This is a genomic window from Paraburkholderia caffeinilytica (assembly GCF_046030355.1).
In the GTDB taxonomy this organism is placed as follows: domain Bacteria; phylum Pseudomonadota; class Gammaproteobacteria; order Burkholderiales; family Burkholderiaceae; genus Paraburkholderia; species Paraburkholderia caffeinilytica_B.
Genome location: NZ_JAQQCQ010000020.1, coordinates 103,428 through 152,205, shown reverse-complemented (window position 1 = coordinate 152,205; position 48,778 = coordinate 103,428). Strand labels below are relative to the sequence as shown.

Annotated in this window: 44 protein-coding genes (1 of these 44 running past the window's edge); 20 read left to right on the top strand and 24 right to left on the bottom strand. The window is 62.3% G+C overall.

Annotation, left to right across the window (positions count from 1 at the left end; genetic code table 11):
* Window positions 1–134: 134 nt before the first annotated feature.
* On the bottom strand, window positions 135–1,187 hold the full coding sequence (locus PQQ95_RS26875; RefSeq protein WP_408442804.1) for an NAD(P)-dependent alcohol dehydrogenase: 1,053 nt from the start codon (window positions 1,185–1,187) through the stop codon (window positions 135–137).
* Between the two features lie 320 nt (window positions 1,188–1,507).
* On the opposite strand from PQQ95_RS26875, the gene PQQ95_RS26870 reads away from it, so the two are divergent.
* Window positions 1,508–2,536: an AraC family transcriptional regulator gene (locus PQQ95_RS26870; protein ID WP_408442802.1), complete on the top strand. Its 1,029-nt coding sequence runs from the start codon at window positions 1,508–1,510 to the stop codon at window positions 2,534–2,536.
* A 20-nt stretch (window positions 2,537–2,556) separates the two neighbouring features.
* On the opposite strand, the gene PQQ95_RS26865 is transcribed toward PQQ95_RS26870, so the two are convergent.
* The 3 genes from PQQ95_RS26865 to PQQ95_RS26855 form a co-directional block, all read right to left on the bottom strand.
* Complete coding sequence (locus tag PQQ95_RS26865; protein ID WP_408442799.1) at window positions 2,557–3,330, bottom strand: molybdopterin-dependent oxidoreductase; 774 nt, start codon at window positions 3,328–3,330, stop codon at window positions 2,557–2,559.
* Window positions 3,327–3,959, bottom strand: coding sequence for a cytochrome b/b6 domain-containing protein (locus tag PQQ95_RS26860; RefSeq protein ID WP_408442796.1), 633 nt, complete (start codon window positions 3,957–3,959; stop codon window positions 3,327–3,329). The genes PQQ95_RS26865 and PQQ95_RS26860 overlap by 4 nt, the downstream gene beginning before the upstream one ends.
* Window positions 3,960–4,043: 84 nt before the next feature.
* Window positions 4,044–4,685 carry a hypothetical protein gene (locus tag PQQ95_RS26855; protein ID WP_408442794.1) on the bottom strand — a complete coding sequence of 214 codons (642 nt, stop codon included), beginning with the start codon at window positions 4,683–4,685 and terminating at the stop codon, window positions 4,044–4,046.
* Between the two features lie 179 nt (window positions 4,686–4,864).
* On the opposite strand from PQQ95_RS26855, the gene PQQ95_RS26850 reads away from it, so the two are divergent.
* Window positions 4,865–5,536: a heavy metal response regulator transcription factor gene (locus PQQ95_RS26850; RefSeq protein WP_169490501.1), complete on the top strand. Its 672-nt coding sequence runs from the start codon at window positions 4,865–4,867 to the stop codon at window positions 5,534–5,536.
* A complete protein-coding gene (locus PQQ95_RS26845) occupies window positions 5,533–6,933 on the top strand; it encodes a heavy metal sensor histidine kinase (RefSeq protein WP_408442790.1) in 1,401 nt (466 codons plus the stop codon). Before PQQ95_RS26850 ends, PQQ95_RS26845 begins: the two co-directional genes overlap by 4 nt.
* 88 nt (window positions 6,934–7,021) lie before the next feature.
* Here PQQ95_RS26845 and PQQ95_RS26840 read toward each other — a convergent pair whose 3' ends face one another.
* The 3 genes from PQQ95_RS26840 to PQQ95_RS26830 form a co-directional block, all read right to left on the bottom strand.
* Window positions 7,022–7,363, bottom strand: coding sequence for a zinc ribbon domain-containing protein YjdM (locus PQQ95_RS26840; protein ID WP_408442789.1), 342 nt, complete (start codon window positions 7,361–7,363; stop codon window positions 7,022–7,024).
* A 237-nt stretch (window positions 7,364–7,600) separates the two neighbouring features.
* Window positions 7,601–8,392, bottom strand: coding sequence for an SDR family NAD(P)-dependent oxidoreductase (locus tag PQQ95_RS26835; protein WP_408442818.1), 792 nt, complete (start codon window positions 8,390–8,392; stop codon window positions 7,601–7,603).
* Between the two features lie 73 nt (window positions 8,393–8,465).
* Entirely contained in the window at window positions 8,466–9,230 is a 765-nt protein-coding gene (locus PQQ95_RS26830) for an SDR family oxidoreductase (protein ID WP_408442786.1), read from the bottom strand.
* Between the two features lie 138 nt (window positions 9,231–9,368).
* On the opposite strand from PQQ95_RS26830, the gene PQQ95_RS26825 reads away from it, so the two are divergent.
* The gene (locus tag PQQ95_RS26825) at window positions 9,369–10,286 is read left to right on the top strand and encodes a LysR family transcriptional regulator (RefSeq protein WP_408442783.1); all 918 of its coding nucleotides are present in this window, start codon (window positions 9,369–9,371) and stop codon (window positions 10,284–10,286) included.
* A 44-nt stretch (window positions 10,287–10,330) separates the two neighbouring features.
* Here the strand turns inward: PQQ95_RS26825 and PQQ95_RS26820 are convergent, their stop codons facing one another.
* Window positions 10,331–10,777: a DUF6196 family protein gene (locus tag PQQ95_RS26820; RefSeq protein WP_408442781.1), complete on the bottom strand. Its 447-nt coding sequence runs from the start codon at window positions 10,775–10,777 to the stop codon at window positions 10,331–10,333.
* Between the two features lie 146 nt (window positions 10,778–10,923).
* Between PQQ95_RS26820 and PQQ95_RS26815 the strand changes: the two genes are divergently transcribed.
* On the top strand, window positions 10,924–11,247 hold the full coding sequence (locus PQQ95_RS26815; protein WP_408442779.1) for a VOC family protein: 324 nt from the start codon (window positions 10,924–10,926) through the stop codon (window positions 11,245–11,247).
* A gap of 116 nt (window positions 11,248–11,363) precedes the next feature.
* On the opposite strand, the gene PQQ95_RS26810 is transcribed toward PQQ95_RS26815, so the two are convergent.
* Complete coding sequence (locus PQQ95_RS26810; protein WP_408442776.1) at window positions 11,364–12,869, bottom strand: sensor domain-containing diguanylate cyclase; 1,506 nt, start codon at window positions 12,867–12,869, stop codon at window positions 11,364–11,366.
* Window positions 12,870–13,138: 269 nt separating this feature from the next.
* Here PQQ95_RS26810 and PQQ95_RS26805 point away from each other — a divergent pair, with 269 nt between their 5' ends.
* The 4 genes from PQQ95_RS26805 to PQQ95_RS26790 all read left to right on the top strand — a co-directional run bounded on the left by PQQ95_RS26805 (window position 13,139) and on the right by PQQ95_RS26790 (window position 19,021).
* The gene (locus PQQ95_RS26805; RefSeq protein ID WP_408442774.1) at window positions 13,139–14,071 is read left to right on the top strand and encodes a 2-hydroxyacid dehydrogenase; all 933 of its coding nucleotides are present in this window, start codon (window positions 13,139–13,141) and stop codon (window positions 14,069–14,071) included.
* 145 nt (window positions 14,072–14,216) lie between these two features.
* Complete coding sequence (locus tag PQQ95_RS26800; protein WP_408442771.1) at window positions 14,217–17,138, top strand: molybdopterin-dependent oxidoreductase; 2,922 nt, start codon at window positions 14,217–14,219, stop codon at window positions 17,136–17,138.
* A 153-nt stretch (window positions 17,139–17,291) separates the two neighbouring features.
* Complete coding sequence (locus PQQ95_RS26795) at window positions 17,292–18,047, top strand: 4Fe-4S dicluster domain-containing protein (RefSeq protein ID WP_408442766.1); 756 nt, start codon at window positions 17,292–17,294, stop codon at window positions 18,045–18,047.
* Between the two features lie 23 nt (window positions 18,048–18,070).
* Window positions 18,071–19,021 carry a dimethyl sulfoxide reductase anchor subunit family protein gene (locus tag PQQ95_RS26790; protein ID WP_408442764.1) on the top strand — a complete coding sequence of 317 codons (951 nt, stop codon included), beginning with the start codon at window positions 18,071–18,073 and terminating at the stop codon, window positions 19,019–19,021.
* 7 nt (window positions 19,022–19,028) lie between these two features.
* Here PQQ95_RS26790 and PQQ95_RS26785 read toward each other — a convergent pair whose 3' ends face one another.
* Together PQQ95_RS26785 and PQQ95_RS26780 are read right to left on the bottom strand one after the other, a co-directional pair.
* A complete protein-coding gene (locus PQQ95_RS26785) occupies window positions 19,029–21,590 on the bottom strand; it encodes an adenosylcobalamin-dependent ribonucleoside-diphosphate reductase (protein WP_408442762.1) in 2,562 nt (853 codons plus the stop codon).
* A gap of 379 nt (window positions 21,591–21,969) precedes the next feature.
* Complete coding sequence (locus PQQ95_RS26780; RefSeq protein ID WP_179741437.1) at window positions 21,970–22,254, bottom strand: DUF3331 domain-containing protein; 285 nt, start codon at window positions 22,252–22,254, stop codon at window positions 21,970–21,972.
* Window positions 22,255–22,600: 346 nt separating this feature from the next.
* Here PQQ95_RS26780 and PQQ95_RS26775 point away from each other — a divergent pair, with 346 nt between their 5' ends.
* Window positions 22,601–23,683 carry an AI-2E family transporter gene (locus PQQ95_RS26775; RefSeq protein ID WP_408442759.1) on the top strand — a complete coding sequence of 361 codons (1,083 nt, stop codon included), beginning with the start codon at window positions 22,601–22,603 and terminating at the stop codon, window positions 23,681–23,683.
* A gap of 46 nt (window positions 23,684–23,729) precedes the next feature.
* On the opposite strand, the gene PQQ95_RS26770 is transcribed toward PQQ95_RS26775, so the two are convergent.
* Together PQQ95_RS26770 and PQQ95_RS26765 are read right to left on the bottom strand one after the other, a co-directional pair.
* Entirely contained in the window at window positions 23,730–24,590 is an 861-nt protein-coding gene (locus tag PQQ95_RS26770) for an alpha/beta hydrolase (protein ID WP_408442756.1), read from the bottom strand.
* 120 nt (window positions 24,591–24,710) lie between these two features.
* The gene (locus tag PQQ95_RS26765; RefSeq protein WP_408442754.1) at window positions 24,711–25,820 is read right to left on the bottom strand and encodes an OpgC domain-containing protein; all 1,110 of its coding nucleotides are present in this window, start codon (window positions 25,818–25,820) and stop codon (window positions 24,711–24,713) included.
* A gap of 563 nt (window positions 25,821–26,383) precedes the next feature.
* Between PQQ95_RS26765 and PQQ95_RS26760 the strand changes: the two genes are divergently transcribed.
* Window positions 26,384–27,556, top strand: coding sequence for a porin (locus tag PQQ95_RS26760; protein WP_408442751.1), 1,173 nt, complete (start codon window positions 26,384–26,386; stop codon window positions 27,554–27,556).
* An 89-nt stretch (window positions 27,557–27,645) separates the two neighbouring features.
* On the opposite strand, the gene PQQ95_RS26755 is transcribed toward PQQ95_RS26760, so the two are convergent.
* The 3 genes from PQQ95_RS26755 to PQQ95_RS26745 all read right to left on the bottom strand — a co-directional run bounded on the left by PQQ95_RS26755 (window position 27,646) and on the right by PQQ95_RS26745 (window position 28,899).
* Window positions 27,646–27,945: a hypothetical protein gene (locus PQQ95_RS26755; RefSeq protein ID WP_408442748.1), complete on the bottom strand. Its 300-nt coding sequence runs from the start codon at window positions 27,943–27,945 to the stop codon at window positions 27,646–27,648.
* 58 nt (window positions 27,946–28,003) lie between these two features.
* Entirely contained in the window at window positions 28,004–28,129 is a 126-nt protein-coding gene (locus tag PQQ95_RS26750; RefSeq protein WP_408442746.1) for a hypothetical protein, read from the bottom strand.
* A gap of 182 nt (window positions 28,130–28,311) precedes the next feature.
* Window positions 28,312–28,899, bottom strand: coding sequence for an NUDIX domain-containing protein (locus tag PQQ95_RS26745; protein ID WP_408442744.1), 588 nt, complete (start codon window positions 28,897–28,899; stop codon window positions 28,312–28,314).
* Window positions 28,900–29,022: 123 nt separating this feature from the next.
* Between PQQ95_RS26745 and PQQ95_RS26740 the strand changes: the two genes are divergently transcribed.
* From PQQ95_RS26740 to PQQ95_RS26715, 6 genes are all read left to right on the top strand, one after another.
* Window positions 29,023–29,778 (top strand): DeoR/GlpR family DNA-binding transcription regulator, encoded by a 756-nt coding sequence (locus tag PQQ95_RS26740; protein WP_408442743.1) that lies wholly within the window; start codon window positions 29,023–29,025, stop codon window positions 29,776–29,778.
* Between the two features lie 477 nt (window positions 29,779–30,255).
* Complete coding sequence (locus PQQ95_RS26735; RefSeq protein WP_408442740.1) at window positions 30,256–33,084, top strand: xanthine dehydrogenase family protein molybdopterin-binding subunit; 2,829 nt, start codon at window positions 30,256–30,258, stop codon at window positions 33,082–33,084.
* A complete protein-coding gene (locus tag PQQ95_RS26730; RefSeq protein WP_408442739.1) occupies window positions 33,081–33,842 on the top strand; it encodes a (2Fe-2S)-binding protein in 762 nt (253 codons plus the stop codon). The genes PQQ95_RS26735 and PQQ95_RS26730 overlap by 4 nt, the downstream gene beginning before the upstream one ends.
* Complete coding sequence (locus PQQ95_RS26725; RefSeq protein WP_408442815.1) at window positions 33,842–35,170, top strand: c-type cytochrome; 1,329 nt, start codon at window positions 33,842–33,844, stop codon at window positions 35,168–35,170. The genes PQQ95_RS26730 and PQQ95_RS26725 overlap by 1 nt, the downstream gene beginning before the upstream one ends.
* 313 nt (window positions 35,171–35,483) lie before the next feature.
* Window positions 35,484–35,900, top strand: coding sequence for a hypothetical protein (locus tag PQQ95_RS26720; RefSeq protein WP_408442737.1), 417 nt, complete (start codon window positions 35,484–35,486; stop codon window positions 35,898–35,900).
* Between the two features lie 522 nt (window positions 35,901–36,422).
* Window positions 36,423–37,382: a peptidoglycan DD-metalloendopeptidase family protein gene (locus PQQ95_RS26715; protein ID WP_408442813.1), complete on the top strand. Its 960-nt coding sequence runs from the start codon at window positions 36,423–36,425 to the stop codon at window positions 37,380–37,382.
* Window positions 37,383–38,035: 653 nt separating this feature from the next.
* Here PQQ95_RS26715 and PQQ95_RS26710 read toward each other — a convergent pair.
* Window positions 38,036–38,434 (bottom strand): hypothetical protein, encoded by a 399-nt coding sequence (locus PQQ95_RS26710; RefSeq protein ID WP_408442735.1) that lies wholly within the window; start codon window positions 38,432–38,434, stop codon window positions 38,036–38,038.
* Window positions 38,435–38,765: 331 nt separating this feature from the next.
* Between PQQ95_RS26710 and PQQ95_RS26705 the strand changes: the two genes are divergently transcribed.
* Genes PQQ95_RS26705 through PQQ95_RS26695 form a run of 3 tightly spaced genes read left to right on the top strand, consistent with a single transcriptional unit; the run spans window position 38,766 to window position 42,750 of the window.
* The gene (locus PQQ95_RS26705) at window positions 38,766–39,221 is read left to right on the top strand and encodes a (2Fe-2S)-binding protein (RefSeq protein ID WP_408442733.1); all 456 of its coding nucleotides are present in this window, start codon (window positions 38,766–38,768) and stop codon (window positions 39,219–39,221) included.
* 1 nt (window position 39,222) lies between these two features.
* Window positions 39,223–41,457 carry a xanthine dehydrogenase family protein molybdopterin-binding subunit gene (locus PQQ95_RS26700; protein WP_408442730.1) on the top strand — a complete coding sequence of 745 codons (2,235 nt, stop codon included), beginning with the start codon at window positions 39,223–39,225 and terminating at the stop codon, window positions 41,455–41,457.
* Between the two features lie 12 nt (window positions 41,458–41,469).
* Complete coding sequence (locus PQQ95_RS26695; RefSeq protein WP_408442727.1) at window positions 41,470–42,750, top strand: c-type cytochrome; 1,281 nt, start codon at window positions 41,470–41,472, stop codon at window positions 42,748–42,750.
* A 134-nt stretch (window positions 42,751–42,884) separates the two neighbouring features.
* Here the strand turns inward: PQQ95_RS26695 and PQQ95_RS26690 are convergent, their stop codons facing one another.
* The 7 genes from PQQ95_RS26690 to PQQ95_RS26660 form a co-directional block, all read right to left on the bottom strand.
* Window positions 42,885–43,541, bottom strand: coding sequence for an amino acid ABC transporter permease (locus PQQ95_RS26690; RefSeq protein WP_054036418.1), 657 nt, complete (start codon window positions 43,539–43,541; stop codon window positions 42,885–42,887).
* Window positions 43,542–43,543: 2 nt separating this feature from the next.
* Window positions 43,544–44,296, bottom strand: a complete 753-nt coding sequence (locus PQQ95_RS26685; protein ID WP_408442724.1) for an amino acid ABC transporter permease — start codon at window positions 44,294–44,296, stop codon at window positions 43,544–43,546.
* A gap of 117 nt (window positions 44,297–44,413) precedes the next feature.
* Window positions 44,414–45,238, bottom strand: coding sequence for a transporter substrate-binding domain-containing protein (locus PQQ95_RS26680; RefSeq protein WP_408442722.1), 825 nt, complete (start codon window positions 45,236–45,238; stop codon window positions 44,414–44,416).
* 152 nt (window positions 45,239–45,390) lie between these two features.
* Window positions 45,391–46,464 (bottom strand): ABC transporter ATP-binding protein, encoded by a 1,074-nt coding sequence (locus PQQ95_RS26675; RefSeq protein WP_408442720.1) that lies wholly within the window; start codon window positions 46,462–46,464, stop codon window positions 45,391–45,393.
* Window positions 46,465–46,513: 49 nt separating this feature from the next.
* Window positions 46,514–47,419, bottom strand: a complete 906-nt coding sequence (locus tag PQQ95_RS26670) for an ABC transporter permease (protein ID WP_408442717.1) — start codon at window positions 47,417–47,419, stop codon at window positions 46,514–46,516.
* The gene (locus PQQ95_RS26665) at window positions 47,416–48,390 is read right to left on the bottom strand and encodes an ABC transporter permease (protein WP_408442810.1); all 975 of its coding nucleotides are present in this window, start codon (window positions 48,388–48,390) and stop codon (window positions 47,416–47,418) included. The genes PQQ95_RS26670 and PQQ95_RS26665 overlap by 4 nt, the downstream gene beginning before the upstream one ends.
* A 5-nt stretch (window positions 48,391–48,395) precedes the next feature.
* Window positions 48,396–48,778: the final stretch of an ABC transporter substrate-binding protein gene (locus tag PQQ95_RS26660; protein WP_408442714.1), read on the bottom strand. 712 nt of this gene lie beyond the right edge of the window; 383 of the gene's 1,095 nt are visible here — the last part of the coding sequence; its start codon lies off the right edge, out of view; its stop codon occupies window positions 48,396–48,398.

Below are 48,778 nucleotides of genomic sequence, written 5' to 3'. Positions count from 1 at the left end.
ACCATAGGCAATCAACCAGACCCCAAAACAAACAGAAAAAAACAGATCAAGCAAACGCCCACGCCGTAGGCAAACAGACAAAAAACCACTTCTGCCTACAAGGCGCAAAAAAAAGCGCCTCACAGGCAAAAAAATCACTTCCGTAAAGAATCCAGATCAACAACAAACCGATACTTAACATCACTCTTAAGCATCCGTTCATAAGCCTCATTAATCCCCTGCATAGGAATCACTTCAATATCCGAAGTAATCCCGTGCTCGCCACAAAAATCGAGCATTTCCTGCGTCTCGGCAATCCCACCAATCAGCGACCCAGCCAGGCGCCGCCGCTTGAAAATCAGATTGAACACCTGCGGCGACGGATGATCATGCTCCGGAGCACCAACCAGCGTCATCGTCCCATCACGCTTCAGCAGACTCAAAAACGGATTCAAATCATGCTGCGCTGCCACAGTATTCAGAATGAAATCGAAGCTGTTGGCATGCGCGCTCATCTCGTCAGCATTCTTCGAGATGACAACCTCATGCGCACCCAGCCGCTTGGCATCTTCGATCTTCGACGGCGACGTCGTAAACAACACGACATGCGCGCCCATCGCCCGGGCCAGCTTCACGCCCATGTGACCCAGGCCGCCAAGGCCGACAATCCCGACCTTCTTGCCCGGACCCGCGCCCCACGTGCGCAGCGGCGAATAGGTCGTGATACCCGCGCACAGCAACGGCGCTACACCCGCCGGATCGAGATTCACCGGCACGCGCAGCGTGAAGGCCTCATCCACCACCAATTGCGTCGAATAACCACCGTAGGTGATCTGTCCGTCAACCCGGTCCACGCCGTTGTACGTGCCGACAAAACCGTTTTCGCAATACTGCTCGAGACCTTCTTCGCAACTCGCACACGTACGGCACGAATCGACCAGGCATCCCACGCCCACCAGGTCGCCCGTCTTGTACTTCGTCACGTCCGGGCCGACCGCCGTCACGCGGCCGACAATTTCATGGCCCGGCACCACCGGAAAAACCGTGTTCTTCCATTCGTTGCGTGCCTGATGCAAATCTGAATGGCACACACCGCAAAACAGGACTTCCATCTGCACGTCATGGGCGCGTAATTCCCGGCGCTGGATTTCGAACGGGGCGAGCGGCGCAGTGGCGTCGGTCGCTGCATAGGCATAAGTCGTGCTCATGGGTAACTCCAGCAAAGAGGGTGATGTCGCAAGGCGCCGGCGATGGGCGACGCGCGTCGCCGATGCGGCCAAACCTTGTTGTGAACCGGGATCACTGCGCAGGCGGTGGTCGACGTATTCACCGAAACGGTGAACGGGCAACCGAGCCCGGCGCAGCGCGGAGCGGGATGATCCGGCAGGGTTCCCATAGTAGGAGCCGGGGGCGAATGGGGGAATACCTGAATATCTTGAAGGTTTGCCTAAAACTCCTGGCGATGAGCGCAGTAGGTCGTTTGGTGCTAAATTTCAAGCATTATTCTCTTGCGCGTCACTATACCGTCATGTCATCCCGTTCATCCGAACCCGCATCCGTCACGCGTGATCCGGCCGAGCACGCCCCGACCGCCGGAGGCCCGGTCGATCGCGACCCGGTCGATCCTGCCCAGCAGCGTCTGGTCGAGTTGTTCGATTTGCTCGCGCCCAAACCGGGTATCACGCGGTCGAGTTTCGAAGGTGTCAATCTGATGCGCGCCAATAGTCCCATGCCGCGTATGCCCGTGATGTACGAGCCGAGCATCGTGATTGTCTGTCAGGGCCGCAAGCGCGGTTTTCTCGGCGGTCAGGTGTTCCAGTACGATGCGCAGCAATATCTGGTGCTATCGGTGCCGCTGCCGTTCGAATGCGAAACCGAGGCGAGTCCGGAAGAGCCGTTCCTCGGCATCTCGGTGCGCGTCGATTTGAGCATGGTGGCCGAGTTGCTGATGGCGCTGAATGAAACCCAGGGCACCGCGCACAACGAACCGCTAGGCATCTATTCGACGCCGCTCGATCCCGCCTTGAGCAATGCCGTGCAGCGTTTGATGGAAGCGTTAGCCTCGCCGCTCGACGCACGCATTCTAGCGCCAGGCGTGGTCCGCGAAATCTGCTATCGCGTGTTGACGGGCGAGCAGGGCGATGCGATTCGTGCGGCGCTCACGCATCAGAATCATTTCGGCCGCATCGCCAAGGCGCTAAGGCGTATTCATGCCGACTATCACGGGCAACTCGACGTCGATACGCTCGCCTCTGAAGCGGGTATGAGCCTCGCCGTCTTTCATGCGCAATTCAAGGCCGTGACGGCGACCTCGCCGATGCAATACGTGAAGACCACGCGTTTGCATCACGCGCGTTTGCTGATGGTGCAGGATGGTTTGAATGCAGGCGCCGCCGCGGCGCGCGTCGGCTACGAAAGCGCGTCGCAATTCAGCCGCGAGTTCAAGCGTCTGTTCGGCCTGAGCCCGGTCGATGAAGTCAAGCGCATGCGTACCGTGTACGATGCGCCGCCGCCGCGCGTGGTTCAGCCGGTCGCGCGTTATGTGACTGCGGTATGAGCGGGCGCGCTCAGGAAGCGTTATAGCCCGCTAAACCAGTTGTATCCCTGGTCTTCCCAATAGCCACCGGGGTTCGTGTTGGTCACGAAGATCGCCGCGATGTGCTTCGGATTCTTGAAGCCCAGTTTGGTCGGCACACGCAGCTTGAGCGGATAGCCGTATTTGGCCGGCAGCGGCGCGTTACGGAAATCGAGCGTGAGTTGGGTTTGCGGATGCAAGGCGGTGGCCATGTCGAGGCTCGAGTAATAACGGTCCGCGCATTTGAAGCCGACATAGCGGGCGCTCAGATCGGCGCCGATACGTTCGAGGAACGTGCGAAACGGCACACCTCGCCATTGCCCGATCGCACTCCATCCTTCGATGCAGATGTGCCGCGTGATCTGTGAAACCTGAGGCAACGCACGCAGTTGATCGAGACTCCACGTGCGCTTGTCCGACACCAGACCCGACACTTCCAGTTCATACGTCGAGCCGTCGATATCCGGCGCGTCGAACTCCTGATAGAACGCGTTGAACGGGAACGGATCGGTGATCTCGCTCGCCGAATAGGTCGGCGCGAGTTTGTTGCGATCGAACAGCCATCCTTGCACGCGATCGTTCCACCGCGACATGGCCCACAAGACCTTGTCGACCGAATCACCGTCCTGCATGTTGCAGCCCGAGAGCATCGCCAGCGCGCCGATCGAAAGCGACGAACGTAGGAACAGGCGCCGTTGCAATCGTTCGATTTGCGGTTTATGGTCGGCGAGGACAATGCGCGTGCCGCGCGAGTCTTTGCGTTCTGATTCGCTCATGCCTCGCTCCTTTCGTGCGTGGATGGCCGGGTGCGGCCGGTCAACATCGGCAGCAGCGTACGCGGCACCAACAGCACCAACGTCAGATGCACGACGACAAACCCCACCACACCGGCCATCGCGACAAAATGCACGCGACGCGCGAAATCGAAGCCGCCGAACAGGGCGGTAAGCCACGAGAATTGCACCGGCTTCCAGATCGAAAGCCCGGACGCGACCAGCAACACGCCGAGGAGCAATACGAGGAGATAGAGCGCGCGCTGCACCGCGTTATATTTGCCGGTATCGTGCGGCAGCTTGAACCGCATCGCTAACGCGGCGTCGTGTACGACATCGCGCGGATAGACCGGCAATAGCTTGCGGCGGAAATGCCCACGCCCGATGCCATACGCCAGATACAGCAGACCGTTCGCGCACAGCAGCCACATCGCCGCGAAGTGCCAGGCAATCGAGCCGCCCAACCAGCCGCCGACGGTTGCCCACACTGGGAATCTGAACGGAAAGAAGGGCGACGCGTTATAGATCGCCCAGCCGCTCATCACCATGCAGACCATCGCAAATGCGTTGATCCAGTGCGTGATTCGTACGACGAGTGGGTGAACGATGAAGCGCGCTTGCGGTTCGGGCATGGTGCGTAGGGGTGAAGCAGGGTGGAAATTGAAAGCCGCGTCATCGAGGCACGCGGCTGTTCGAACGGCTACCGGCAGGCCGTATTACATCGGCGGCGTGACACCGTGCTCGCCTGCGGAGATGAAATTCGCCGCCATCGTGCCATCGGCTTCCTTGTGGGCAAACAGCACGACCTTAGCGCCCGGCACCAACAGCGCGCGGTCACCGGGTTCGAGCGCGACGATAGGCACGTCTTGCGGAATCACGATTTTCTTTTCGCCGTCCTTGTACTTGACCGTGATCGTGCGGCCGTTGCTGACCACGAGCGAACCCACCGTACCGTTGGTCATCGTGCTGTTCGAGCCGAGGTCCCATGGGCGATGACCTTCGCCGGAGCCACGCATGCTGGCGGGGAATACGTGCACTTCGAGCGCTTTCAGCGTGCCGTCCGGCTGCGGGATCGCGGCAGTGCCGACATAGCTGTCCGGCTTGATGTCGTTCACGTCGGCAATGGTTACGCCACGAATCGGCGTGTCCTTGGCGAGCTTCACGTCGACGTCTTTACCGTCGCGCGTGTGAATCTTGAGCACGTCACCCGAGAACGCGGTCACCGTGCCACGCACACCGGTGGGTGCGGCGGTCTGAGCTTGTGCGACGGATCCTGCTGCGAACAATGAGGCGGCGACGAGCACGGGAGCGGCAAAGGCGCGTATTGCATGAGCGGCATTAGCGGAGGCAATCTTCATGAGTCTGCTCTGGGTGGGTGAAGGATAGCGTCAGGTTAGGTGCGCGAACGGCTCCGGCGGGTGACGGATGGATGACAAAAACGTCATGAACGGCGCGCCGCGGCCACGTAGAATGGACACCCTATCCACGTCCATGACCCACGCCCAATGCTGCGCGCGGGGCTGGAGCACCAGGCACCATGAGCATCCTCGTCATTGAAGACGACCCGAAAACCGGCGACTACCTGAAGAAAGGGTTGCGTGAGAGCGGCTATGCCGTCGACCTCGCGCGCACCGGCACGGACGGCCTGCATATGGCGCTCGAACACGCGTATGACCTCGTGGTGCTGGACGTGATGCTGCCGGGCATCGACGGTTGGGAAATCATGCGTGCGCTGCGAGCGCGGCGTGATCTGCCGGTGATTTTCCTGACCGCGCGCGATCACGTCAGCGACCGTATCCGCGGCCTCGAACTCGGCGCCGACGATTACCTCGTCAAACCGTTTTCGTTCACCGAACTGGTATTGCGTATTCGCACGCTGTTGCGCCGTGGCGTGATCCGCGAGAGCGATGTGTTCGAGATCGCCGACCTCAAGCTCGACGTCCTGCGCCGCAAGGTCACGCGAGAAGGTGTTGAGATTCCGCTGACCAATAAGGAATTCATGCTGCTGCACTTGCTGGTGCGCCGGCAGGGCGAAGCGCTGTCGCGCACACAGATCGCTTCGGAAGTGTGGGACATGAATTTCGACAGCGACACGAATGTGGTCGACGTGGCCATCAAACGGCTGCGCGCCAAGGTCGATCATCCGTTTGAGAAGAAGCTGATTCATACGGTGCGCAGCATCGGCTACACCTTCGGCGACGGCTCATGAAACTGTGGACCGAATGGTCGTTGACGGCGCGCACCACGGTGCTGTTCGCCTCGATTGCATGCGTGGTGATCGGCACTCTGGGCGTGTATTTCTATCATTCCGCTGAGTTGTCGTTGCAGCGCCGCGCGGACCTGGTGCTCACCGGCCGTGTCGAGCATTTCAGCCGCATCGTGCGCGATCTCTACTCGGTCAGCGATTTGAAGAGCCGGCCCTTGCTGTTCGAGAGCATGCTCGGCGGGGAGGAAGACGTGCTGCTGTTTCGCCGTCCGGGTGAAGCGCCCTTCATCGACGTGAATCCCGCCAACGTTGCGGTGCCTGCTCTGCAGCCCGGCACGGAGGACCGCTTGCCGACACTCCCGGACATCCGCCAGACTATGCTGCCGGACGGTGTGCCGGTTCACTGGGCGATCGCCGCAGTCAAAGCGCGTGAGGACGGTAGTGAGATCGAAGTGATCGCCGCGCATCCAATGACCCAGGAAGTGCAGATGCTGGCCGCGTACCGCAATCGCATCGTGCTGGCCATGCTGATGGGTATGCTAGCGGCGACGTTGCTCGCCTACTATGTGCTGCGCCGCGCGCTGCGGCCGGTGCGCGAGATTGCCACGCGGGCTGCGCAGATCAGCCCGGCGAGCTTGTCGGTGCGGCTCGACAGCGGCGCCGCGCCGGTCGAATTGCGCCAGCTCACGCATGCTTTCAACGCCATGCTCGACCGTCTTGCCGACGGCTATCAGCGCCTCTCGCAGTTCTCCGCCGATCTGGCGCATGAGATTCGCACGCCGGTGGGCGCCTTGATCGGCCAGACCCAGGTCACGCTCACCAAACCGCGCGATGCCGATGAATATCAGCAACTGCTCGAATCGAATCTCGAGGAACTGAGCCGTTTGAGTCACATTGCGGAGAACATCCTGTTTCTCGCGCACGCGGACCATGCCGCGTTGTCCATCGATCGTGAGCCGGTCGATCTGCGCGACGAACTCGTCAGGATCGCAGACTATTTTGAAGGCCCGGCCGACGAACGGGGCATGCGCTTTACCGTCGAGGCTCAAGGTGTGGCGTCGGTCAATCCCATGTTATGCCGGCGGGCGATCAACAATCTGGTCGTCAATGCGGTGCGATACGGTGCGGGCGATACGGTGGTGCGTTTGAGCGGCACGCAGGACGAACAGGGCGCTACCGTGGTGGTGGAAAACGACGGTGCACCGATTCCTGGCGAGCAACTGGATCGCCTGTTCGATCGCTTCTACCGTGGAGACGCGGCGCGCAGCGAGTTCACCGAATCGAACGGGCTGGGACTTGCGATTGTGAAAGCGATCATGCATCTGCACGGTGGCACGGCGCGCGTGGTGTGTCCGGCGCCGGGCGTGGTGCGTTTCGAATTGCGCTTTCCGCGCGCCTAGCCGGCTGCCTGCCGGGCTGAGGTCGTGTCCGGCGCATGGCAGCACACGCAGAGATCGTAGCAGGCCGGCCCTGCACGGACCGGATGCGTCAAACCTTCTTCAGATACTCAGCCTTCAACATGAAGTTGCCTGCGTCCATCTTGCAGTCGACTTCATGATCGCCGCCGACCAGGCGAATGCTTTTGACCTTGGTGCCCATTTTCAGCGTAATCGACGAGCCTTTCACTTTCAGGTCCTTGATCAGCACGACGGCGTCGCCGTCGGCCAGCGGATTGCCGTTGGCGTCCTTGACGACGCGCTCGTCGGTCTCATCCGTGCTCGCGGCAGCGGTCATGGGCCACTCGTGTGCGCAATCCGGGCAGACGTAGTTGTCGCCGTCCGGGTAAGTGTTTTCCATTGCGCATTGCGGGCACGCGGGGATCGTCGACATGATTTTCTTTCCAGACCGCGGCGGAGCGCGGATAACTTCAGGGGCGAGCAGTATACCGGACGAGTTGTTCCATCGTCAGACGCGATCAATCACCACATCCGCGCGTGAATGCAGGTCAGCGCGGCCCATGCCTGATCGTTACGTCGCTCACAAAGGGAGCGCTTCAGCCGGGCCGGTCGCGTCGGGCCATTGATCGAGGAAACAATGTGACGAAGCCGGTCCCATGCCGGCGTGGGTCTAGAAGGCGCTTTTTATGACGCCTCCATCGGCCCGCAAGGCAGCTCCCGTCGTGGCCGACGAAAGCGGACTGGCGATATAGGCCACGAGCGACGCGACTTCCTGCGGCGAACCAAAGCGCTTGATGAGCGATGTGGGGCGGACCTTTTCGAAGAACTCCTTTTCGAACGCGTCGAACGATTTGCCGTCGGCCTTTGCAAGGGTCTCCACGAATTCACCCACTCCCCGCGATTTCGTTGGCCCCGGCAGCACGCTGTTGACTGTAATGCCCGTGCCGGCAACGGCTTCGGCGAGTCCACGCGAGACCGCCAGTTGCGCGGTTTTCGTCATCCCATAGTGGATCATTTCCGCTGGAATCTGCACCGCGCTTTCGCTCGAAATGAAAATGATGCGCCCCCAGTCGGCACGTCTCATCGCAGGCAGAAACAGGCGAGCGAGGCGTACGCCACTCAAGACATTGACATCAAAGAACCGCTGCCAGTCCGCGTCGGGGATATCTTCAAACGGCTTGGGCTCGAAGATGCCCAGGTTGTTGACCAGAATTTCCACGTCTGGATAGCGTCGCGCGAGCTCTTCTGCTGCAGCGGCCGTACTGAGATCGCCCGCAAATCCCAGCACGTCGCTACCCGTCTCCGCTTTCAGTTGCGCGACCACGTCATCCACGGATGACTGGGCGCGGCCGTTCACGATCACACGAGCGCCTTCCCGTGCCAACGTGCGAGCGATAGCGAAACCGATGCCGGCTGTGCTGCCGCTCACCAGGGCGAGTTTGCCTGTCAGATTCAGGTCCATGAGTAATTTCCTTTCGATGCATGAAGTAAAAATGGCGACACCGGGTCTTGAACGCCGGATGCCGTCAGGAGGTTCACGTGCGCGTAATCGATGCGCCGCCATCGACCAGTGAGGCGGTGCCGGTCACGAACGACGAATCGTCCGACGCGAGATACAGCACCGAACGCGCCAGTTCTTCTGGCTTTGCGACGCGCTTGAGCGCATGCAGTCCCGTTACGAACGCCTGTGATTCGTTGCTGTCGTTCATGCCGCGATACATCTCCGTGTCTACCGCGCCCGGCAACACCGCGTTGACGCGCACGCCTTGCGCGCCGTACTCGGCAGCGAGTGCTTGCGTCAAGCCGATCAATCCGGCCTTGCTCGCCGCGTACGCCGCAGTGCCGGGAAACGCGAACGAGTAACCGACGAACGTCGACGTGAAGATGATCGATCCACCACCTTGCTTCAGCATTTCGGGAATCTGGTGCTTCGCTCCCAGGAAGGCGCTGGTCAGATTGGTTGCAAGCGCGGCATTCCATCCCGCTTCGGAAATGCCGGTGGTCGGGCCCATCTCGCCCAACGTACCGGCATTGTTGTAGGCGATGTCCAGACGGCCGAAGCGGCTCACTGCGAGTGCGACCAGCGCCTTCGCGAAGTCCTCCGATTGCACGTCGCCGGCCAGATACACGGCTTCGCCGCCTTCGCTGACTATCTCCGCGGTAAGCGTTTCAAGTTCCGCCGCGCGGCGCGCCGCAATGACCACCTTGGCGCCTTCCTTCGCGAACAGCCTGGCAGTAGCGCGGCCAATTCCTGAACTGGCGCCCGTTACGATGGCGACTTTTCCCGTCAAGCGTTGCATGTTCTCTCTCCTGATGCCTTGCGTCGGCCAGTGCCCTATGCTTTGGCCCGTGAAAGCAATATAGGCTTCAGTCCTGATGGCGGAAAGGTCTAAAAAATGCTCCTATCATTCAGTTTTTATGAATGATAGGAGGGTTGCATGGATCGCCTGCGTGCCTTCGAGGTTTTCGTGACGGTGGTGAGCCGTGGTGGCTTTGCGCGCGCAGCAGATGCGCTCGGCACGTCGCCCGCCAACGTGACCCGCTATGTGAATGAACTGGAGGCGCACCTGGGCACGCGCCTCTTGAATCGCACGTCACGCACGCTGTCTCTGACCGAGGGCGGCGAGACGCTTTACGCCCGCTGCAAATCCATCCTCGACGATGTCGCCGAGACAGAGGGGCTTGTGTCATCCGCGTCGGTCGAACCACGCGGACGCCTGCGCATCAATGCGCCCGTGAGCTTTGGCATTCTGTATCTGGCGCCGCTATGGCCCGAGTTCATGCGGAAATATCCTGGGATCGAACTCGACGTGGGGCTGGTTGACCGCGTCGTCGATATCGTCGATGAAGGCTACGATCTCGCCATTCGCATCTCGCGCGCCGGCTCGGCTAGCCACGCAGCCCGCAAGCTGGCGACATCGCAAAACATTCTGTGCGCGTCGCCGGCCTATCTGGCTCGCGCCGGAATTCCAACAGCCCCAGCGGACCTGATCGGGCATCGCTGCATCGGGTACACCTATGCGGCGACCGGCGACGAGTGGCAACTGATCGACAGTGGCGGCAAGACTCATCCGGTGAAGGTCGACTGCCACATGCATACGAATAACGGCGATACCGCGCGCGCCGCAGCGCTCGCCGGGCAAGGCGTGATCTGGCAACCCACGTTCCTGATCGGCGGCGATCTCCGTGCCGGCACGCTCGTTCACGTGCTGCCTGAGTATCGCTTGCCGGAGATCGACATACTCGCCATGTACCCGAGCCGTCGGCACCTGAGCGCCAGAGTGCGTGTCATGATCGATTTCCTGGTCGATGCGTTCGGCGGGGCGCCGCCATGGGATCGGGATGACGGAAATTAGGCAGGTGTCACCGCCGTCCCGGCAGTTCCCACCAACAGTAAGTTTTATGGATGGTGGCTACGCCCATGGACAAGTCGCTTGATCTCCTCAAACACTTCTTCCGCCAGCGCCTCGGGTACGCCCCAGTAATCGAAGATACCGCCATCTGCATGATTCTGTCCGCACGTCACAAATACGCCTGTGCCAAATCGATTCTTGAGATGCGTGGCTAGCCAGCCGACGAAGCCACTGTTGTCTGCACCTGCTGGAAAATGGAACCGAAAGATGCCGAACAGTTCCTTCTGCGCACCGTGACTTGGAACAAGCTGACTCCACACGTTGTCGTCTCGCACCAGGGCAAGTGCATCGGCCCGCACAGCCCCGGGAAATTGATCCAGGGGAAATTCAACGAACGTATAGGCGCCGGGGTATATCCGCAATCGCGCCTCGGTGATTACTCGTTGGAGACGGTGCTCCGTTTGTTCGACGGTTTCATGTGAAATATCAACCATGGTTGCTCCGGGAATGAGTTCGGGGGCGTCCGTACTGTCATGACGCAAACCGGTAATGCGGATACCGGGATGATCCGGCAACTGGTTGCGGCTGCGCTTCGCCGATACGATGAAAACACCTCACCCCAATTGTCAGGACACCGGTTATGAAACGCTTCCATATCGCCCTGGCTGTCGCCAGCCTCGACGCGTCGATCGAAGATTACACCCGCCGTCTCGATCAGCCGCCCACCGCGGTCGTGCCGGGCCGTTACGCCATGTGGCGCACCGATCTGCTTAATTTCTCGATCAACGAAATGCCGGATAAAGCGGGGCAACTGCGGCACGTCGGGTTCGAAGACGACGAGGTGGAAGGATACTCGAACAGCAAGGATGTCAACGGGCTCGAATGGGAGCGGTTTTCGGCGGAGGAGCAGGATCGGCGGATCGTCAGCACGTATGGCGAGGCGGTGCGGACTGACAAAGACTGAGGCTTCTATCGACCGCCAGGGCGTGACAGAAATTCTTGTGCCTGATGGCGTATCTCGCGCGGCGCGGCGTTTTCAACAATCGAAAACCCCGCACCAACGCGTGACGCACCCGGCTGTCACTCGCCCGACGCGCCCTCAACCGGGCGGTTCGCGTAGTGCGCGTGCTTTTCTTCATACATCAGCAGGTCGGCGCGTTGCACGCCGGCTTCGAGACGGTCGCCACGCTGGCACGTCGCCGCACCCATCGAAAGACTCAGCAGTGAACCTGGATAAAACTGGTTGTTCAGATCGACCAGTTGACGGATTGCGTCGACCATCGCGGCGCCCCCGCGCTCGTCGGTGTCCGGCATCAGGATCGCGAACTCGTCGCCGCCAATGCGCGCCGCATGAAAAGGCGCATCCGTTGCCTTAGCGAGAACTTCGCCGGCCCGTCGCAGCAATGCGTCGCCGGCCGCGTGGCCGAGCTGGTCGTTCACGCGTTTGAGGCCGTTGAGATCGGCCATGATGATCGTCACCGGCCACGGACCCTTGCGCTCCAGCCGGTTCAGCTCGTCTACGTAGAAGGAGCGGTTGCGCAGCTTGGTCAGCACGTCGTGCTTGCCGAGGAACTCCAGGTAGGCTTCGGCTTTTTTGCGCGCGGTGATGTCGGTGAGGGCCACCAGCACCAGGTCCCAATGCTTCTCATGACCCGGCAAGACGGAGAACTGCAGGTGCACGTGCACCTCGTTGCCGTCGAGCGAATAGTTGAGCACTTCGCGCTGCTGGAACAGCTTGCCGTCCCAGAGGTCGATCAACTGCTCGCGGAAATGCGGCCGCATGTCGTCGCGGAAGACGTCGGGCAGGCGCGCCAGCAGCGTTTTCTTGTCTTTGGCCACGAACATGTCGAGCGTGTGCTGGTTCACGTCGAGTACGTGGATTTCCTGCATGCAGCGCTCGACAAACTCGGGATGCACGTCGGTGAACACGCGAAAATCGCTGATGCCGGCCGAGCGCGCATCGTCCAGCAGGCGCTTGACCGCGCTGAAATCTTCCACCCACAGCGACACCGGTGAATATTCGAACAGGCCGCGCACATACTGTTCGGCCAGCGTCAGACGATGCCGCGCGCCTTCCAGTTCGGTGATGTCTTCGACGGAGACGAGCACGCGGTCCCAGCGTTCTTCATGGCCGGGCAGCACGGCGCCCTTGAGCAGCACGTCGAGGCGCCGTCCGCCGAGCGTGTAGTTGACCGTCTGGCTCGTGAACTGCGGCTGGCCCGCCCACAACTGGCATAGCTCTTCGAGGTGGGTCTTGAGCATGTCGTCGCGGAATACCGAGGCGAGATTGTTGTTGAGCGCTTCGAAATCGGCGGCCTCGAATTGCGTCAGAGTCTTCTGATTGACCTTGATGACGCGGATGCTGTGCGCGCATTCGGCGACCCGGCTCGGATCTTCGGCGAAATGGGCGCGCAGATCCGTCACACCTTGAGCCCGCCAGGCGTCGAATAAGGCGCGCACGCCGCTGAAGTCTTCGAGCCAGAGCGAGACGGGCGCGAGTTCGAACATTTCGGAGTCGTCCCGCAAAGGGGCTTCCCGCGGGGCGTCGTTGGCGGGCGCTGAGCCGCGTGGCAGGGTGTCCAGCATGAGATTCCCGTGGTCGGAGTTCCGCCTATTCTAAGACGGCTTCGGTTCGGCTCAAAAGAAAGACGCGTGGCGCATTCTGTTCGCGCCGGTCCATTCACGAAGATAACGGCGGAGTTCGGATGGACTTTAGGCTGCGCGGCAGCCGGTTCGCAACCGGATTTTCCGCTTGCGGCCGCCTGCGACGCGCCTGCCAGCGGGGCGGCGGGAGGCTTGTTACACTCACTCGTCGCGTCTCCCGTCCGCCACCGCCTTAAGAAAAAATGCCCGACATGAAGCCATCCCTGCTGGTTCTGATTCCCTTGCAAGGCGCAAGCCGCACCGGTATCGAGGCCGCTTTCAACGTCGTTTATGCACCCGACGCCACCCAACGGGCCGCCGCGATCGGCGCGCATGGCGAGACGATCCGTGCCGTGCTGACCAACGGCACGACCGGGCTGACGACTGCTGAAATCGACCGGATGCCGCAACTCGAGTTTGTCAGCGCGCTCGGCGCCGGCTACGAAAACCTCGCCGTCGACCACGCTCGCTCGCGCGGCATCGTGCTCGTCAACGGCGCGGGCACCAACGATCATTGCGTGGCCGATCACGCGTTCGCCTTGCTGCTCGCGGTGGTGCGCGACGTGCCGCACCTCGATCAGGCCACCCGCGAAGGCGCCTGGCGCGACACCTTGCCGATGCGCCCGAACGTGTCCGGCAAGCGGCTCGGCATCGTCGGGCTCGGTAATATCGGCGAGAAGGTCGCGCGGCGTGGCGCTGGCTTCGAGATGGAAATCGGTTATCACAACCGCAAACCGCGCGAAGGTTCGCCGCTGCGCTATTTCGACAGTCTCCTGGCGCTTGCGCGGTGGTGCGATTTTCTGGTGGTGGCGACGCCCGGCGGCGCCGGTACGCGCCATATGATTGGCCGGGCGGTGCTGGACGCACTTGGGCCGGATGGTTTCGTGGTCAACGTCTCTCGCGGCAGTGTGGTGGATACCGCTGCTTTAGCAGACGCGCTTGCTGCCGGCGCGATTGCCGGTGCGGGTCTCGATGTCTACGAGGGCGAGCCGCATCTGCCGGAAGCGTTGCGGACCCTGCGCAACGTGGTCCTGACACCGCATGTGGGCGGCCGCTCGCCGGAGGCGATCACGGCTTCGGTCGACAATTTCCTGGCCAATGCGAAGCGGCATTTCGCGGGCGAGGCGGTGTTGACGCCGATCTGACATTTGAAGGCAAACTGAAACCATCAGCGCAGCGGATAGTTTCTCTCGCAAATCGCGATTTCCCTTGCGGGCCTGTGGCGAATAGGATGCTCCGTATCGAACCCACATCGCTTCGACACAGCCGGAGCCGCGACGGAGATCCCGCATGGAACACCACGCCCGCACGCAGGACGAACGGCTCGAGATCAAGACGACCACCTGCTACATGTGCGCTTGCCGCTGCGGCATCCGCGTGCATCTGCGTGAAGGCGAGGTGCGCTATATCGACGGCAACCCCGAGCATCCGCTAAACCAGGGGGTGATCTGTGCGAAGGGCGCGTCGGGCATCATGAAGCAGTACTCGCCCGCGCGCCTGACCCAGCCTTTGATGCGCAAGGCGGGCGCGGAGCGGGGCAGTGCGCAGTTCGAGCCCGTGTCGTGGGAAGTCGCGTTCGACGTGCTCGAAAAGCGCCTCGCCACGATTCGCGCCACGGATCCAAAGAAATTCGCGCTGTTTACCGGACGCGACCAGATGCAGGCGCTCACCGGCCTCTTCGCCAAACAGTTCGGCACGCCTAATTACGCGGCGCATGGCGGCTTCTGTTCGGCCAACATGGCGGCCGGGATGATCTATACGATTGGCGGCTCGTTCTGGGAATTCGGCGGCCCCGATCTCGACAACGCCAAACTCTTCTTTATGATCGGCACGGCGGAAGATCATCATTCGAATCCGCTCAAGATCGCTATTTCGAAGTTCAAGCGCGCGGGTGGACGCTTCATCGCGATCAATCCGATCCGCACCGGTTATGCCGCGATTGCCGACGAATGGGTGCCCATCAAACCCGGTACCGACGGCGCGCTGTTCATGGCGTTTCTGCACGAACTGATCGCCGCCGACGCCTGGGATCACGCGTTCGTGCAGCGTTATACGAACGCGGCTGAGCTGGTCGATCTCGACGAAGCCAGCGAAAACTTCGGCCTGTTCGTGCGCGATCCGAATCGGCCGGTTGGCAATCCCCTGTTTCCGCAGAACCATCTCTGGTGGGACGCCGCCGCCGCGCGTGCCGTGCCGCACCATGCATCCGGCGTGACGCCCGCGCTGGACGGCCGCTATACGCTCGCGGACGGTACGCCGGTCACGCCGTCGTTCGCGTTGCTGCGCGAACGCGTGGCCGACTGCACACCCGAGTGGGCCGCCGGGATCACCGGTATTGCCGCGGACACGATTCGCCGGCTCGCCGGCGAAATGATTCAGACCAGCCGCGACCACCGGATCACGCTGCCGATCCCATGGACCGACGCGTGGGGCGAGACGCACGAAACCGTCACCGGTAACCCGGTCGCCTTTCACGCCATGCGCGGGCTGGCCGCGCATTCCAACGGCTTCCAGTCGATCCGTGCGCTTGCGGTGCTGATGTCGCTGCTGGGCACGATCGACCGCCCGGGCGGCTTTCGTCATAAGTCGCCGTTTCCTCGCGCGGTGCCGCCGTCGGCGAAACCGCCGAACAGTCCGGACGCCGTCAAGCCGAACACGCCGCTCGCCGCCGGTCCGCTCGGCTGGCCCGCCGCGCCCGAAGATCTGTTCATCGACGAGCACGGCGGTCCGGTTCGCATCGACAAGGCCTTTTCCTGGGAATATCCGCTCGCCGTGCACGGCGTGATGCATAGCGTGATCACCAATGCATGGCGCGGCGACCCCTATCCCATCGACACGCTGCTGATTTTCATGGCCAACATGGCCTGGAATTCGTCGATGAACACGATGAAGGTGCGCGAGATGCTCGCCGACAAGCACGCGAACGGCGAGTACAAGATTCCGTTTCTCGTGGTGTGCGATGCGTTCCAGTCGGAGATGACGGCGTTCGCCGATCTGATCCTGCCGGACACGACTTATCTCGAACGGCACGACGCGATGTCGATGCTCGACCGGCCGATTTCTGAATTCGACGGTCCGGTGGATTCCGTGCGCGTGCCGGTCGTGCCGCCGACGGGCCAATGCAAGCCGTTTCAGGAAGTGCTGATCGAACTCGCTTCGCGTCTCAAGTTTCCCGCCTTCACGACGGCCGAAGGTACGCGCCGCTTTCGGGACTATCCCGACTTCGTCGTCAATCACACGACAACGCCGGATTCCGGCGTGGGTTTTCTGATCGGCTGGCGCGGCAAGGACGGCGACAAGGCGCTCGTGGGCGAGCCGAATCCGCAGCAGTGGGAACAGTACGCAAAGAACAACTGCGTGTTCCATTACCGCTTGCCGGAGACGCTTCAATACATGCGCAACTGCAATGGGCCGTATCTCGACTGGGCCGTCGAAAAAGGCTTCCGCAAATTCAGCGAGCCGATCCTGATCCAGCTTTACTCCGACGTCATGCAGAAGTTCAGGCTCGCCGCGCAGGGCCGCACGAGCGGCAGGCAACCGCCCGGGCATCTGCGGGCGCGGGTCGAAAAATATTTCGATCCGCTGCCGTTCTGGTATGCGCCGCTCGAAAGCGATTCCACCGATCTCACGCGTTTTCCGCTCGCCGCGGTGACGCAACGGCCTATGGCGATGTACCACTCGTGGGATTCGCAGAACGCCTGGCTGCGGCAGATTCATGGCGAGAACTATCTCTACATGAATCCGCTGATGGCGGCCGAAAACGGCATTGCCGACGGCAGCTGGATCTATGCCGAATCGCAATGGGGCCGCGTGCGCTGCATGGCGCGCTTTAGCGAGACCGTCGAGCCGGGGACGGTGTGGACGTGGAATGCGATCGGCAAGGCCGCGGGCGCGTGGAACCTCGGCGCGGACGCGAACGAATCGCAGCGCGGCTTCCTGCTCAATCACCTCATCACCGACGAGTTGCCGGGCCGCGACGAAGCGGCCGCGCGTCTCTCGAATTCGGATCCGGTGACGGGGCAGGCCGCATGGTATGACGTGCGCGTGCGCATTTACCCGGCGGAAGCGGATGCGCGTCATACGCTGCCGCAGTTCGGCACGATGCCCGCGTTGCCGGGAGCGAATGGCGTGATATCGCGGGTCGTGCAGACTTATTTCGCGGGACGCGGCGAATTCGCGGCACGGCTGCGCGGTGCGGTGGGGCGCAAATAGCACACGGTTGGCAAGTGACCGGTGAGCAGGCAACTGCGAGCGGCGTACACGTAGCAACCCCGTATCGCACAGGTAGCGGGCGACGAGTGAACAGGTAATGCACGAGCAGCAACTACGCGGCGCCCAGGTTACGCGTGGGAAAAGGAGCGATTGATGACTCAGATGGCCTTAGTGATCGACCTGAACGTCTGCGTGGGATGCCAGGCTTGCGTGACGAGTTGCAAGGAGTGGAATACGTCGGGCGAGTCGGGCAGTCTCGCCGATCTGAATCCCTACGACGCCGATCCGTCCGGCACGTTCTTCAATCGCGTGCAGAGCTTCGAAGCGGGCTGCTTCCCGAACGCCGAGACGATCCACTTCCCGAAGTCGTGCCTGCACTGCGAGGACCCGCCGTGCGTGCCGGTTTGTCCGACCGGCGCCAGCTACAAGCGCAAGGAAGACGGTCTCGTGCTGGTCGATTTCGACAAATGCATTGGCTGCAAATACTGCGCGTGGGCGTGCCCGTACGGTGCGCGCGAACTCGATGAAGCGCGCAAGGAGATGACGAAGTGCACGTTATGCGTCGATCGCATTCACGATGAAAACCTCTCCGAACGCGACCGGCAACCCGCGTGCGTGCTTGCATGCCCGACCTCCGCGCGACTGTTCGGCGATATTCACGATCCGGAGTCGGTGGTGTCGAAGGCAATCGAGGAACGCGGCGGTTATCAGTTGATGCCTGAGTGGAACACCAAACCGGCGAATCACTATTTGCCGCGCATCACGACGTCGGCATCGGGTTGCGGCAGCGGCGCCTGCTCGTGCAAGGACACGGGTACGGCGCTGGCAGCGCCCGAATCGGTCGAATCGCTTGATGCGCAACTCGAACACGGCCAGCTGCATCTTGCGTCGATGGCGACGCGTATCTAAATAAAGAACTAAAGGACCTCGCGATGAATCCGGCTTTTTCAGTGGTTTTTCTCACGACGTTGAGCGGCGCGGCACAGGGGCTGCTGATTGCGCTCGTCGGTGTGGAGACGGCGTCGTATCTGGGACTCGTCACGGCGCCCGCGGATGGGTTTTATGTCATCGGTGCGGGTTTGGCGGTCGTGTTGGGCGGCCTCGGACTGATCGCCTCGTTTTTCCATCTCGGGCATCCGGAGCGCGCATGGCGCGCGGTTGCGATGTGGCGGACGTCGTGGCTGTCGCGTGAATGTTTGTGCCTGCCGGCGTTTCTCGCCTGCGCGTTTTTCTACGGCGTCGCGCATGAGTTCGGCTCGCCGTGGTCGCTCGCGATAGGCTGGCTCGGCGTGCTGGCAAGCGCCGCGCTGTTCGTCTGCTCGGCGATGATCTATGCATGCCTGCGCTTTCTGCAGGAATGGGCCACGCCGCTCACGCTGGTCAATTTCGTGCTGCTCGGTTGCGCGTCCGGCTTCACGCTGGCGACGGCGTTGACCGCGTGGTTCGCGCCCGCGCTGACGGCGGGGCTCGCGATTTGTGCCTGCGTGCTGACACTCACGGGTTGCGCGAGCCGCTCGGCATCGCTCGTGCGCAATGCGCGTTTACGGCCGAAGTCCACCGTGCAGAGCGCAACCGGCATCAGGAACCCCAAGCTCGCGCAGGTCTCGCGCGGTTTCACCGCCGGCGCGTTCAATCTGCGCGAGTTTTTCCACGGCAAATCGGCGGGGACGCTGCGCGGCGTCAAGTGGGGCTTCCTCGCGGCGGCGTTTGTCGCACCTGTCGTGCTGATGGTGCTGGGTGCCCGCCTGCAGTCGATCGGCGTCTCCGTCAGTTTGCTGGCGGCTGCATGTCTCGTGCAATACGCGGGGCTGGTGGCGGAACGGTGGTTTTTCTTCGCCGAGGCGAAGCATCCGCAAAACCTGTATTACGCGAAAGTGGGGTGATATAGCCTCACCCACACGCCCCGACTTCACCGCACGCCGTACAGAAGTCGCACCCATCCTTGCGAATCACCGCATTCGCCCCACACGAGCCGCATTTACGGCCGAGCATGGTGTGCAACCCTTGCATGCCGCCCGGTTGCAACAAGGCGGCTTCGTCGGCCTCGCCAGGAGGCGGACGGATGCCGAAATCCGCTGGCAACGCCGTTTCGGCCTTCATCTGACCACGTGGCAAACGCGCGAGCATCCGTGACGGCACCTGGTTGCCTTCAGCATCAAGAAAACCGCGACGATGCAGAATCTGCTGGATCGCAAAAGCGAGCGCGGCCACTTCGGAATCATGCCAGCGCGGCGTGCGATGGCCGTCGAGACGCTGCACTTCGCCGAGCCGCACCTGCCCGCGATCCCACGACACCTTGCGCATATCCTGCAGGTTGCGCGCGACAAAACCGCCACGTGCCGCGAGCGACAGCGAACGCATCGTCGCCGTGATCCATTGCTGCGACTCGTCGCGCTGACCGGTCGGAATGAAGAACTCGATGGGGCGCTCGATCGTGACTTCTTCACCGCCGAGCCGTCCCGTCACTTCAATGAACGACACCGCCACATAGAGCGACTTCTTGCCGGCTTGCGTCAGGTACTCGACCTTTTCGATGATTGCCGGCAATTCCCCCTTGGGCCGGTGATCGATCGCGATCCGCAGCGGATCCTGATCGGTTTCGGCCAGCGTGTCATCCGCTTGCGGCGGGCTGACGCTCAGCACCGCGCCGAGCGTTTCATTCGGACGGTACGTGGCGAGACCCTTGAGGCCGTTTTTCCACGCGTCGAAGTAGAGGCTTTCGAACGCTTCGAACGGATAATCCGCGGGCACGTTGACCGTCTTCGAGATCGACGTGTCCACGTAGGGTTGCACGGCCGCCATCATGTCGAGGTGGTCGCGTGCCGACATGTCGAGTGCGCTGACGAAGTAGTCCGGCAAGTTTTTCACATCGCCGCCGAGCTCGCGGTAGAGGCGATAGGCGTAGTCTTCGACATCGAACGATTCCCGGCCGCCGTCGGCCATCACCTTCATGCGCGTGTAGGTCCACGAGAAGGCGGGTTCGATGCCGTTCGACGCGTTGTCGGCGAACGCGAGACTGACAGTGCCCGTTGGCGCGATCGACAGCAAATGGCTGTTGCGAATGCCGTCGCGGCGTATGGCGTCTTTGATGTCGTCCGGCAGACGTGAGGCGAAGGTGCCGGCTTCCAGGTAACGTGCGGCGTCGAACAACTCAAACGCACCGCGCTCACGCGCCAGTTCCACCGACGCCCGATAGGCCTCGTCGCGCATCACCTGGGCAATGCGCACCGCGAAGTCGCGGCCTTCCTGCGAGTTGTAGCGCAGACCGAGCATGACCAGCGTATCGCCTAAGCCAGTGAAACCCACGCCGATGCGCCGCTTGGCGCGCGACTCGTCATATTGCTGCTGCAACGGCCACAGTGTGACGTCGAGCACGTCGTCGAGAAAGCGCACCTGGACGCGGGTGCGTTTGGCGAGACCGTCCCAGTCGAACGAAGGTTGGCGGCCTTTCATTTGCGCGAACGGATCGAGTACGAAACGCGTGAGGTTCAACGGTCCGAGGTTGCAGCAGCCGTAGGCCGGCAGCGGTTGTTCGCCGCACGGATTGGTGGCGCGGATGGTTTCGACCGCGCGCAGATTGTTGTCCTGGTTCATGCGCGAAATGAACACGATGCCGGGTTCGGCGACGTCGTAGGTGGAGCGCATGATGCGGTCCCAGATCTCGCGTGCCGGCCTTTCGCTATAGATCCACAGACCGTCCTCGCGTTGCCGCACGTCGCCTGCCGCGCGCAGCGCCGGTGATGGCTCGGCCTGGTGCACGAGTGGCCAGGGCTGATCTTCTTCGACGGCGCGCATGAATTCGTCGGTCACGCCCACCGACACATTGAAGTTGTTCCAGCGGCCTTTCGAATGTTTCGCCTCGATGAACTCGATCAGATCGGGGTGATTGCAATCGAGCACGGCCATTTGCGCGCCGCGCCGCGAGCCGGCGCTTTCGACGGTGCGGCATGAGGCATCGAATACGTCCATATAGCTGCACGGTCCGGACGCCGACGAACTGGTGGTATGAACGCGGGCCCCCTTGGGCCGGATCGCGGAGAAGTTGTAGCCGACGCCGCCGCCACGGCGCATCGTTTCAGCCGCTTGCAGCAGCGCGACATAGATGCCGGGCAGCCCTTGTTCGTCGACACCCTGAATCGCGTCGCCGACCGGCTGCACGAAGCAGTTGATAAGCGTGGCGGCGATGCCCGTGCCCGCCGCGCTCATGATGCGCCCGGCGCCGAGCGCGCCGTGCCGCAGATTGTCGACAAAGAGTGCCTCCACCGACGCGCGCAGTGCTTCCGGTTCCGCCTGAGCGACGCCGCGGGCGACACGTTTGAATACGTCGTCGGCCGATTGCTCGTCGCCTTTGGCGTATTTCTCGAGCAGCACGTCCAGCGAAAATTGTTGCGGTGCAACCGACGGGTGGGAGGGAATCGCTGCGGCGCGGGTGTCGTGCGTGTCTTCTGCCATGGTGTCGCCTTTCGTTTGCCGCGCGACAGCCGCGGCGCGTTCGATTGGGATGCGGGGCATTCATTTAACGGTGCGCGTCTGGCGGGCGTGGTGACCTGGCGCAACGAGGATCACCTTAACGCACGTGGTCAAGGGCCGCAATCGGGCTTTTGGGGCCGGGCCGGAGAGTACTGACGTGCCGCCAGGGCCGGCGGCTTTTTTTAATGCCATTGTCGGCAGAGCGTCGACGGGTGGCGCAGGTCGTATCGGAAAGCGGTCGGGAAAAACAGGCAGCGCGGCAGAGCGAATGCCCGCGCGAATGGATCAGGAAAGGGAAGGGAGGCCTGTGACGACAGGCGCCGTAAGCGCACGGCAGCCACGTGTCGTCGAGGTAAAAAAGTCAGGCTTCAGCCAATTCGCACAACACTTCGGCACAAATCATCGCGGAAGCATTGGAAGGCGCCGGCCGCTCAGCGGGTTTGAATACCGCATCGCCGCGGCGGATCTTGCGTCGGGTCACCGCGCACGTTCCCGACGTATGCGCCGAACGTCGCCGCCAGCGCTGCTCGCCATAATGACAACGCCCTGGTTCGACCCAACGGATCACCAGTGTGGTATCGGAGCGCTCGAGAATTTCGATGCGTACGCCATTGGTTCCGTCAAGGGGGATGGACTCTAAGGTCATCATTGTCGGCTCCGTATTGTGGTGTGCCGAATGTAGTCCCGTGCGCGCCGGATAGCCATTGTGCCGCCGTTGAAACACTGTTCTCGAAATAGCAACAATGAAACTTGACATTCACGCTTACCCGAAACGACGGGGCTTTGCGGGATCGTTGCGGCGTGAATTTGCGATAGCGTGGATTTTTGCAACGCAGTGTTGTGCTCAGCGCGACGAGCATGCCGCCGGCGAAGGGCGCCGGTGCTTCCTTTAAGATGTGGTTATTGATGAAGTCACCGTGCGACGCAAGTGTAGCGGGTTTGCATTTTTCTGGTCGTCACGCGCGCATTTCCACAAGATCTCAAGAGTCCACATGATTTCACGCCCGCCCGTAGCACCGCCCGAATCGCCAACACCGTCTGATTGCCCGAAAAAGCAGAAAGCGGCCTCACTCGTCCTGTATATCGCGCTCGTGTTGCTGGCGGTGTGGGTCGTGCGCGATTTCATCGCTGTGGTGGCGTGGGCGAGCGTCGTCGCGATCGCGCTGTGGCCGCTGTTGCAAAAGGTGGAGGGCAGCCGCTGGTTCACGGGCCGCACGACGCTGATCGCTGCGGTGCTGACGCTCGCGATCGCATTGCTGGTGGTGCTGCCGATCAGTATCGGCATCATCCAGGCGCTGCGCGAAGCTCGCGATATGAATGAGTGGTTCAAGATCGCGCAGGAAAACGGTATTCCGATGCCGGTCATCATCGAGCGCTTGCCGTTCGGCGTGCAACAGATTTCAGCCTGGTGGCAGGCCAATCTCGCTCAGCCGCTGCGCGACTCGGCGGCGATGAAAGGGCTGCACAGCACCACGGTGATGACACTCGGCCGCCACTTCGGCGCGCGCGCGGCGCACGGCGTGATGGTGTTCGCGTTCATGCTGGTCACGCTGTTCGTGATTTTTCAGGCGGGGCCGCGTCTGTCCGGCTCGTTGATGAAAGGCGCGCGGCGCGGTTTCGGCGACGACGGCGCGCAGCTGCTCGAGCGCATGGCCGCGGCCGTACGCGGCACGGTGTCGGGGCTGGTGGTGGTCGGGCTCGGCGAGGGGGTGCTGATGGGTGTCGCCTATTTCGTGACCGGCTTGCCGCACGTCGCGCTGCTCGCGTTCGTCACGGCGATCGCCGCGATGCTGCCGTTCTGCGCACCGATCACGTTCGGTCTCGCGGCCTTGTGGCTGTTCTCGCAAGGCTCGGTTGCCGGGGCCATCGGGCTTGCGGTGTTCGGCTCGGTCGTGGTGTTCGTTGCCGAACATTTCGTGCGGCCGGTGCTGATCGGCAACTCGACGCGCTTGCCTTTCCTGCTGGTGCTATTCGGTATTCTCGGCGGGGCGGAGACATTCGGTTTGCTCGGCCTCTTCATCGGGCCCGCGCTCATGACCGTGCTGATGGTGCTGTGGACCGACCTCGTGCAATAGTTGCACGCAACTTGCCGGCGCGATCAGGAGGGGTGAATGCGCCGGGTTACTTTTCCTGATCGCGAGCCGGCGGTTTGACGCAACCCAGTGCGTATTTCAGCGCGGCGGGCAGCAGCGCGCTCCAGACATCCCAGGTGTGGCCGCCGTCGATGATGCGCAGCGCCGCCGGATTCCCCGCCAGCCGAAGATGCGTGTAGAGCGTCGACGCGTCGGCCTGGATCGCCAGATCGTCGTCGCCGGCGGCGATGAACATCGGCAGGCGGTACGGCCGGCTCATGTACCGCTCCCATTGCGCCGGATAGTTGAGCGCATGCCAGACGTGCGGATCGAACTGCCGGTCGCCGAATACGCCGACGCGGCGCGCCGCCGAAGCGAGCGGCGGCTCGTTCGTATAAATCGCGGGGCTTAGCAGGAGCGCGCCGCAAAAGAACTCCGGTTGCGTCATGGCATAGCGCAACGCGCCAAAGCCGCCCATTGAAACGCCGCCGATCACCCGCCCGCTACGCTGCGTCGCGACCGCGTAGCGCGTTTCGATCTCGGGCAGCAGGTCGCCGAAGAACGCGGTCTCCATCTTCTCCTTGCGATCGACATACCAGTCGGTGCCGCCTTGCGGCATGACGATCGCAACCGGCGGTATCTCCTTGTGCTCGATCAGTGCGTCGGCGGTGGTTTGCAGGTGGCCTTGCGTGAGCCAGTCGTTGGCGTCGCCGTTGTTGCCGTGCAGGAGGTAGAGCACGGGAATGCGCGCGGCGTCGTGGTGATAGCCGGTGGGCAGATAGATCGTATACGCCCAGTCGCGGCCGAGCGCTTCGGAATGGAAGCTTCGGCTGATGACGGTGCTGGCGCTCGCCGGCGCGCCGACAGCGGCGCATAGCGCGAGGAGTGCGGAATGTAGGAATAGACGCATGTCAGGGTAAGAGGCCGCCGCGCAGGTCGCGCGCGGCCGTCATGCTATCAGCATTGGCAGTGGAAATTGGCGAGCGGCGTCGTGGTAATTCGTCGGGTGCGTAAGTGGCACGCCGCCCACTCAATGCGACGTTCTGAGACGCAAGCTCCAGACGTGCGTCATGAAGCGCTTGAGCGGCTCCGATGCCCTGGCGACGGCGAACAGCGCGCCCACCGCACACGCATCCGCGACCAGCCCGAGGGGATAGTTCAGATAGCCGTCGGTCGCGGCGTACAGCACAGAATCGACAACCAGCGAAATTACGGCGCCCGCGATAAAACACAGCAACCCTTTGCGGCCGATCATGCCGACCCACGGCATCCATTGAGCGAGTTTCCTTGCCCAGCCCAGCTGGATCAGGTTCGCGACAAGCCAGGCAATCGCAAGAAAATTGACCGCGCGCAGATAGGAGAGATTTTGCTTGAAGCTGGCATCGAGCGGCTCGCGTTCAATAAAGAGCTTGTAGTAGGCCGCGGCAACGACCACGGCGAAGGCCAGCACGCTTACCAGCCAGCCGAGACGGTGGGCGCTGATCCGCTGATAAACCGGCTGGCAACGTGCCAGCACGCCCAGCACGAACAGCAACTGCCAGGCAAACGGGTTGAAATCCCAGTGCATGTCCGGCGCGGCAGGCAGGTAGGCGTCGATTGCCGGTGCGCCTGCCCACAGCGCGACGCTGCCAGCCAGCAGCAGCCACGGCTTGCTGCGCGCGAGCGGCAAAATCATGGGCACCAGCAGCGCGAAGAACGCGTACATCGGCAACACGGAAGCGAGATACGGCTGACGGCGGAACAGCAGGATGTCGCGCAGGGCGGCCACGGGCGTGGCCATCAGATCATCGAGATCGGTGGTGGTGAGATTCGGGCCGTCGATACTGAAGGCGGTCAGCACCGCGCTGACCAGCAGCATCAAGCCGGCCGTGATGAGGAACGCGCGATAGATCTCGAGCGAGCGGCGCAGGAAACGGCTGCGCGCGGTCGCCTCGTTACGCCGTTCGGCGAGCGCCGCGTAGGCCGTCGCAGTGGCGAAGCCGCCGAGGAACACGAAGACTTCAGCCGCATCGCACAGCGCATAGGCGTGCAGCGTCACGCGCGACAGAATGCTGCCGCCGATGTGGTCGACAACGATGATGAGAAGGACCAGTCCGCGAAAAAAATCAAGCTCGAGCAAGCGGGATTGCGACTTTTGCATTGTGTGGTGCCAAAAACAGCTCAGTGCGACGGCGCGCCAGTTCAGCGCGGCAGGCGTCTCACAAAGCGTTGGAAATTGGGTTAGATGTTGCGGCGGCGGAACGCTGGCGGATGCTTGATCCGCGGGGCGGCCATTCACGAGGCCGTCCATCCGCGTCGCTGCTTGAAGCGGCCACGCGAGGCGCGCCTGCAGAGACCAGTAAAAATGACCCTTTTGAAGACGCAGAGTTCCGCTGCAGCGCCGCAAAAGCTTTCGATTATATTTCCTTCCATGACAAAGCCGCTGCGAGACGCGCAGGCCCGGAGCGGTCAATACGGCAACCGGCTTAAGTCCGGGCTGCGCCGCGCCGTTTACCTGAATAAGCGTCGCGAAAAAAGGGGCAGCCTTAAGCAGTGGAGATTTCGCAACGTTTTGAGCTATGCGCGCGACACCCGATGGACGGCGACGTAACGGCGTGTGAGGATTTCTTCAAAGCGCGCCGGGGTCGATAAACGCCTCGAGAAGCGCCAAAAAGAAAGCGGTCGGATCGAGTTGTCCTATTACTCGAGCTCAGGGAGATCTTCATGAACAAGCAAGTGTTCGCGCTGGCTGTCTCCACTGCTTTGTCCGCCACTTCGTTAGCGATTTTCTCCCTGCCTGCCTTTGCCCAGACGAGTGTGACGCTGTACGGCGTACTCGACGAAGGCATTAACTACACCAACAATGTCGGCCGCGGCCATGTCTATGAACTCGCGAGCGGCGATGCGCAAGGCAGCCGCTGGGGCTTGAAAGGCGCCGAGGAACTGGGCGGTGGCCTGAAAGCGATCTTCCAGCTGGAAAACGGCTTCGACGTCAGCTCCGGCAGGCTCAATCAGGGCGGCCGGATGTTCGGCCGCCAGGCGTTCGTCGGCTTGAGTTCGGAGCCATACGGTACCTTGACGTTCGGCCGTCAGTACGACTCGGTGGTCGACTTTCTGGCGCCCACTACGGCCAACGGTAACTGGGCCGGTTCGCTGTTCTCGCATCCGTACGACAACGACAACACCGATAACTCATTTCGTCTCGACAACAGCGTCAAGTACACCAGCCCATCGCTCTCGGGCTTCCAGTTTGGCGGCGTCTACAGCTTTAGTAACGACACGGGCTTCGCCAACAATCGCGCGTACAGTTTCGGCGGGCAGTACAGCTATGGCGGACTGCTGGTGGCCGCGGCGTATCTGCAGGCCGACAACCCCGGCAACGGTTCAAACGGCGCGATCACCGCGAACGACGCGAGCTTCATCGCCGCCCGCATGCGCGTGTTCGGCGGCGGTATCACGTATACCTTCGGCCCGGCCACGGCCGGTTTCGTGTACACCAACTCGAACTACCTGGATCCAACCGGCAACGGCTATCTCGGCGTGACGCCGCTCGTGCCGCCGGGCGTGTTGTTGAACTCGCTGAAGTATCAGAACTTCGAGGTGAATGGCAAGTATCAGATTTCGCCGATGCTGTTCGTCGGCGCGCAGTACGTGTACACGATGGAAACCTACGACGCTTCGAGCGGCGGGGTGAAGCCGAAGATTCATTCGTTCGGTCTGATGGCGGACTACAACCTGTCTAAACGCACCGATGTGTACATTCAGGGCGAGTATCAGCAGGTAACCGGCGACGCCACCTATTCGATTCTGGACGATGCCTTCACGCCCGGCACCCAGTCGCCGTCATCGACGTCGAAACAGGTCGTGGTGCGCGCGGCGATACGGCATAAGTTCTAGGGCGCGTGGCAAGGCGTACCGGTCGCGTATTGAACGATGACAGCGAGTTAAAGGCGTGATGGATATTGCTTTTCCCAAATGACGGGGAATCAGTTCATCACGTAATTCTGAATCAGAATCCCGACCACGACGCCGGCCGGAATGCCGAAAGTTCTGCCGCGAAGGGTGGCGCTCAGATCTTCGTCGAGTACGAAGCTGCAGCGGCGTTCGCGCCAGACGGTCTTATAGGCCAAGGGCTTTGCATCGACGATAACGATGGAAATAAGCGCGGTCAGGATGACCTGTTCTAAAGCATGCAGCTTCGCGATAAACGGCGAAAATTCGCCCGCGTTGCACAGCCCCACCATGATGACTGCAGCGATCAAGGCGCCGAAAAAGAAACCACCCATGAATCTGTTTGCTGAATTAAGAGAGTCCACAGAAACCTCAAATCATTCGCCGGCTTTATCAGGCGGACGAAGTAAAAATAAATTGACGGAAATAGTTGTCCCGCTCAAAGACCAGTGCTGCTTTGACAGCGAGGCAGGTTTCAACGGGGATACGTAAGGATATTTTCTTGATGTTCTTCAACATATCGTCTTATTCCTAATGTCGAGTAGGACCAGTCCGAAATGCGTAGCTTGTGGCTGCGCCGCTGACAGAACAGTCGGACAGAACAGCCGTAGTGGCAGCAGGGCGCTCGCCACATTTCGCATAAGCAAGCGCCCATGCCCGCCACCACAGTCAGACGCGCCGGACGGCCCGCGAGTCGAAACTTACGCGCCGAACAGATTCAGCTTGGCGTACTGCAACAACATGATGGTTTTTCCGTCGACGATCTCGCCGTGCTCGACCATCGCCAGCGCTTCGTCCACCGGCAGTTCCAGCACCTCGATATCTTCGCCTTCGTCGGCAATGCCGCCGCCCGCGCCGACCTTTGCCACCGCATCGTATTCGGCGACGAAAAAGTGCAGCTTTTCCGTCACCGAACCGGGGCTCATGAAGGCTTCGAATACCTTGCGCACTTCATACACGCGGTAACCGGTTTCTTCTTCGACTTCGGCGCGGATGCGTTCCTCTGGGGAGGCCGCCTCCAGCAGGCCTGCGGGCGTCTCGATCAGCATGCCGTGATGCCCGTTGACGAACGCCGGCAGACGGAATTGCCGCGTCAGCACCACCGTGCGGCGGCGCGCGTCGTACAACAGCAGCGTTGCGCCGTTGCCGCGATCGTAGGTCTCGCGGCTCTGGCGTTGCCAACTGCCGTCCGCACGCTGGTAATCGAAGGTGGTTTTCTTCAGCACATACCAGTCGTCCGATAGCACTTTCACGTCGACAATCCGCACCCGCCCGGCGATTTCGTTCATGGCTCGTATCCTGTCCTGTTGGGAAACACGGTCTGCACCGCATGCAATTCATGGTATCGTGCAATATCGTGCAAAAACAAGAAATTTCGTGCAGTTTGCCCAAATGCTTCCAGGACAGCCACCGTGCTCACATCGCAAAGAAAACAGATGATTCTTGAAGCGCTCAGGCGTAACGGCCAGGTAATCGCGAGGACCTTGAGCGTCGAGTTCGACGTGTCGGAGGACACGATTCGCCGCGACCTGCGCGAACTCGCCGCCGAGGGGCAGCTTCAGCGGGTGCATGGCGGCGCATTGCCGGCGTCGCCGGCTGCGGTGGATTTGGCCGGGCGCGAGCACATCGAATCGGCGTCGAAAGCGGCGATCGGCCGGGCGGCGGCGGCCATGATCGGGCGCGGGCAAATTGCGTTTGTCGACGGCGGTACGACGGCCGTGCAACTGGCGCGTCACCTGCCGCGCGACCTGCGGGCGACGATTGTCACGCACAGCCCGAGCATCGCCGTCGAATTGGCGGAACACGCGGAGCTGGAGGTCATCATGATCGGCGGCCGTCTATTCCGGCATTCGATGGTCAACGTGGGCGCCGCGGCCATCGAAGCCCTTAGCCACATTCGCGCCGACTTCTATTTCATGGGCGTGACCGGCGTGCATCCGCAAGCGGGGCTGAGCACCGGCGACATGGAGGAGGCCTACGTGAAGCGCGCGCTCGTGGATCACGCGGCGGAAACGGTGGTGCTGGCGTCGGCGGAAAAACTCAATGCGGCGTCGGCATACAAGATTGCGGACGTGTCGGCGGCCAGCACGATCGTCGTCGAGCGGAACACGCCAGCGGTGCTGACCGCGCCGTTCGAGGCATTGGGCATGGCGATTTTGCGCGCCTAGTCGAATTCGCTCGCGATTTAAAAGTATTGATCACGGCAGACAGAATCAGTGCGTTTGCGAAAAATAACCACCATTACCAACTCGCGAAATAGCTTAAAAAGCGCTATAAACTCGCCACCATAACGATTCATACCTGATTCGTTATTTCCGAGATAGTGGACAAAAATTGACGCACCCTATGGCGAATCAGCGAGATAATCCCCGCCCTTGCTCTCAGTAGGGCAGGGAAAATGGGCAACTCACGGTAGTTCAAGGTAAATCAGATCGACTGCGGCAGCCGAAGCGATGGCTACCGCATGCCGCCGGTACGCCCGGGCTCAAGCAAGCGCCCGCGGTTCGAACACCTCCCTCGTGGTTATCGCCGTCCAGCGCCGGTTCGCCGTGCGCGAACGCGCGTGCGGTCTCGCGCGGGACGTGAGGTTTTCCACGATCGTCACTGCTCGCGAGTTGCCGCTGTGTTCACTAAAGGAGAAGTCCATGGGGAAACTCGACCTTTCGCGTCGTAGTTTTCTGAAGGCCAGCGTGTTGGCGGGTGTGTCGGTGTATATCGCGCCGATGGGTAGCCGCGCATTTGCTGCGTTGTTCGAAGACAAAATTCTGACACCCGTTCAGTGGGACGCGAGCAACGGTCAGGCGAAATTCCGTATCGACGGGATCGCCAAAGTGACCGGCTCGAAAGTGTTCGCGCGCGACATCCGCGCCGCCGACATGCCGCACTGGCCGCAGCAGCAGTCGCACGCATTGATCCTGCGCACGACGCAAGCCGACCGCAGCTATGAAGGCTTCGACCTGACGCTGCTCGGCGACGAACTGAAGCCTGACCGCGTGGTCACGGCGGCCGATCTGGCTCGCGACGGCTTGATCTTCCCGGCCTTCTACGGTGACGACATGCTGCTGCCGCCGGGCAAGACGCCCGCGTATCTCGGCCAGGCGGTCGCGATCCTGATCTATCACGACTTCGCACGCTTCCGCTTCGCGAAAGACAAGCTCAAGTTCCAGGATCAGATCATCCATTATGGCGCGCCAACCGGGCCGCTCGAGCGCGATCCGTGGGGCACGTTCCGCTTCGTGCGAGTCGGCGGCAAGACGCCGTATGACGACGATATCTTCTCCAGCCTGAAAGACGCACCGGTGTTCCCGAGCATGATGCGCAAGCACCAGCCGGTCTGGCCGGACGGCGTCGAACACGGCAAGCTCGACGAGCAGGGCATGTTCCATGCCGGACAGATCCAGCAGGAGCTGGATCATCCGTCGGCGGACTGGCTCGTGGTGGAGCGCGAATACAACACGCAGTCGATCGACACGGCCGCGCTCGAACCCGACAACGCCAACTGCTGGTACGACGCGGCGACACAATCGCTGCACATGGTCGTGCCGACCCAGGCGCCGTCCGAAGTCGCCGACAGCGCGGCCGGCATGGTCGCGAAGTGCGCGTTCCCGGTGAAGAACCTGTTCATTCACCCGTGCTACACGGTGGGCTACGGTTCGAAGGATCACTTCAACGTGCCGTTCTATGGCCTGGTTTGCGCGATGTACGCGGACGGCCGCCCGGTGCGTCTTGCGAACGATCGCTACGAGCAGTTCCAGACGTCGTTGAAACGCCATGCGTTCAAGATGCACTACCGGATCGCCGTCGATAAAAACACCGGTCTGTTGCAATCGTTCAAGGCGGCGATGGAAGCGGACGGCGGCGGGCGCTGCAATTTTTCGCCGTCGGTGGCGATGGTTGGCGCGACCGCCGCGCAATCGATTTACTACTTCCCGAAGAACGATCTTTCGGCGGTGGCGATCGCCTCGCGGGCGATCGACGCCGGTTCGGCGCGCGGCTACGGCACGCTGCAAAGCATGGCCGCGACCGAGATGATGGTCGACGAGATCGCCGCGCAACTGAATGTCGACCCGATCGACTTCCGCCTGAAAAACGCGCTGCGTTCGGGCATGAAAAACACTCAGGGCGCGGTGCCCGCCGGCGCGATTCGCGTCGACGACGTGCTGCAGAAGGCGAAAGTTCATCCGCTGTGGGTGAATCGCGCGAAACGTAAGGCCGAGTTCGAAGCTGCGCATCCGGGCAAGCGCTATGGCGTGGGTTTTGCGTGTGTGCAGAAGGACTTTGGCACGGGTGCGGAGACCTCGTTCGCGAAGGTGGAGTTCAGCGCCGACGGCAAGATCGGCTTGCAACACACGGCGGCCGAAATTGGCACCGGCATGTCGACCTCGCAGGCGATCGCGGTTGCGAAGTGGCTTGGCAAGCCGGCCACCGACGTGCACGTCGCGATCACCGATTGGCCCGATCTGCCGGTCGTCACGAGCGGCGATCCGTACATGATGTCGCAAGCGGACCAGGACAAGCTGGCCGCGAATCCGCGCTGGTCGCCGGGTTATGCGTCGCCGTCGAGCGCGACGAATTCGGCGTTTTACTTCACGCATAGCACGCGTGAAGCGGCACGCGTCGTCTTCACGCACGGCTTGTGGCCGGCGGCGATGGCGATCTGGAGCCAGGGTGCCGGTGGTGGTCAAGCCGCGCCACTCGTGGTGCGCATGGAAGACGCACGCTGGGTCGACGGCAGGCTGTCCGCAGCGGGGCTCGAGGCGCTGCCGTTCGAACAGCTCGCGAAGAAGGCTCACGAGTTGGGTCTGGTCACCGGCGCGACGGTGCACGTGTTCAATCGCTGGCAATGGACCGAGTCGGACTTCGAGATCGACGGCAATGTCGAGCGTCTGCCGCTCGACGGGCTTGCGCTGCGCTATGGCGACAGCGCTTCGGCCGATAAAAAGAAGCTGCAAACCACGCCGAACCGTTACCGCGTGCTTGACCGTCAGCGCGTGTTTTTTCCGCCGGTTCAGCGCAACAACGCGGCCGTGACGTACTACAGCGCGGTCGGTACGTTGGTCGAGTTGTCGGTGCATGAAGCGAGCGGCAAGGTGGACCTGCTCGCCCATCACTCGATCATGGAGTGTGGCAATCAGCTTTCGCCGCAACTCGTGTCGGGCCAGCTGCAAGGCGGCCTTGCGATGGGTATCGGCCATGCATTGCACGAGTATTTGCCGCTTTATGAAGACGGTCCCGGCAACGGTACGTGGAACTTCAATCGCTACCATTTGCCGCGCGCGACCGATGTCGCCGTCTGGACCCAGACCGGCGAAGTGCTGCCGCCGCTCACCGAAACCGATCCGCCGAAGGGCATCGCCGAAGTGGTGATGATTCCGGTGGTCGGCGCCATTGTGAACGGTATCGCGCACGCGATCGGACATCGCTTTACCGACCTGCCGGTCACCCCGCAACGTATTCAGGAGGTGCTCGCATGACGGCCCCTACACAAACTTCCGCTAATGCTGCGAGCGCTACATTTGCCTCGGGTATTGTTTCTGGCGCTTCGGCTTCGGGTGCTTCGGGTGCTTCGGGTGCTTCAGGTGCTTCAGGTGCTTCAGGCGCCTCGGGCGTCGCCGCCAGCGCCTCGCCGGCAACCGTGGTCGAGCGCCCGTTGACGCATTTCCGCACGCTGCCGGTGTCGGTCAAGGTGAACGGCGAGATCGTCGGCCCGACCGACGTGCCTGCCGGTCTGATGATGATCGACTTCCTGCATGAGTATCTGCATCTGACCGGTTCGCGCCTCGGTTGCGGCCAGGGCATCTGCCACGCGTGCGTCGTGATCGTCGACAAGCCGGATGGCACCAGCGAAGAAGTGCGTACCTGCATCACGGGGGCGAACTTTTTCCACGGCAAAACCATCCGCACGATCGAAGGTCATGCGAAGCGCAACGAAGCAGGCGAGGTCGTCGAACTGTCGCCGATCCAGCAGAAGTTTCTCGAACATTTCAGTTTTCAGTGCGGCTACTGCACGCCCGGGTTCGTCAATGCGGCGACCGTGCTGATCGAACGTCTGAAGCGTCAGCCGATTGCCAAAGACAAAGTCGAGCAAACCATCACCGAAGCGCTGAACGACCATATCTGCCGTTGCACGGGCTACGTGCGCTACTACGAAGCCGTGAAAGAAGTCGTGATGACCACGCCCGGCCTCGTAAAGGACGCCCCGAAGCAAGCACTCGTGGGAGGCGCCGCATGATGCGCCGCTCGATGAATGTGTATCGCGCGCTGCTGCTGCTCGGTACGGCTGCTTTGCTCAGTGCCTGCGGCCAACACGACGACTCCGCTGCCGCGATGCAGGCCGCCGCCGCAGCGGGCCCGCAATCCACCGCGGCCGATCCGCTCGCGCGCGGCCGCTACCTCGTCAAAGCCGCCGACTGCGCCGCCTGCCACACCACGGCGGATGGCGCGCCGTTCGCCGGCGGCGTGAAGCTGGCTTCGCCGTTCGGCACCTTCTACGGCACCAACATCACGCCGGACAAGGATCACGGCATCGGCGACTGGAGTGCGGACGACCTCTACAAGGCGCTGCACGACGGCGTCACGCCGACCAAACAGCTGTACCCCGCCATGCCGTACACGTCCTACCGTCAGCTGTCGCGCGCGGATAGCGATGCCATCTACGCGTATCTGATGGCGCAGAAACCGGCAGCGGTAGCGAACCATGAACCCGAACTGTCGTTTCCGTTCAACATGCGGTTTGGCGTGCGCTTCTGGGACTGGATGTTCCTGACGGACACATTGCCGGACGCATCGAAAGCGCCGTCTCCCAACGGAACTTCCTCCGGAGCGCCTTCCAATGGAACGTCCCCCAAGGGAACGTCCTTCGCGGCCTCCGCGGACTGGAATCGCGGACGCTATCTGGTGAACGCGCTTGGCCATTGCGCCGAATGCCACACCCCGCGCGGCAAGTTCGGCCAGCTCGATGGCGCGAAGCCGCTGACGGGCGCGGCGCTCGGCCGGATCGCCGCGCCGGACATCACGCCGCATGGGTTGGCGGCGCGTGGCTGGACGGCCGCTGACCTGCAGACGTTCTTCGCTACCGGCATTGCGCCGCAAGGTTCGGCGTTCGGCGAGATGTATCCGGTCGTGCATCTGAGCACGCAGTACCTGACCCATGACGATCTGCGCGCGATGTCGACGTATCTGCTCGGCGACCCGGCGCCGGCGCCGCAACCGTTGCAGTCGATTTCCGCCGATGCCGCGCAACTCGAGGCGGGGCGCAATGTGTATCTCGCGGTGTGTGCCGGCTGTCACGGTCCTGGCGGTGAGGGCAAGCCGCACGTCGCGGTGCCGATGCATGCCAACTCGACGGTGCGTCAAAGCGATGCGCACAACCTGATCGTGGCGATGCTCGACGGCATTGGTGCGCAGGATTTTCCGGGCCTCGAGCGGATGCAGGACATGCCGGGATTCGCAACGCAACTCAGCGACACGGAACTCGCGCAGCTCGCGAATTATCTGCGCGCGACGTACGGCGGCCAATCTGCCGACGTGACGGCCGACGCGGTGAAGGCACTGCGTTAAAGCGTGTCACGCGCTGGGCGCTGCAAGTCTGGCGTCAAGTGTGAGGTAAGGAAGAGCCGGTGCCCTCCAGGGCACCGGTTTTTTTATGCGCGGGCGGCGAGGCGGAATATCGTCAGGTGCCAGTCGCGCGCGAGATGGGCGAGAGGGACGCTGACGATTTGCGCTTGTGAAGGCTGGGTCATCGTGCCTGCTGTGAATGGCGCGCAATGAACTCGCACGCACCGGTCTGCTCAAACAGTATCGCGCCGTTGCCGCCTGGCGGCGCGGCCTACGTTTCGCCGTAGACCAATCGGATTCCCTTCACGGAGATTTCATGAATAATCTCGCGACGCAAACTCTTCCTCATCATAGTTCTCCCCATTCTCTGAATGCGCCGCCTGCCTGCGTGCAAGCCACGGTCAGCAAGGTGTTCCTCAGCCCGGAATTTCACCATACCGCCGATCATCAGCAATTCGTCATCAAGATCGACACGGTCGTGAAGTTCGAGGGCGGCACGCAGAATCTCGTCGGCACGGAAGTATTCGTGGCCGTGCGCTTCGGCGACAGCGAAGGGCTCGCGCAGCCAATCCCCGGACTGCAGGTGGGGCAACCGATCGAAGTGCAAGGCGAATACATCTCCGAGGCCAGCGCCTATCCAACCGCCGATAACAACAACCCCGTTCTACCCGTGCTGCACTTCACGCATCATCCGGTCGGCTACGTGAAGTATCAAGGCCACACTTACAGCTAGTCGGCTGCTGTCTTATCGAGCGGAATGGGCAGAGGCCCGTCCGCTCACCAACGTATTTTTCCCTCTACGCTCAGCGCTGCGGCGCCCGGCGATTCAAGTTTTGGCGGCGTTTTGCCGTTAAAGCAAACGTTATCGTCCGGTTCTCCGGCGGCGCAGCCGTTTACGGTTTTTTTGCGCCAGACTGGTTGCACACACAACCGTGTCCGCAACACCCGCAAGTAAGGTTTGTATCAGATTGTGTGTGGCAAGCCGTTTTTTGCAAAACGCACTTTACAATTCCGCGTGAATTTTAATCGGCAATCTGGCCCTTTTCGCGGAAGATCGCCTGTTATCGAGCATTAGGCATCAGGTGTCAGGCACAGGCAGCGCGGAAGGGATCGGGTTGGACGGCAGGGCATGGGTGAGCGTCGCACGAGGCGGCCTCGCTGTGTCGCGAAGAAAAGCGGCGCTTCGTAAGAATGCGCATATCGCACGCGACCAGGCATCACTCATCCCGCCAATAAAAAGCAGGAGTCGAACATGGTGGGAAAGCGTTTCGACAGAACGATGATGGCCAGTCTGGCCGGCGTGTGGGTCGCGCTGGCCGTCAGCGGTTGTGCGAATGTGGGGCAACAGGGCGCGCAGACCGGCGCGGCAGTGGGCGCATCGGGTACAACTGCCGCGTCCGCTGTGCCGGGGGCGGCCACGACGCCGGCTTCCAATGCGGTCGCAGGCACATCGGTTCTGCCAGTCGCTGACGACGGCACGCCGCTAAAAAAGGCGCCGCCTTTGGTGTATCGCGTCAAGCGTGGCGATACGTTGGCTCGCGTCGCGCAGCATCATCATTGCAGTGTCAGGCAGTTGCAGGCGTGGAACGGTCTCAAATCTTCCTCGCGCCTGAAGCCGGGGCAGGTGCTGCACGTCGCCTCGCCGGAGACGGTGCGGGCAGTCAATGCGGCCAACGCCGCTACAAAGGCCGCGGCGGCATCCGCGTCCGCTACTCCGCTGGCAGCGCAGCAGGCGTCGGCGGCAACCACGTCGCAGGCAATGGCGCAGTCCGCCCCATCCTCGCCCGCACTCAGCGCCGCCGAGGCGCGTGAAGTCGCACAGCAGACTTCCCGGCATGCGAATGGTGTGTCGCTGGCGTGGCCTGCGGGTGGCCGTGTAGTCGAAGCTTTCCAGCCGGGCGAGACGCGCGGTATCGAAATCGGCGGCAAGGCGGGCGATCCCGTGCGGGCTGCGGCCGACGGCAAGGTGATGTACGCCGGCACCGGTCTGAATAGCTATGGCAGTCTGATTATCGTCCAGCACAACAAGGACTTTCTGACCGCGTACTCGCATAACCGCAAGCTGCTGGTCAAAATCGGCGACACCGTGCGGCAAGGTCAACAGATTGCCGAGATGGGCGATGAAAACAACTCGCGCGTTTCCGTGGGCTTCGAGTTGCGCCGCGACGGCAAGCCGATCGATCCGATGCCGTATTTGCCGCAAGGCCGCGGCTAGACATTAGCCGGCGTTTTTTTCGCGACGTCTGAACAGGCGGCGATCCCGTTCAATCATTTGACGAGATCGCTGCCTTGTCACGTTCATGCGACCGGACCCGATATTGGCCAGATCGGCTAACGGGACTGCACGCTAAGCGACACTCCCGAGTGTCGCGAGAAAGTCCGCATACCTTGGCAGGGTGCGCCGAAGCACGCTGACCGGCTTTTCGCAGCCTCCACCGAGAACCTCCCGCAAAAGCTCACCTTTGTTTTATTCAGCAAAGCCAGGCAAATTCAAGAGATCGCGACTCACGGCGTTGCTGGATCGATCGATGAGCGGCGCAGCCAGCGCACACTATTACGAAACGAGCATAAATCACCTTGAAATAAGGTGTGGTTGTATTGGCTGGATTCGGAAAGCCTGGTAATCGTCGAGGACGCGTCGATTCAGTCCTCAACGCGACCTCGACCCGACGACACGTAAACGACCAGAATGCGCGCCCGGCAACGGTGAGCAAATTCGGGAGCCGAAAGCACAACCCACGCTGAACGCCATGCCGCTGCATTCAACCCGAGCGACGACGTTCGTGGAACCGCAACGAAGCCCAATGGAAGCCCAGCTGAACTCCACCGAACCTCAACAAAGCTCAACCGAAGTAACGTAGCCCCCGGCTACTTCGCTTCAATACCGCGCAGCAATTGCGAAACCTGGCCGTGGTGATGCAGGATCGCCGGATCGGCTTGCAGAAGTGGCAAGTAGCGCGGCAGGAACGCGTTGTCGGGCTGGTCGGGAGAAAAGAGGCCGGTGATGGCCTGGGCGGCGGCGAGCCGATCGGCGGCCTCCGCTTCCTTGTCGTCGAGAATCTCGTCGACGTTGGCGATGACCGTGGAGAGCGGCGTGAGCCAGCGGAACGCCGAGCCGTTGATGAGCACTTGCAGGAAGGCCGCGGGCGTCACCGGGCCGAATTCCTTTTCGTACACCGCGCGCTCGTGATCGAGAATCGACTTATGCAGCGCCAGCAGCGGTCTGCGAATTTCCGAGAGGAATTGAATGCATTGCTGGTCGTTCATCGTGCCGCTCCTTCGGATAATCATGCCGGATCAGGCCGGGCGATCGGGTCAAGTCAGATCCATGCTAACAAAATCGCTCGAAGATGCATCAATAAGATTGATGCGCGTACGCAAAGCGGGGCGGATCAAGCCAATGCCGCAATGGTAACGCATTGATTCGAATCTGATTTCGCGTCCAGTGACGATGGCAGCGAGGTCTTTTCCGCTGGCTGGCTACGCCTGCGGACATGTCCGCGTACCGGCGAACTTCTTCATCCACGACTACAATTTGCGGGTCTCTTCCAGCGCACTCGCGCTGCGCATCAACAATAAACCCCACCCGGAGCCGCCCATGACAACGTTCAACATCAACGGCCAGACCCATACTGTCGACGCACCCCCCGACATGCCCCTGTTGTGGGTCTTACGCGACCTCGTCGGTTTGACCGGCACCAAGTTCGGTTGCGGTATTGCTCAATGCGGCGCATGCACCGTGCATCTCGACGGCGTGGCGGTGCGTTCGTGCGTGCTGCCGGCGGCGGCTGTCGGCGACAGGAAAATCACCACCATCGAAGCGGTCGGCAGCACGCCGGCCGGGCAGAAGGTGCAGCAGGCATGGCGTCAGCTTGACGTCGTGCAATGCGGCTACTGTCAGTCAGGGCAGGTGATGTCGGCGGCCTCGCTGATCGCGAGCAATCCCGATCCGACCGATGCGGATATCGACGCCGCCATGGCCGGCAATATCTGCCGCTGTGGGACATACAACCGCATCCGCGCGGCGATCAAGCAAGCCGCGAAGGGAGCCTGACATGTCCCAGGGATTGCTCGATGCGCAAAACGGCACGCAGCCGTCAAAGGGCGGCATCTCGCGCCGCACGTTCCTTAAATTCGGCGTCACGATAGGCGCGGCAACCGGCGGCGGCTTGCTGCTCGGCTTCAGCATGCCGGCCGTCAGTCAGGACCAGAAGGCCGGCAAATCCGTGATTGGCGGCGACGGCAATGAAGCGCCGCAAAGCGGCGTGTTCGCACCGAACGCCTTCATCCAGATCGACACGGCAGGCAAAGTCACGCTGGTGATTCCCAAGGTCGAAATGGGCCAGGGGATCTACACGTCGATTCCGATGCTGATCGCCGAAGAGCTCGAAGTGCCGCTCGACTCGGTCATCCTCGACCATGCGCCGCCGAACGAAAAACTCTTCATGGACCCGCTGCTAGGCGGCCAGCTCACCGGCGGTTCGACGTCGATCCGCTATGCGTGGGAGCCGATGCGCAAGGCGGGCGCCACCGCCCGCGTGCTGCTTATCAGCGCCGCCGCGCAGCAATGGCAGGTCGATCCGGCAAGCTGTCATGCGCAGGCCGGGCAGGTGATTCACGCGGCGAGCAATCGCAGCGTCGGCTACGGTCAGTTGGTGAACGCTGCCGCCGGATTGCCCGCGCCGCAGAACGTCAAGTTGAAAGACCCGAAGGATTTCAAGCTGATCGGCACGCCGGCCCGGCGCCTCGATTCGCCCGAAAAGGTCGACGGCACGGCGATGTTCGGACTGGACGTGCGTGTGCCCGACATGGTCTACGCGGCGATCGCGAATTGCCCGGTGTTTGGCGGCACGCTCGCGAGCGTCGACGATACCAACGCGAAGAAGATTCCCGGCGTGCGCCAGGTCGTCAAGCTCGATAACGCGGTTGCCGTGATCGGCGATCACACGTGGGCCGCCAAACGCGGTGTGCAGGCGCTCGATATCAAATGGAACGAAGGCGCGGGCGCGAAGATCGGCATGAAACAGATCGTCGACGATCTCGCCAGTGCGTCGCAGCGCAATGGTGCGGTGGCGCGTAAAGACGGCGACGTGAACAACGCGTTTTCAAACGCGAAGACCCGCGTCGACGCCGTGTATCAGCAGCCGTTCCTCGCGCACGCCACGATGGAGCCGATCAACTGCACGGTGCACGTGCGGCCCGACGGTTGCGATGTCTGGCTCGGCTCGCAGGTGCCGACGCGGGTGGTGGATGCCGCGGTTGCGGTCACGGGTTTGCCGGCTGACAAGATCGTCGTGCACAACCATCTGATTGGCGGCGGCTTCGGCCGGCGGCTCGAATTCGACATGGTCACGCAGGCGGTCAAGATCGGCAAGCAGGTCGCGACGCCGGTGAAGGTGCTGTGGACGCGCGAAGAAGACATCCAGCACGACATGTACCGGCCGTACTACTACGACAGGATCTCGGCGGGCCTCGACGCGAACGGCAAGCCGATCGCGTGGCAGCACCGGATTGCCGGCTCGTCGGTGATGGCGCGTTTTGCCCCGCCTGCTTTCCAGCACGGGCTCGACCCCGATGCCGTGGAAGTGGCTGCCGACCTGCCGTATGACCTGCCGAATCAACTGGTCGACTATGTGCGCCAGGAACCGCATGCTGTTCCCACCGCCTTCTGGCGCGGCGTGGGGCCAACGCGCGGCACCTTCGTGGTCGAGAGTTTCATCGACGAACTCGCCGCGCAGGCGAAAGTCGATCCGGTGAAATACCGCCAGGATCTGCTGGGCAAAACGCCGCGCGCGCTGAATGTGCTCAATACCGCCACGCAGGCGGCGAACTGGGGCAGTGCGGTGCCCAAGGGGCAAGGGCGCGGCGTGTCGGTGATGCACGCGTTCGGCAGCTTCTTTTCGATGGTGGTCGACGTAGCAGTCGATCAGGGCGAGGTGGCCGTGAAGCGGGTGGTGTGCGCAGTCGATTGCGGGATGGTCGTGAATCCGAACACGATCGAAGCGCAGGTGCAGGGCGGCATCATCTTCGGCATCACGGCGGCGCTCTATAGCGAGATCACGATCAAGGACGGCCGCGTGGAGCAGAACAATTTCACCGATTACCGGATGCTGCGGATCGATCAAACGCCGCCTATCGAGGTGCATATCGTGAAGAGCAGCGAGGCGCCCGGCGGCATCGGCGAGCCTGGCACGGCGGCGCTCGCGCCGGCGCTGACGAACGCGATTTACGCGGCCACCGGCAAGCGGCTGCGGCAATTGCCGGTCGGCAGCCAACTGCAAACCGCGTGACGGGAGCCCGACATGAACAACACACTCAAGGGTTTTGGTGCGGCGCTGTGCGTGGCGTTGCCGTTTCTGACGCAAGCGCCGGTACACGCGGCGGATCAGGCGCTGGTGCAGCGCGGCGCCTATCTGGCGAAGGTCGGCGATTGCGTTGCCTGCCATACGGCGCCAAAGGGCAAACCGTTCGCGGGCGGCCTGCCGATGACCACGCCGATGGGCCAGATCTACACCACCAACATCACGCCGGATCAGCAAACCGGCATCGGCAATTACACGGAGGAGGACTTTGCGAAAGCGATGCGTGAAGGCGTTGCGAAAGACGGCCATAACCTGTATCCGGCGATGCCGTATCCGTCCTATGCGAAGGTCAACGACGACGACATGAAAGCGCTGTACGCGTACTTCATGAGCGGCGTTGCGCCGGTGCAGCAGGCGAACCGCGAGCCGGACATCCAGTGGCCGTTGAACATGCGCTGGCCGTTGAAGTTCTGGAACATGGTCTTCCTGGAGAAGGGTGTCTATCAGGACAAACCGGGCAAGGATATCGCGTGGAATCGAGGTGCGTATCTGATCCAGGGGCTGGGACACTGCGGCTCGTGCCACACGCCGCGCGGCATCGCGTTCCAGGAGAAGGCGCTGGATGAAAGCGGCAGCGCGTTCCTGACCGGCGGCCTGCTCGACGGCTGGTTCGCGGCCAACCTGACCGGTGAGCACAACGTCGGCCTGGGCCGCTGGAACGATCAGGATCTGCAGGCGTTCCTGAAGACCGGCGCCAATCGCCATGCATCGGCATTCGGTTCGATGACCAGCGTGATCAACAACAGCACGCAGGGCATGAACGATGCCGACATCGCCGCGATGTCCACGTACCTGAAGTCGTTACCGCCGGCGGGCGGCAACGGTGCGCAGCCCTATACGTACGACCCGCAAGCGACGAAGGTTTCGCTGAACCGTCCCGCGAACGATGCCGGTGCGCGAGTTTATACGGCGTATTGCATGCACTGTCATGGTGTCGATGGACGTGGTTTTGCGCCGATGCTCGCACCACTGGCCGGGAATCCGAACGTGCTGGAGAAGGATCCGTCGTCGCTGATCAACGTCACGTTGAACGGTACGGAGGATCTGGTCATTGGCGGTATTCCCGCGCCGTATCCGATGCCGAAGTACGCGCCGGTGCTCAATGACCAGCAGATCGCCGATGTGCTGACTTTCGTGCGAAGCGGGTGGAATAACGGTGGGTCGGCAGTCGCTGCGGCTGATGTAGCGAAGTTACGCAAGTCGACGCAGGCGGCGAAGTAGTCAAATCGCTGTCTGTGGCAATAAAAAACGGCAACCGTTTCATTCACCGGTTGCCGTTTTTTTTACGAATGCGTGTGAGCGCCGCCAGGCGTTTTGGGAGGCGTTCAGTGCCGCCGGGAACAGCCGCGAGCAAGTCACCGGTGCTGCCCAACCTTTTGCCGCTTCTCCAGCACCCGCGCATACCACGTCAACGGGAAACACATCGCGAAGTAAATCATCGCGACCATGCCGTAGATCGGAAACGGGCGGAATGCGGCGTTCGTAATCATCGTGCCGGTCTTGGTCAATTCCGTGAAGCCGATGATCGACGCGAGCGCGGTGCTCTTCACCACCTGCACGAGGAAGCCGACCGTCGGCGCCACGGCGATTTTCAGCGCCTGCGGCCAGATGATGTAGCGCAGTTGCTGGCTGAACGTCATGCCGAGACTCGCCCCCGCGGCCCACTGGCCACGCGGCACGGCCTCTACGCAACCCCGCCAGATATCCACCAGATACGCGCTGGTATAAAGCGTCAGCGTGACGGCTGCCGCCACCCACGGCGAGACGTCGACACCCAGCAACGGCAGGCCGAAGAATGCCAGAAACAACTGCATCAGCAACGGCGTGCCCTGAAACACTTCCACATACACCACAACGATCCGCCGCAGCCACGGCAACGGCGATACGCGCATGGCGAGCAGGATCAGCCCGACAATGCCGCCGCCAACGAACGCGATCAGCGACAACAGCACCGTCCAGCGGGCGGCGAGCAACAGATTGCGGGCGATGTCCCACAGCGTGAATTCGACCATGATCAACGCTCCGTCGGCAGAGTGCGGGCGGCGCGCCACATCAGGCGGGTGCGCCAGTTACGCGGCGCACTGTCGCTGCCGCCGCCGCGCGCCACGCGGCCCGCGAAGAGGCCGCGGCCGAGCCGGTTCATGAGTTGCCGCAACACGATCGACAACGCCAGATACGTCGCGGTGATGATCAGGTAGCTCTCGAACGAGCGGAAATTGCGCGACTGGATGAAGTTGGCCGCATAGGTCAGATCGGGCACGGAGATCTGCGAGACCACCGCCGACCCGAGCATCACGATCAGCACCTGGCTCAGCAACGCGGGAAACACATTGGCGATTGCCTGCGGCAGCACGACGTAACGAAACACCTGCCGTCCGTGCAGGCCGAGTGCTTGCGCCGCCTGCACCTGGCCGCGCGAAATCGAGTCGATACCGGCGCGCACGATTTCAATCGCGTACGCGCCGAGATTGACGGTCATCGCGAGAATGGCGGCCTGCACCTCGTCGATATGAATGCCGAGGCTCGGCAAGCCGAAGAAGATGAAGAACAGTTGCACGATGAAGGGCGTATTGCGGATCAATTCGACGTAAGCCGCGATCACCCAGCGTGCCCACTTCGGCCCGGCCACCGCGATGCTCGCGCCGCCAATGCCGACCAGGCCGCCGAGCAAGGTGGACACGGCGGTCAGCCCTAGCGTGACGGCGACGCCGCGCGCGAGCAACCCCGCATAGAGGCCGAAGCCGCTGAAATCGAACGCATAGGTCATGGCGTGGCGCTCATCGTGAGGTCAAACTCCGGCGCGGACGCCCGCAGGAAGTCCCCTTGGAGGTGCCCGGAGGAACGCCCCTTGGGGACCGGCTCGGCCAGTCCGCGCAAAAAAAGTTCAGAGGTCGGCCGGCAGCGGCGCACGCAGCCACTTCTGCGAAATGGCGTTCATGGTGCCGTCCTTGCGGGCCTTGGCAATCGTTTCGTCGACTTTCTGCTTCAGACGCGGCTCGTTCTTGTTCAAACCGACATGGTCCGGCGAGCTGAACAGCGAGAACTTCTGCTCGGGATCGTTCGCCGGATGACGCGCAAGAATGGTTGCGCCGACGTCGTTGCCGACTACCATCAACTGTACCTGACCAGAAAGAAACGCCGAAATTGCGCCGTTAGGATCGTCGAACCTTTTGATGGTCGCGCTGGGCGGGGCGATTTTTGTCACGCTCAGGTCTTCCAGCGTGCCGCGCGCAACCGAAATCGACTTGCCGGCGAGGTCGGCGGCGCCCTTCACGGTCAGCGTTTTCGGGCCGAAGACGGCGAGGTAGTAGGGGGCGTAGGGCTGCGAGAAGTCGATCACCTTTTCGCGTTCCGGCGTCTGGCCGACTGAAAGCAGCATGTCAGCCTTGTGGTCGGCGAGATAGGCCATGCGGTTGTCGCCGGTTACCTGGACGAGTTCGACCTTCGCGTTCAGCGCCTTGCCGATCAGATTGGCGACGTCGATGTCGTAGCCCATCGGCTTCATGTCCGGGCCAATCGAGCCGAACGGCGGGTAGTCCTCGAATACGCCGATCCGCACCGTGCCGGACTTGGCGATGTTGTCGAGCGCATCGGCATGCGCAGCAGACGAAAACGCGCACAGCGCGCCGAGGCCGGTGAAGGCGAGTGTCGCGGCCAGGGTGGCGACGACGCGGCGTGCGTTCGATTGAGCAACTTGGGGCTGATTCATGGTCTTTCCTGTCGAAAACTCGGTATTGGAATGGGTTTCGGTGAACGCTTCGGCGGCGTGCTTCGGTAGCGTAGCTCGGTGGCGTACTTTAACGGCGCACCTCAGTGTGTTTTTCAGTGGCGTGCCCCGGTGGCGTTCTTCAGTGACACGTTTCAATGCGCTGCGCGGGCGGCGATCAGTTTGCACGCGTGCGGCGGCAATTCCGCGAATACCGGCATGCCGAGCGTCAGCCCCGGCGTTTCGCGCGGCGTGGTCGCGGCCGTCAGCGTGAAACCGGCGCAATCGATCGTGGCTTCGAGCGACGCCCCCACGTCGCGGATAAAAGTCACCGTGCCCGCGAGCCGGTTCTGCCCGGCATCGCCGGACGCGGTTTTGACGCAGACGTCCTCCGGCCGGATCAGCAGACGGATATCGCTGTTGGACTCCGGCATCCGCGCCGGTTGCGCGACCGCGATACGCCGGCCGCCCGGCAGATTGACGCTACCCGCGCCGTCGTAAGTAACCGGCAGAATGTTGCCGAGCCCGATGAAGTCGGCGACGAATTCGCTGACCGGATCACGATAAATATCGAGCGGCTTGCCCACCTGTGCAATCCGGCCTTTCTCCATCACGACGATTTCGTCGGCCATTGTCATCGCTTCGCGCTGGTCGTGCGTGACCATGATCGTCGTGATGCCGAGACGCTGTTGCAGCAGGCGGATTTCGACCTGCATCGCTTCGCGCAGCTTGGCGTCGAGCGCGGAGAGCGGTTCGTCGAGCAGCAGCAGTTTCGGTTGCGAGGCGATCGCGCGCGCAATTGCCACGCGTTGCCGCTGGCCGCCGGAGAGTTGCGTGACCGGCCGGTTCGCCATGTGCGGCAACTGGATCAGCTCCAGCAATTCAGTCACTCGGCGCGCTTGCGCCTCTTTCGCGGTCTTGCGCAGCTTGAGCGGATACGCGACGTTCTGCGCCACCGTCATATGTGGAAACAGCGCGAGCGACTGGAACACCATGCCGAAGTCGCGCTGATTCGCCGGCAGATGCGTGATGTCGCGGCCGGCAAAATTGATACTGCCTGCGCTCGGCGTTTCCAGCCCGGCGATCATCCGCAGCAGCGTGGTCTTGCCGCAGCCGGACGGCCCGAGAAAGCACACCAGCTTGCCGTCGGGCACGCTCAGATCGACGCTGTCGACGGCATAGGCCGCATTGAAGCGCTTGGTCACGGCCTGCAAGGTCAGATGGGTCATCGAATGCTCCAGCAAAAAGGCATCAGCGCAGCGCGAATCGAGAGCGCGATCAAAGCGCCACCCCTTCATCGCCGATCAGCTTTTCGAGCAGCCAGATCAGCGCGAAGTCGATCGCGACGATGAATACGGCGAAACAGAACACGGTCGGATCGAGCGACGACACCGTGCGGCTGTAAAGCCACACCGGCAGCGTCATCGTGTCGATGCCGTACAGGAAGAAGGTCACCGTGAATTCGTTGAACGAGACGATGAACGCGAACAGCATGCCGGCGAGAATGCCGGGACGCATCAGCGGCAGGATCACGTCGATCAGCGCGCGAGTCGGGCTTGCGCCCATCACGCAGGCGGCTTCTTCGAACTCCGGGCCGATCGAGGCCACCGACGCCGCGCAATTTTTCACCGTGAACGGCAGCGCCAGAATCACGTGCGCGATGATCAGACGGAATACGCCGAGTTCAATTGGCAGCACGTTGAACACCAGCAGCAGCGACAGACCGAGCATCACCAGCGGATAGACGAGCGGTAACGCCACCAGTTGTTCAACCGCCGGTTTGCCGCGAAAACGGTAGCGGCTCAGCGCGTAGGCGGCGGGCACCGAGACGAGCGTGGCGATGAGCATCGTCGAGAGCGCGACGATCAGGCTTGTGCTGAGCGCGGCGCCCATCGAGAGGGAGTCGCTCGCGTCCGGCGAGACGAAGCTATGCCATGCCGCGCGGTACCAGTGCAGGCCGTAGGCGTGCGGCGGGAATTCGAGCGTATCGGCTGCGCTGAACGACATCGTGATCATCGTCAGGATCGGCAGCGCGGCGAGAAACAGCACGATGGCCGCGAGTAGCGCGGTGGCCTTGCCGAGCTGGCCGGGCATGGTGGTCGGCAAACGTGGCAAACGCGGCAGGCGTGGCGAACGTGGTGAGCGCGGCGGGTGCGTCAGGGGAGTCTGGATCGGCGTGCTCATGCGTGAGGCTCCTCGGCGAGACGTTGCGTGCGGCGCACGAGGCGCTGGGACAGCGCCATCACGGTGAGCGTCGCGACCATCAATACGACGCCCGATGCGGACGCGGCCGGCCAGTTCAGCAGGGGCGCGACCTGGTCGTGGACCAGCACGGCGAGCATCGGCACACGGCGTCCACCGAGCAGCAGGGGCACGGCGAAGGCGCTGGCGTTGTACGCGAACACGAGCAACGCGCCGGACACGAGCCCCGGCATGGCAAGCGGCAGCAACACATGACGCAGCGTCTGCCAGCGCGTCGCACCGAGCGTGGCCGCAGCTTCTTCATACGAACTCGAGACCGCGCGCATCGCACTCGACAACGGCAGCACGGCGAGCGGAAACGCCGTCTGAATCAGGCCGAGCAACACGCCGTGTTCGCGATACAGCCACATCACCGGACGGTCGACGAGGCCACTGCCGAGCAGCGCGTGATTGAGCAGGCCGGCCGGCCCGAGAATGATCAGCCAGCCATAGCCTTGCAGCAGCAGATTGACGAGCAAAGGCAGCAGCACGCCTGCGAGCAACAGCCGCCGCGCCAGCCGCGACTTGGTGCGCGCCATCGCCAGCGCGACGGGAATCGCCAGCAGCACGGCGCAGACCATGCTTTGAAATGCGAGCTTCAACGTGAGCCACAGCGACTTCAGGAAATAACCGTCGAGCAGATCGGCGTAGTTCTGCAACGTGAAGCCGTGCCATTCATTGCCTTGGGTGCCGAAGCTCATGCGCAGCACGACGAGCGCGGCCGCACCGAGTATGGCGAGAAACAGCAGGATGGGCGCGAGCAGAAGCCAGGGGCGCGCTTTCGCGAGCGCGGAAGACGCCTGCTCGTCCGGTGCGCGGGATGCGGCGCCGGGCGAGCCGGAAGCCGCGCCCGGCGCATCGGGTGACGCATCACCTGACGTAGACGAAGCACGCCGCGAAAAGCGCGCGAGCATCGCGGTCATGCCGAGAAAATTTCGGTGTAGCGCTTGATCCACGCCGGCTGCACGACGGCGAGCGCCTTGTCGTCATGCAGGATCGCTTTCTCGGCGATCTGCTGCGGGCTCGGCACGAAGGCGCGGCTCTCGGCGGGAATCACCGCTTTCGAATTGACCGGGCCGTTCAGCACGTCGGCAGCCATGCGGCCTTGCACGCCGGCATCGAGCGAATGGTTGATAAAGGCGTGGATCAGATCGCTGTCGGCGGGATGCGCCTTCGGGATCACCGTGAACATCAGCTGCGTGGCGAAGCCTTCCTTCATGCCGTAGGTCACGCCCATCTTGTACTCGGGCTTGCGAATCTGGTCGGGGAAAAAAGCCGGCGAATAGATCCCGCCGATATCGA

Excerpts from the sequence above, each read along its gene's own strand:
- PQQ95_RS26875 (WP_408442804.1), bottom strand. The coding sequence starts at position 1,187 with ATGAGCACGACTTATGCCTATGCAGCGACCGACGCCACTGCGCCGCTC.
- PQQ95_RS26870 (WP_408442802.1), top strand. The coding sequence starts at position 1,508 with ATGTCATCCCGTTCATCCGAACCCGCATCCGTCACGCGTGATCCGGCC.
- PQQ95_RS26865 (WP_408442799.1), bottom strand. The coding sequence starts at position 3,330 with ATGAGCGAATCAGAACGCAAAGACTCGCGCGGCACGCGCATTGTCCTC.
- PQQ95_RS26860 (WP_408442796.1), bottom strand. The coding sequence starts at position 3,959 with ATGCCCGAACCGCAAGCGCGCTTCATCGTTCACCCACTCGTCGTACGA.
- PQQ95_RS26855 (WP_408442794.1), bottom strand. The coding sequence starts at position 4,685 with ATGAAGATTGCCTCCGCTAATGCCGCTCATGCAATACGCGCCTTTGCC.
- PQQ95_RS26850 (WP_169490501.1), top strand. The coding sequence starts at position 4,865 with ATGAGCATCCTCGTCATTGAAGACGACCCGAAAACCGGCGACTACCTG.
- PQQ95_RS26845 (WP_408442790.1), top strand. The coding sequence starts at position 5,533 with ATGAAACTGTGGACCGAATGGTCGTTGACGGCGCGCACCACGGTGCTG.
- PQQ95_RS26840 (WP_408442789.1), bottom strand. The coding sequence starts at position 7,363 with ATGTCGACGATCCCCGCGTGCCCGCAATGCGCAATGGAAAACACTTAC.
- PQQ95_RS26835 (WP_408442818.1), bottom strand. The coding sequence starts at position 8,392 with ATGGACCTGAATCTGACAGGCAAACTCGCCCTGGTGAGCGGCAGCACA.
- PQQ95_RS26830 (WP_408442786.1), bottom strand. The coding sequence starts at position 9,230 with ATGCAACGCTTGACGGGAAAAGTCGCCATCGTAACGGGCGCCAGTTCA.
- PQQ95_RS26825 (WP_408442783.1), top strand. The coding sequence starts at position 9,369 with ATGGATCGCCTGCGTGCCTTCGAGGTTTTCGTGACGGTGGTGAGCCGT.
- PQQ95_RS26820 (WP_408442781.1), bottom strand. The coding sequence starts at position 10,777 with ATGGTTGATATTTCACATGAAACCGTCGAACAAACGGAGCACCGTCTC.
- PQQ95_RS26815 (WP_408442779.1), top strand. The coding sequence starts at position 10,924 with ATGAAACGCTTCCATATCGCCCTGGCTGTCGCCAGCCTCGACGCGTCG.
- PQQ95_RS26810 (WP_408442776.1), bottom strand. The coding sequence starts at position 12,869 with ATGCTGGACACCCTGCCACGCGGCTCAGCGCCCGCCAACGACGCCCCG.
- PQQ95_RS26805 (WP_408442774.1), top strand. The coding sequence starts at position 13,139 with ATGAAGCCATCCCTGCTGGTTCTGATTCCCTTGCAAGGCGCAAGCCGC.
- PQQ95_RS26800 (WP_408442771.1), top strand. The coding sequence starts at position 14,217 with ATGGAACACCACGCCCGCACGCAGGACGAACGGCTCGAGATCAAGACG.
- PQQ95_RS26795 (WP_408442766.1), top strand. The coding sequence starts at position 17,292 with ATGACTCAGATGGCCTTAGTGATCGACCTGAACGTCTGCGTGGGATGC.
- PQQ95_RS26790 (WP_408442764.1), top strand. The coding sequence starts at position 18,071 with ATGAATCCGGCTTTTTCAGTGGTTTTTCTCACGACGTTGAGCGGCGCG.
- PQQ95_RS26785 (WP_408442762.1), bottom strand. The coding sequence starts at position 21,590 with ATGGCAGAAGACACGCACGACACCCGCGCCGCAGCGATTCCCTCCCAC.
- PQQ95_RS26780 (WP_179741437.1), bottom strand. The coding sequence starts at position 22,254 with ATGACCTTAGAGTCCATCCCCCTTGACGGAACCAATGGCGTACGCATC.
- PQQ95_RS26775 (WP_408442759.1), top strand. The coding sequence starts at position 22,601 with ATGATTTCACGCCCGCCCGTAGCACCGCCCGAATCGCCAACACCGTCT.
- PQQ95_RS26770 (WP_408442756.1), bottom strand. The coding sequence starts at position 24,590 with ATGCGTCTATTCCTACATTCCGCACTCCTCGCGCTATGCGCCGCTGTC.
- PQQ95_RS26765 (WP_408442754.1), bottom strand. The coding sequence starts at position 25,820 with ATGCAAAAGTCGCAATCCCGCTTGCTCGAGCTTGATTTTTTTCGCGGA.
- PQQ95_RS26760 (WP_408442751.1), top strand. The coding sequence starts at position 26,384 with ATGAACAAGCAAGTGTTCGCGCTGGCTGTCTCCACTGCTTTGTCCGCC.
- PQQ95_RS26755 (WP_408442748.1), bottom strand. The coding sequence starts at position 27,945 with ATGGGTGGTTTCTTTTTCGGCGCCTTGATCGCTGCAGTCATCATGGTG.
- PQQ95_RS26750 (WP_408442746.1), bottom strand. The coding sequence starts at position 28,129 with ATGTTGAAGAACATCAAGAAAATATCCTTACGTATCCCCGTTGAAACC.
- PQQ95_RS26745 (WP_408442744.1), bottom strand. The coding sequence starts at position 28,899 with ATGAACGAAATCGCCGGGCGGGTGCGGATTGTCGACGTGAAAGTGCTA.
- PQQ95_RS26735 (WP_408442740.1), top strand. The coding sequence starts at position 30,256 with ATGGGGAAACTCGACCTTTCGCGTCGTAGTTTTCTGAAGGCCAGCGTG.
- PQQ95_RS26730 (WP_408442739.1), top strand. The coding sequence starts at position 33,081 with ATGACGGCCCCTACACAAACTTCCGCTAATGCTGCGAGCGCTACATTT.
- PQQ95_RS26725 (WP_408442815.1), top strand. The coding sequence starts at position 33,842 with ATGCGCCGCTCGATGAATGTGTATCGCGCGCTGCTGCTGCTCGGTACG.
- PQQ95_RS26720 (WP_408442737.1), top strand. The coding sequence starts at position 35,484 with ATGAATAATCTCGCGACGCAAACTCTTCCTCATCATAGTTCTCCCCAT.
- PQQ95_RS26710 (WP_408442735.1), bottom strand. The coding sequence starts at position 38,434 with ATGAACGACCAGCAATGCATTCAATTCCTCTCGGAAATTCGCAGACCG.
- PQQ95_RS26705 (WP_408442733.1), top strand. The coding sequence starts at position 38,766 with ATGACAACGTTCAACATCAACGGCCAGACCCATACTGTCGACGCACCC.
- PQQ95_RS26700 (WP_408442730.1), top strand. The coding sequence starts at position 39,223 with ATGTCCCAGGGATTGCTCGATGCGCAAAACGGCACGCAGCCGTCAAAG.
- PQQ95_RS26695 (WP_408442727.1), top strand. The coding sequence starts at position 41,470 with ATGAACAACACACTCAAGGGTTTTGGTGCGGCGCTGTGCGTGGCGTTG.
- PQQ95_RS26690 (WP_054036418.1), bottom strand. The coding sequence starts at position 43,541 with ATGGTCGAATTCACGCTGTGGGACATCGCCCGCAATCTGTTGCTCGCC.
- PQQ95_RS26685 (WP_408442724.1), bottom strand. The coding sequence starts at position 44,296 with ATGACCTATGCGTTCGATTTCAGCGGCTTCGGCCTCTATGCGGGGTTG.
- PQQ95_RS26680 (WP_408442722.1), bottom strand. The coding sequence starts at position 45,238 with ATGAATCAGCCCCAAGTTGCTCAATCGAACGCACGCCGCGTCGTCGCC.
- PQQ95_RS26675 (WP_408442720.1), bottom strand. The coding sequence starts at position 46,464 with ATGACCCATCTGACCTTGCAGGCCGTGACCAAGCGCTTCAATGCGGCC.
- PQQ95_RS26670 (WP_408442717.1), bottom strand. The coding sequence starts at position 47,419 with ATGAGCACGCCGATCCAGACTCCCCTGACGCACCCGCCGCGCTCACCA.
- PQQ95_RS26665 (WP_408442810.1), bottom strand. The coding sequence starts at position 48,390 with ATGCTCGCGCGCTTTTCGCGGCGTGCTTCGTCTACGTCAGGTGATGCG.